This window comes from Microbacterium sp. HD4P20 (assembly GCF_019449275.2).
Taxonomy (GTDB): Bacteria; Actinomycetota; Actinomycetes; order Actinomycetales; family Microbacteriaceae; genus Microbacterium.
The window spans coordinates 1-57,671 of the sequence record NZ_JAHZQZ020000012.1 but is presented as its reverse complement, the minus strand read 5'-3'; the positions used below and the strand labels follow the sequence as shown (position 1 = coordinate 57,671).

The window sequence follows — 57,671 nt, the reverse complement described above, 5'->3', positions numbered from 1 at the left end:
GTCGGCATCCTCGCGAAGGCGACGGGAACGCCGGTGGCCGACCTCGTCCAGACCGGCGTCCTCGACCCGCTCGGGATGGAAGACACCACGGTCGCCCGCAACGGGGACTGGCCTCAGCCGGTGCTCCACGGCTATGACGGCGAGCGCGGCGTGTGGGAGGACGTGACGTACTGGAACCCATCATGGGCGCACTTCGCGGGCGGGGTCGGCAGCAACGCCGCCGATGTCGCCGTGTTCCTCGACGCCCTCGGTTCGGGTGAGCTGCTGTCGGACGAGTACCACGAACTGCAGTTCGCCCCCACGACGGCGGGGATCGGGTCGAACACCGACGACCAGTACTGGGCGATGGGGTTCCTCGTGGTCAACGGCTGGGTCTTCATGAATCCCGGCATCCCGGGCTACTACGGCGGCGGCGGGACCCTGCCCGAAGAGGGGTGGACGATGGTCGTCTACACCACCCCGTCACAGCGCACCGATCCCGCTGTCGCCACCGCGACCGAGATCTTCCGGAAGTTCACCAGCGTGGTGTCGCCCGCCAACTCGCTGGAGAACTGACACCCCCACTTAGAGTAAGACGCATGGCAGCGGCATCCGGCGACGGCGATCAGTCCTCGCGTCCCGACGAGACCGATCTTCCGGACCCCGCCGACGAGCGCGATGCCCCGCATCCCTCGGACAAGATCTATGCAGACGGCCCTGCCACCGGGGAGCTCGAGGTCGCTGAGGCCCAGATCGCCGAAGAAGTGGCGATGGATGCCGCGAGGCACCGCGAGGACGCACCGGACCCCGCCGCGGCGGCGAAGCCCGACGAGGTCATCCGAGAGCCCGAGGATGTGGCGCCCGACACGGCCGACGACGAGCATGGCGAAGCGCGGCGCGTCTCGCGCACCGGCGAGACCGAGCCCCTCGAGGGCGGCGGCGAGCGCCCCAGCCCCAAGGCGGCACTGGTGTACAACCCGACCAAGGTCGACGCCGACGCGCTGCGCGCCACGGTGTCTCGGCTGTCGGCCCGGGCAGGCTGGTCCGAGCCGCTGTTCTACGAGACCACCGTCGACGACCTCGGTGACGACGTCACGCGTCAGGCGCTCGAAGCGGGAGCGGATGCCGTGCTCGTGGCGGGCGGCGACGGCACCGTGCGCGCGGTGTCGGAGGCGATGGCCGGTTCCGGAGTGCCGCTGTCGATCGTGCCGAGCGGCACGGGCAACCTCCTCGCGCGCAACCTGCGACTGCCGCTCACAGAGCCCGAGGCCATGGTCCGCGCGGTCTTCGACGGTGACCGCGTCTCGATGGACATCGGGTGGTCCGAGCTGCGCCGCCCCGACGGCCAGACGGTGGAGCACGCGTTCGTGGTGATGGGCGGCATCGGGCTGGATGCCGCCATGATCGCCAACACGAACCCCCAGCTGAAGAAGACCGTGGGCTGGGTGGCCTACGTCGACGGTGCGGCGCGGTCGCTCGCGAACGCCAAGCCGTTCCGGGTGATGTACGAGCTGCCGGGGCACCGGCTGCACTCGGCCCGTGTGCAGAGCGTGCTCTTCGCCAACTGCGGCTCGCTCCCGGCCGGGCTCGCGCTCATCCCCGAGGCATCCATCACCGACGGCGCCCTCGACATCGTGATCTTCCAGCCCAAGGGCCCGCTGGGGTGGATCTTCGTGTGGCGCCGCGTCGCGTGGGACAACAGCTTCCTCCGGCGCTTCCGCGCCGGTCGCCGCGTGCTCGCGCTGCGGACGAAAGACAACGCGGTGCGCTACTCGCGCGGCGCCGGCATCGAGCTGGCGACCCACGATGCGCAGCCGGTGCAGCTCGACGGCGACGAGTTCGGCGAGGCGGTGTCGGTCAAGACGCGCGTCGAGCCGGGGGCTCTCACGATCGTCGTCCCGAACGGGCACTCGACCGACGGGCTCTGACCTCGTGTCAAGGGCGAGGGCGCACACGGCCCGTCCGCGATGATGAAAGCCATGCCCAGCCCGTCGGTCGTGTGGTTCCGTGATGATCTGCGCCTGGCCGACAACCCCGCCCTTCGTGCTGCGCTCGACCGGCAAGAGCCGGTCGTCGCCCTGTACGTCCTGGATGACGAGAGTCCAGGCATCCGCCCGCTGGGCGGAGCGGCGCGCTGGTGGCTGCATCACTCGCTCAGCTCGCTCGCCGAACGGCTGCGCGAACGCGGGACGACACTGATCCTGCGACGCGGCCCGGCCGAGCAGGTGGTGCGGCAGACGGTGGCGGATGCCGCGGCCGGAGCCGTGTTCTGGAATCGTCGGTACGGCGGGGCCGAGCGCGCGATCGACGCCACTCTCAAGGCGAGTCTGCGCGGCCAAGGCGTCCAGGTGGAGTCGTTCCAGGGCTCGCTGCTCTTCGAGCCCTGGACCGTCACGACGGGAGCAGAAACGCACTTCTCGGTCTTCACTCCGTTCTGGCGCGCGTGCCAGGCGATGCCCGCTCCGCGGGATCCCCTGCCGGAGCCGCAGGCGATTCCGGGCCCGCAGCGGCCTCCGGCATCCGAGTCGCTGGACGACTGGCGGCTGCTGCCGGAGCAGCACCCGGACTGGGCGGGCGGTCTGCGCGAGAGGTGGCAGCCTGGAGAGCCCGCCGCACGGCGGCGGCTGCGCGAGTTCCTGCGCGACGACGTCGGCGCGTACGGCCGGGCGCGGGACGAGCCCGCTGCCGGTGCGACGTCGCTGATGTCGCCTCGTCTGCGGTGGGGCGAAGTGAGCCCCTTCACGGTGTGGCACGAGACGATCGAAGACGGTCGGGGCGGGAAGTTCCTCTCGGAGCTCGGCTGGCGCGAGTTCGCATGGCACACGCTGTATCACTTTCCCGACCTGGCCACCCGCAACCTCCGACCCGAGTTCGATGCCTTCCCGTGGCCGCGGCTGCACCCGGGCCGCCTGGCCGCGTGGCAGGAGGGCCGCACCGGCCTTGCGCTCGTCGACGCCGGCATGCGCGAGCTGTGGCGCACCGGCTACATGCACAACCGCGTGCGGATGGTGGCGGCATCCTTCCTCGTGAAGAACCTGCTCATCGACTGGCGGCACGGCGAGCAGTGGTTCTGGGACACGCTGGTCGACGCCGACGACGCCAACAACCCGTTCAACTGGCAGTGGGTCGCCGGTTCGGGCGCCGACGCCGCCCCGTACTTCCGCATCTTCAATCCCGAGTTGCAGGCGAAGAAGTTCGACCCCGACGGGCACTACGTGCGCGAATGGGCACCTGAGCACGTGGGAGAGAAGCCGCCGGAGCCGATCGTCGATCTGCGCGAGACCCGCAACGCCGCCCTGGTCGCGTACGAGCAGGTCAAGCGGCGAGGGCGGTGATGTGCAGCACGAGCGCGCTAGCCGGGGCGAGCAGCGGCGTGGCCGAGCCGACCGTCATCTCGGGCTCCAGCCCGACCAGATCGGCGGGTGCGAGCGGTCCGAGATCACGTCCCCAGTGGACGATCGCCGGAACGCCCGCGCCGCGGGAGTCGAGCACGAGGCCGACTCCCGCGGCACGGAGCTGGTGGATCACCCTGAGGGTTACTCCGCGACCGGGATCGACTGCGCCTCGAGGGTCGAGATGGTCGTCTCCTGCGCGGATTCGAGAGCCTCGAGCAGGGTCCCCTGGCCGGTGACGGCACGCTGGAACCCGTCCGACACGTCGGCGTAGGTCTGGGTCATGGTCGGTCCCCACACGAAGTCGGGGTCGACCTGCTCAGCCGCCTCGGCGAACACGTCGTAGATCTGCTGGCCGCCGTAGAACTCGACGCCTTCCTGCAGCGCAGGCAGGCTCAGCCCGCTCGTGGTGGCGGGGTAGATGTTGGCCGCTTCGTTCAGCGCGGTGAGCGCCTCATCCGAGGTGTTCAGCCACAGCGCGAACTGCGTGGCCTCGTAGAGGTGCTCGGTGCCCTTGAAGACGGCGATCGACGAGCCACCCCAGTTGCCGGAGCTGGTTCCCCCGGCCTCCCACTGGGGCGACGGTGCGACGGACCAGTTGCCCGCGGTGTCAGGCGCGCCCGACGAGATCGAGTTGGCACCCCACACGGCGGAGTTCCAGGTCCACACCTCGCCGGAGTTGTAGGCGTTGTTCCATTCCTCGGTCCAGGCCGGGTACGTCGCGACGAGGTCCTCGTCGAGCAGCTCCTGCCAGTAGTCGGCGACCGTGGTCGACTGCTCGCCGGTCAGGTCGACGGTCCACGCGTCGCCGTCGTTGGTGAACCAGTCTCCGCCCGTCTGCCACACGAAGCCCGCGAACTGGTTGATGTCGGCGGTCGAGAAGTTGGTGATGTAGCCGCCGGCTGCGCGCACCTGGACGGCGGCGGCCTTGTACTCCTCCCACGTGGTGGGAACCGCGATGCCGTTCTGCTCGAACAGGTCGGAGCGGTAGAACAGGGCCATGGGGCCGGAGTCCTGCGGCACGCCGTAGACGCCGTCGGTGCCGAGCGTCACCTGTCCCCACGTCCACGGGATGAACTGCTCCTCGGCGGCGACGACGTCTTCGCACGCGGAGAGGTCTTCGAGTCCATCCTGGACGCGGAAGCTCGCCAGCGCGTCGTACTCGATCTGGCCGAGATCCGGAGCGTTGCCGGCCTCGAGCTGGCTGAAGAAGCTCTGATAGGTGCCGCCGTTGCCGTTCGGACCGGTCTGGACCTCGACCTGGACGTCGGGGTTCTCGGCGTTCCACAGAGCGACGACATCCTCGATGCCCGGGATCCACGACGTGAACTCGAGCGTGACGTCGCCGTCTGTCGGAGCGCAGGCGGCGGCATCCGCGCCTCCGCCGTCGGTGCTGCCACCGCCGCCGGCGCAACCGGCGAGCGCGAGCGCGCTGAGCAGTGCGACGCCTGTGACGACTGCCCTCTTGGAGTGCTGCATGATCTTCCTTACTGATCGGGTGATGCGGGATATACAGGGGGATGCCGGCGGGCGAGCCGTCGACGGGGAGTCACTTCACGGACCCGCTGCCGAGTCCGTTGCGCCAGAAGCGCTGAAGCAGGAGGAATGCGACGATGAGCGGCACGATCGACAGGAACGAGCCGACGAGGACGTAGGTGCGCAGCTCGGGGATCTGGTTGAGCTGGGTGTTCCACGAGTAGAGGCCGTAGGTGACGGGGAACAGCTCCTGGCTGCGCAGCATGATCAGCGGCAGGAAGAAGTTGTTCCAGATGGAGACGAACTGGAACAGGAACACCGTGATGAGCGCCGGCATCATGAGCCGCACCGACACCGTGAAGAAGGTGCGCACTTCGCCGGCGCCGTCGATCCGCCCGGCCTCGATGAGTTCGTCGGGCACGCTCGCCGAGGCGTAGATGCGGCTGAGATAGACGCCGAACGGACTGACGATGCTCGGCAGCAGGACTGCCCAGAACGTGTTGGTGAGGTTGACCTGGCTGAAGAGCAGGAACAGCGGCAATGCCAGGGCGGTCGCCGGCACGAGTACGCCGCCGAGCACCACGTTGAAGAAGACCTCGCGGCCGCGGAAGCGGTACTTCGCCAGCGCATAGCCGCACATCCCGGCCACGACGGTGGCCAGCAGGGCGCCGATGCCGGCGTACCCCAGGCTGTTGAGGAGCCAGCGCAGGTAGATGCCGTCGTTGTACGCCAGCAGATCGCCGACGTTGGCGAAGAAGCTCCAGTCCGAGAACCACAGCGCGTTCGTGGTCAGCAGGTCGCCGCGGTCCTTCGTGGAGGCGATGAACAGCCACCAGATCGGCACCAGGAAGTAGAGCGTGAAGACGCCCATGACGATCAGGGCGGCACCGCGGGAGAGGATGTTCTCGCGCGGGCCGCGCGAGGGCTTCAGGTCGTCGGCTGTCGCGCCGCGCGTGCGGGTGAGCATGCTCATGCCTCGGCCGCCTTTCGCTGAGTGACCTTCAAGAACACGAACGAGAGGACGAAGGTGGCCAGAGCCAGCACGACCGAGAACGCCGCCGCGAGGTGGGTGTTGGGCACCGCGCTCGTGGCGTAGATGGTCATGTTGGGGGTGTACGTGCTCGAGACCGCCGCGCTGAACGAGCGGAACACCTGCGGCTCGGCGAGGAGCTGCAGCGTGCCGATGATCGAGAACACCGCCGTCAGGATGAGGGCCGGGGCGATCATGGGGATCTTGATCGACCACGCGATGCGCACCTGTCCGGCGCCGTCCAGACGCGCGGCCTCGTAGACCTCCGACGGAATGGCCAGCAACGCGGAGTAGATGATCAGCATGTTGTACCCGACGAACACCCACGTGACGACGTTCGCGATCGACCACAGGACGAGCTCGGGAGACAGGAAGTCGATCGTGCGGGTCACGTCGGTGAACGGCGAGAGGTTGGGCGAGTACAGGAAGCCCCACATGATCGCCGCGATCACTCCGGGCACGGCGTACGGCGCGAAGAATGCCAGGCGGAAGAACTTCTTCCCCTTGAGCACGGGCGAGTCCAGCAGCAGCGCGAACAGCAGCGCGAGCCCGAGCATGACCGGCACCTGCACGACGCCGAACATCAGGACGCGTCCGACCGACTCCCAGAACGGCGCGTTCTGGAAGACCAGCGCGTACTGCGCCAGCCCGCCGAAGACCTCTTGCGGTTCGCCGTATGTCCCCTCTCGCTGAACGACCTGCAGCGACTGCCACACGGCGTAGCCGATCGGGATCAGGTAGAAGAGCAGGAAGAGCACTCCGAACGGGCCGGTGAAGATGGCGATCGCGCTCTTGTGCGGCGTGCGGCGCCGTGCGGGCTTGCCCTCACTCGCGCTGCGCGGTCGCTGTCGGCCGCGCGTGACGACGACTTCTGTGGCGGTCATGCGGCCGCCTCCTCTCTGATGATGCGCACGGCACCCCCGGGGACATCCACGTCCCCGGTGACCGGCATCCCGGTGATGAGTTCGAATCCGGATGCCTCGGCTGACGCCGACGCCCGGCCGTGGTTGACCACGAAGAGGTACGAGGCATCCGTTCCTCGACGACGCACGATCTCGAGTGCCCCGTCGCCGCCGCGCACGGTCGCGGCAGGCCGCACACCCGTTTCGTCGGCGATGCGGCCGAGCAGATCGCGGAAGGCGCCGGGCTCGAGCAGTGTGCCGACGTACCAGGCGGTGCCGTCGCCCCACGTGTTGCGGGTGATCGCCGGGCTTCCGGCCGACGGCCCGTCGGCGAAGGATGCCACGACCTCCGCCGTGGTGGCGTGCGAGCGCTCCGACCACAGGGTCGATGTCGAGCCGTCGCTCAGCTGCAGCTCGGCGCCCGGCGCGATCGGCGCGAACTCCTCGATGCGGACCCCGAGCGCCTCGCGCAGGGGGCCGGTGTAACCGCCTGTCCACACACGGTCGTCCTGATCGACGATGCCGCTGTAGAACGTGACGACAGCGGTGCCTCCTGCGGCGATCCAGTCGGTGAGCACGGCCGCCTCGCCGGCCCGGATCAGGTGCAGCCCTGGCACGACGACGAGTGCGTAGTCCGCAAGGTCGGCGCCCGGCGCGACGATGTCGACCGTCAGCCCGAGGGCGTGCAGGGCGCCGTAGGCCGCGTGCACCTGGTCCAGGTAACCGAGCGCCTGGCTCGGCCGCGACTCGGTCTGGGTCGCCCACCACGACTCCCACGAGAACACCAGCGCGGTCCGTGCCTCGACCCGCGTGCCTGCGACCTCGGCGAGGCGCTCGACGACCGCGCCGAGCTCGACCACTTCGCGCCACACGGCGGAGTCGGTGCCGGCGTGCGGCAGCATCGCCGAGTGGAACTTCTCGCTTCCCTGCACCGACGCGCGCCACTGGAAGAAGCACACACCGTCGGCCCCGCGTGCGACGTGCGTGAGCGAGTTGCGGAGGATCTCGCCCGGCTGCTTGGGCTTGTTGAGCGGCTGCCAGTTGACGGCGCCGGTCGAGTGCTCCATGAGGATCCATGGCGCTCCCCCGCCGAGCCCCCGCGAGAGGTCGGCCGCGAAGGCCAGCTCGGCAGTGGGGTCGGCGAGGCGGTGGTCGAGATAGTGGTCGTTCGCGACGATGTCCATCTCGCCCGCCCACGACCAGTAGTCGAGGTTCTCGATGTGCGCGGTCACCATGAAGTTCGTCGTGACGGGCGCGGCGCTGAGCGGCCGGATCACGTCGGCTTCGGCTCCGTAGTGCGACAGCAGCTCGTCCGAGCTGAAGCGATGGAAGTCGAGGACCTGCGCCGGGTTGCGGGTCGAGATGGTGGCCCGCGGCGGCAGGATCTCATCCCACTGCCGATACGTCTGGCTCCAGAAGGCGGTGCCCCACGCCGCATTGAGGGCATCGAGGTTGTCGTATTTCGCCTCGAGCCACCGGCGGAAGGCCGCCGCGCTCTCGTCGCAGTAGCACAGCGCGTTGTGGCAGCCGAGCTCATTCGATACGTGCCACAGTGCGACGGCCGGATGTTCGCCGTACCGGCCGGCGACGGCCTCGACGAGCCGCAGCGCGGCGGCGCGGAACACGGCCGAGCTCGGGCACCAGGCCTGGCGGCCACCGGGGAAGCGCCGCGTGCCGTCTTCGGCCATCGGGAGGATCTCGGGATGCGAGAGGGCCAGCCATGCCGGCGGCGAGGCGGTGCCCGTGCCGAGGTTGACGCGGATGCCGGCCGCGTGAAGGCGCCCGATGACGTCATCGAGCACCCGGAAGTCGTACTCCCCCGCGCGGGGCTCGATGTGGGACCAGCCGAAGATGTTGATCGCCACCAGATCGACGCCTGCCTCGCCCATCAGACGGATGTCTTCGTCCCAGACCTCGGCGGTCCACTGCTCGGGGTTGTAGTCGCAGCCGAACGCGATGCCGTGGTGGGCGAAGGGACGGGCGGCGGTCGGCATGAACTCCTCGAATCTGTGAACGTGCACAGATTCGAGCGATTACCTCCGCATCGAGGTCTGTGAACGTGTACAGAGTATTCAGACCCGTGATGCCTGTCAACACGCGCAGCGAGAAATGTGCTCGTGCACATACGATGGAGTCGTGGAGAGCAACGGGCGCCGGCGCCGAGCAACCGTCAAGGACGTCGCGGTCGAGGCAGGGGTCTCGCGCGGGACGGTCAGCCGCGTTCTCAACGGTCAGCCGTACGTGTCGGATGAGGCCAGGAAGGCCATCGACGCCGCCATCGCGAAGGTGGGCTTCGTACCCAACCGCGCCGCCCGCAGTCTCGTGATGCAGAACACGCAGGCGATCGGGCTCATCGTGCACGAGCCGCATTCGCTGTTCTTCGAGGACCCCAACATCGGCTCGATCCTGCTCGGTGCCAATGCCGCCCTCTCGGAAGCCGACTACCAGTTGTCGTTCCTGATCGCCGACTCGCCCCGCGACATCGACCGTCTGGCCCGCTACCTCAGCGGCGGGCTCATCGACGGCGTCATCATCGTCTCCGCCCGCGTCGGCGACCCCATCACTCGCGCCGTCGCCGCGCTCGACCTGCCCGCGGCGTTCGTCGGTCACCCGCGCGACATCGGCGACGCCGCCTACGTCGCGATCGACAACCGGGGAGCGGCCCGCGAGATCACCACCCGTCTCGCGGCCACCGGCCGCTCCCGCATCGGCATGATCGCCTCGGCCCTCGACCGGGACTCCGGCTCCGATCGTCTGGCGGGCTTCGTGGACGCGCTGGGCAACAGGTTCGATCCGCAACTCGTCGAACGGGTGCCGCTGTACTCGTACTCCGACGGACAGGCCGGCATGCGGACGCTGCTCGATCGGGCGCCCGACATCGACGGCGTCTTCGCCTCGAGCGACGCCGTCGCGGCGGGGGCGATGGACGTGCTGCAGGCGGCGGGCCGCGTGATCCCGGATGACGTCGGCATCGTCGGCTTCGACGACAGCTCGTGGGCGCTGCGCTGCGACCCGCCGCTGTCGACCGTGCACCAGCCCGCCACCGAGCTCGGCCGCGCGGCGGCCCAGTCGGTGCTGCGCCAGCTGCGAGGCGAGGACCCGGATTCGGGCGGACGGGTGCTCGAATGCCCGGTCGTGTGGCGCGCGTCGGCGTGATGCCGCGCCGCGCCCGCGCGCGGGCGCAGGAATGCCCGAAGACGGGTGGCGGTTGCAGGACGTGATGAGTACTGCGATCCCGTCCCCGCTGGCCCTCTCGATCCTCGATCTCGTGCCCGTGCGCACCGGACAGACCAGCGCGCAGGCGGTTGCGGCATCCCTCGCCCTCGTCGCGCGTGCCGATGAGCTCGGCTTCCGCCGGTACTGGTTCGCCGAGCACCACAACATGCCCGCCGTCGCGTCGACGACCCCGCCCGTGCTCGCCGCGGCGGCAGCCGCCCGTACGTCGCGCATCCGGCTCGGCTCGGGCGGCGTGATGCTGCCGAACCACTCCCCCCTCGTCGTGGCGGAGCAGTTCGCGGCGCTCGAGGCCATCGCGCCCGGTCGCATCGACCTCGGCCTCGGGCGTGCGCCGGGCTCTGACCCCGTCATCACGCAGCTGCTGCGTCAGAGCGGCACGACGAGCGACGTCGAGCGGTTCCCCGAGCACGTGCGCGATATCGCGTCGCTCGTGTCGTCCGAGGGCGCGTCGCTGCGGTTCACCAGCGGCGGCACCTACGACGTGCGCGCCACTCCGTCGGCGACGACGACACCCGAGGTGTGGCTGCTCGGCTCGAGCGACTACTCGGCCCAGCTCGCGGCATCCCTCGGCCTGCCCTACGTCTTCGCGAACCACTTCTCGGGTGAGGGACTGGAGCGGGCGCTCGAGCTGTACCGCACCCAGTTCCAGCCGAGCGAGGCGCTGGCCGCGCCCCGCACGTTCCTCACCGCGAACGTCCTGGTCGCGGCGACGCAGGACGAGGCCGACGCGCGCGCCCTGCCCAATCTGCGCATGACCGCGCGCCTGCGCACCAACAAGCCGCTGGTTCCCCTCGAGACCGTCGAGGAGTCGATCGCCCGCGCCGAGGACTTCGCCGGGCTCGGCGAGACGTTCATGACCGCGGCGCGCGCGAAGTGGTTCGTCGGCACGGCCGGGGCCGTGGCATCCGATCTGCGCTCCTTCGCCGCACAGCACGGCGTCGACGAGGTGATGATCTCGCCGATCGCGGGATCGTACGAGAACGAGCCGATGGATGCCTCGCCCGGCCGCGTGCAGACCCTCGAGCTGCTCGCGGCCGAGCTCGGTCTCAGCTGATCAGCGAATAGAACCGGAAGAACCCGAAGTCCTCGATCGGGAGGATCTCGAGGTCGGCGAACCCCGCGGCCCGCGCATAATCCCGGAGGACGCCCGGCCGCATGACGGTTCCGGTGCCGACGCTCGGCTGATGCGACAGACCGTCGGGCAGGCAGCACAGCAGGCTGTATCCGTACATCAGCCGCTCGACCGTGTCGCCGGCCGGCGCCGGCGTCTCGCCGACGGCCTCATCCATGATGATCACCGGGCCGCCGTCGCGGACCGCGAGCCGCATCGCGGCCAGCACGTCCATCGGGCGGGCCATGTCGTGAATGCACTCGAACGCGAACGCCGCGTCGAACGGACCGTGATTGGCCAGCCCGTCGCCGTCGGCGTTGTGGAAACGGACACGATCCGAGACACCCGCCTCTTCGGCGTTGCGGCGGGCCAGCTCGATCGAGGGCTCGTCGATGTCGAAGCCATCGACCTGCAGGCCCGGGTAGGCCTTGCCGAGCTCGATCGCCGACCAGCCCGCCCCGGTGCCGACATCGGCGACGCGAGCGCCGGGCCGCGACAGGACGGACTCGAGGTCCGCGATCTCGGCGAACGCACGCGGCAGCTCGCCGAACCACGGGCGGTTGAGATCTGCCTGAGCCTCGCGGGCGTCCGCGCCCAGCCGCTCCCAGCTGACGCCACCGCCGGTGCGGTACGCCTCGAGCAGCTCGGGCAGCGCGCCGGCGGTCGCCGCGAAGAGCCGCGGCATCGGGCCCATATAGGCCAGGCTCGTCGCATCGGTGAGCACTTCGGCCGCTGCGTCGGGCAGTCGATACCGACGGGCATCCTGGGCACCTTCGGCGACGAGGATGCCGGTGACCGCCTGCTGCTCGAGCCATTCGCGGGCATACCGGGCGGAGGTGCCGGTGCGCCCCGCAAGCTCCTCGGGAGTGCACGGACCCTCGGCGGCGAGACTGCGATACCAGCCGAGCCTGTCGCCGAGGTAGATCGACATGATGTCGATGCAGCCGAGTGCCGCTGTCAGAACGCGCTCGGCGAACTCGTCAACGCCCTGCGCGGGGCCGGCACCGGCGGTCGTGGCACCGCCGTCTGTGGCGTGTTCGGGAAGCGTGGTGGTCATGGGGTGTCCGCCTTTCGGTCGCGCGTCCGGCGCGCAGCGGTGCGGGCCGGGGTCGTGATCACGACGCTACGAGCCGCGCGCGGCGAGCGGATCGGCCGGATCATGCAGATTCGATCCAGCGGTATGGGTCGAACGATGCACTCAGCGCGCGGCGCGATCGGCGCGCTGCGCGTGCCACCACGCGGCCGCGGCGGTGCGCGACCCGACGCCGATCTTCAGATAGACGTTGGCCAGATGGCGGCCGACGGTCTTCTCGCTGATGAACAGCCGGGCCGCCACCTCGCGGTTCGCGGCCCCCTCCGCGACGAGCGCGAGCACCTCTCCCTCGCGCGCCGTGAGCGGTCCCGTCACGACCGGTTCGGGCGACGCCGGCTGCCCGACCGGGGCACGCAGACGGTCCAGGATGCCGTGGCCCCGGGTGCGGGCCGCGGTAGCGGCGTGCTCGTCGCCGGCCAGCGCGTGCGCCTCGGCGGTGAGCAGGAGCACGCGGGCCACTTCATACGGCTGGCGGTCGGTGACGAAGGCGGACTCGGCTCGCCGCAGCGCGTCGAGGGCGCCCGCCGGATCGCGATCGGCGACGGCGAGCATACCCTCTGCATGTGCCAGCCACGCATGGAAGCCGGGGCTGCCGTAGCGCGTGGCCGCGGCGCGCAGCTCGGCGGCGTACGCGCCCGCTCCCGAGCGGTCACCGCTCGCGAGCGCGATCTCGACCCCCGCCCTCAGCAGACGCACCCGTGCCATGGGGTCGCGGTAGTCGAGCGACTGCTCGATCGTCGTCCGTGCGCCGAGCGTATCCCCCTCGCTGAGAGCCAGCAGCGCCTCACCCGGCTGCGGGTCGATCCCGGACGATCTCGCCAGCTCGAACGCCTCGCGCGCGCCGCCGGCATCACCCCGCAGCCGTCTGATCTCGCCGAGCTGGTAGAAGCCCTCACCCGCGACCCAGGGGTTGCCGGCCACCAGTCGGCCGCTTTCATGCGCGAGGAGCGCCTCGGCATCGGACCAGTCGCCGCGCACGCTGCGCAGCTCCAGCCGGTGCACGCGGCAGATGCCGGTGTAGATGGCGTCGCTGCCGAACTGGCTGCACCACGTCTCGGTCGCGCGCGTCCAGTCCTCCATACGGCGGAAGTCCGCCAGCTCGTGGCACACGTGGATGATCGTGCAGTAGATGTCGCCCGCCCATTCGGCCGAGATTCCCCCGGCGAGCACCGGAAGCATCGCTTCGTCGAGGAGAGCGAACGCGTGCGCCGTATCGCCGCTGCGCAACTCGGCGACACCGCGCACGACCATGCTCAGCGAGACGATCGCCGGCTCCGGATAGCGACGGGCGAGATCGGAGAGCTGCGCGATGTGACCGCCCGCCCACATGTCGCGTCCGTTCATCATCTCGACGCTCGCCTCGAGATACAGCAAGTAGGCGTTCGCCGGCCCCTCCGGCAGATCGGCGAGGAGACGGCGTGCACGGTTGAGCCACGCCGTGCCGACAGTCATATCGCCCTTGATGAGCCACCGCAGGCTCAGTTCGAGCGCCGTCATGGCGGCATCCGCGTGCCGATCCAGATCGCAGTACCCGCGGAAGACCTCTTCGGCCAGGGCGATCGACTCCGGGATCCTGATCAGCAGCCAGGCGGCGCGAGCCATCCGCGCGATGTCGTCGATGTCGATGTCGCCCTCGCCGGCGGCGCGTGCCGCGGCCAGGCGCTCGAGCGCGGTCGACCAGTCCGAGGCGGCATAGGCGCTGCGCCCGGCATCGACAAGACCCGCTCGGTCGAGCATGCTTCAGGGTACCGCCGAGGCCCGGCCGAGTCCGCTCGGCGGCTCCTACGGCTGGGTGGCCTCGAGGGAATCGGGTGCGCTGCCGGTCACTCGGGCACCTCGGGCTCTCCGGAGATGAGCCCACGCAGCCAATCGCGCGCCTCGACGAAGACGTCGTCGGAGTACCGCTCCGGGTAGTGCACGACCGCGCGGTCCGCGCGCGGGTACGAGCCGAGGAAGATCACCTTCGGGCTGAAGCGGCGCAGGCCCAGCAGCGCGTCGGCCATGCGCTCGTCCTCGATGTGGCCATCGGCGTCGATCACGAACCGATACCGGCCGAGCTCATCGCCGATGGGCCGCGAGGCCAGCAGCGACAGGTTGATACCGCGGGTCGCGAACTGCTCGAGCATCTCGAGCAGCGCACCGGGATGGTCGTCGGGCAGCTCGACGATGAGCGAGGTCTTGTCGGCGCCCGTGGGCGGCGGCGGCGCGACGGTGCGGCTGACGAGGACGAACCGCGTCACGGCGTGGGGATTGTCGCCGATGTTCGAGGCGAGCAGCTCGAGCTCGTGGTGCTCGAGGATCCCGGGTGGCGCGATCGCGGCATCCGCATCGCTCGTCCCGTCCACCAGACCCATCGCGCTGGCCACGTTGCTCGAGGCAGGCACGTGCGCGTGCGCCGGCAGGGTGCCGGTCAGCCATTGCAGGCACTGGGCATACGCGACCGGGTGGGCGGCGACCAGCGACACATCCTCGATCCGGGCGCCGGGCCGTCCCACCAGTACGAACTCGACGGGCACCAGGTACTCGCCCACGATGCGCAGCCCTGGCACGGTCGCGAGGGCATCCTGCGCGGTCGAGACGCCGCCGTCCACGGAGTTCTCGATGGCGACCATGGCGGCATCCGAGCGTCCTTCCACGACATCGGCCAGCGCTTCGCCGACGTTGCGCACCGGCCGCCAGTCGTGGCCGCGGGCCTCGGGCACCTGCGCGAGCGCGGCTTCGGTGAAGGTGCCGGCGGGTCCGAGATAGCTGTAGGTGCGGCGGACGGGAGCGGGAGCCTGCGCGGCGAGGGCCTCGGAAGTCACGCGTGCCAGCCTAGCCACGTGCCGCGCCGCCCGGTCCCGGAGGTTCACAACTCAGGTAATTCGGGGGTCAAGGCGGGCTGAGGACCGGCGGTGCGGGATTCTGCCTGAGTTGTGTGCGGCGATCGGGCTCAGAGCCGTGCGCGTGCCGCCCAGGCGAGGCAGACTGGAAGGCATGACTCGTGCAGGACAGCCGGCCGAAGCTTCCGACCTCATCGACGTCGACGAGGTGATCGCCGCTTACTACGACGTCGCGCCGGATCCGAACGTGCCCGAGCAGCGCGTCGCGTTCGGCACCAGTGGCCACCGCGGCTCGAGCCTGTCGGCGAGCTTCAACGAGACGCACATCCTCGCCACGACCCAGGCGATCGTCGACTACCGCCGGGCCCAGGGCATCGAGGGCCCGCTGTTCCTCGGGCGCGACACGCACGCCCTGTCACTGCCCGCCGAGCGCAGCGCCGTCGAGGTGCTGGTGGCGAACGGCATCGACGTCCGCGTCGACGCCCGCGACTCATGGGTGCCCACGCCCGCGCTCAGCCACGCGATCCTGACCTACAACCGGGGACGGGATGCCACCGACTCCGGCCGCGCCGACGGGATCGTCGTCACCCCCAGCCACAACCCGCCCCGCGACGGCGGGTTCAAGTACAACCCGCCGAACGGCGGCCCCGCCGACACCGACGCGACGGGCTGGATCGCCGACCGCGCCAACGCACTCATCACGGCGGGGCTCGACGGTGTGGCCCGCACCCCGTTCAAGGACCTCGACGCCGACACGATCGGCGAGTACGACTTCCGCGACGCGTACGTGCGCGACCTTGCGAGCATCATCGACCTCGAGTCCATCCGCCGCTCAGGCGTGCGCATCGGCGCGGATCCGCTGGGCGGGGCATCCGTGGAGTACTGGGCTCTGATCTCCGAGATGCACGGCCTGGATCTGACCGTCGTGAACCCCGACGTCGACCCGACGTGGAAGTTCATGACGCTCGACTGGGACGAGAAGATCCGGATGGACCCGTCCTCCCCCTCGGCGATGGCCGGGCTCATCGGCCGCCGCCAGGAGTACGACATCCTCACCGGCAACGACGCCGACGCCGATCGGCACGGCATCGTCACCCCCGACGCGGGGCTGATGAACCCCAACCACTACCTCGCCGTCGCGATCGACTACCTGTTCTCGCACCGCGAGGGATGGCCGACGGATGCCGCTGTCGGCAAGACGCTGGTCAGTTCGATGATCATCGACCGGGTCGCGTCGTCGCTCGGGCGGCCGCTGCTCGAAGTGCCGGTCGGGTTCAAGTGGTTCGTTCCCGGCCTGCTCGACGGCACCGTGGCGTTCGGTGGCGAGGAGTCAGCGGGCGCGTCGTTCCTGCGCACCGACGGCTCGGTGTGGACGACCGACAAGGACGGCATCCTGCTCTGCCTGCTGGCCGCCGAGATCCTCGCGGTCACCGGCAAGACGCCGTCGCAGCGATACGCCGAGCTCGAGGCCGAGTTCGGGTCGTCGGCGTATCAGCGCGTCGACGCGCCCGCGACCCCCGCGCAGAAGGCGGCACTGGGCAAGCTCTCGCCCGAGGCGGTCACCGCGACCGAGCTCGCCGGCGAGCCGATCACCGCGAAGCTCTCGCACGCGCCGGGCAACGGCGCCGCGATCGGCGGCGTCAAGGTGCAGACCGACGATGCCTGGTTCGCCGCACGCCCCTCGGGCACCGAGGACGTGTACAAGCTCTACGCCGAGTCGCTGCGCGGCCCCGAGCACTTGGCTCAGGTACAGGAAGAGGCCCGGGCGGTGGTGGCCGAGGCGCTCGGCCGCTGACTGACTTCACGCCGAGGGTGGAGGGAATGCGTTTTCCGGTGGGGTGAGCCAAAATGGGACGCATGACCGACCTCACCCTCCGGCAGGGCGCCGACGAGCTCATCGTCACGGCTGCCGGCGTCGACATCGCCCGCTACGCCTTCGACCCGGGCGGCGAGCCGTCTGAGGGGCCGAAGCCGTACCTGCACCCGCTGCGCGCGCTCGACGGTGCGCCGCTCACGGCCTTCCGCCCGTGGGACCACCGGTGGCACAAGGGACTGCAGATGACCTGGACGCACGTGTCCGGCGAGAACTTCTGGGGCGGCCCGACCTACCAGCGCGACAGCGGATACACGCAACTCGACAACGTCGGGCGCATGCGGCACGATGCCTTCACCGACGTGACCGCCCCCTCGGCCGCATCCGCCGACGAGGTCTCGTTCACCGAGCAGCTGACCTGGATCACACGTGCCGGCCACGAGTGGATCTCTGAGACCCGCACTCATCGGTTCCACAGCGTCGACACCGCCCGTGGACTGTGGCAGCTGGACTTCGCGACGGTCCTGCGCAACATCTCGGGCCGCCCGCTCGAGCTCGGCAGCCCGACCACGCAGGGACGACCCCGGGCCGGCTACACCGGCTTCGCGATCCGGATGCCGCGTGCCTGGACCGGCGGCCGGGTGCTGGCCGGCGGGCTGCCCGATGATGCCGGAGCGGATGCCGTGATGGGCTCGCGCGCACCGTGGGTGGCCGTCTCGGGCGAGCACGACGAGGTCGACGGCGGCGGCACGGTTCTCGCGTTCGCGGGCTCGTCCACCGGCGCTCCGCCGATCACCTGGTTCGTGCGCAGCGAGCCGTTCCCGATCCTCTCGCCGTCGGCATCGTTCGACGAGGTCATCGCACTCGGCCCCGGCGAGACGCTCGCGCTGCGGCATCGCCACGTGTTCGGCGACCGCATCTGGACGCCCGACGAGACACGGGCCATCGCCGCGGAGCTCGCACCGTGACCTCGCCGCTCTTCCCCGGCGGCGTGGCCGTGAGCGGATTGCAGGTCTACGACGGAGAGACGCAGGGCGGTCACGGCGGCGGATCGCCCCACCTGCACACGGTGTCGAGCGAGGGCTACGTCGTGACGGCGGGCTCGGGGGAGGTGCACACGATCACCACGGCGGGGCGCGCCATACACCCGCTGGACCCGGGTGAGGTCGTCTGGTTCTCACCCGGCACGGTGCACCGGCTGGTGAACCACGGCGGGCTCGAGCTGGTCGTGGTGATGCAGAACGCCGGGCTGCCCGAAGCCGGCGACGCGGTGCTGACCTTCCCCTCCGCCGTGCTCGACGATCCTGACGCCTACGCCGCAGCGGCGACGCTGCCCGCGGAAGGCACCGAGGACGAGCGCGCCGCCGCGGCCCGCGGGCGCCGCGACCTCGCGCTGCGCGGCTACACCGAGCTGCTCGCCGCGCTCGAGGAGCGCGGCCCCGCCGCACTCACCGAGCTGCACGAGCGCGCGGTGCGCCTGGTGCAGCCGAAGGTCGAGCACTGGCAGCGGCTGTGGTCGGCGACCGTCGAAGCCGAGACGGCACGCACGCGCGAGGCGCTGGCACGGCTGGCGGACGGGATGCCGGGGCTCATGGCCGAAGCCGCGGTGAGGCGGGGCGAGCGGCACGACGGACCCCGCGGGTTCGGCATGTGCGGGCGGCTGCAGACGTGGGAGTGGCCTGCCCCTCCCCTGCGCTGACCCCGCCGGCCCGGCGTGCGTGTAATCTCAGCACCACAGGGTCACCGCGGCTCTCAAAGGAGCGAGACCTCATGGGTGATAAGTCCACGCGCAAAGAAGGCGGCAAGACCGCGCCTGCCAAGACGCTGAAAGAGAAGCGCCTCGCGAAGGCCGACAAGAAGGCCGCCAACAGCCGCGCCGCCGACAGCGACGCCATCACCAACATCAAGAAGCGCTAGGCGACACCGGGCGACGCTGCGTCCCGAGTGCCACCACGCGGGACGCCGCTGACCCGGTAAGCGCCTACCATGGCGAGCATGAAGCGAGCCGGCATCCGCGACGTCGCGCAGCGCGCCGGTGTGTCGATCAGCACCGTCTCGAACGCGCTCAATCGGCCGCATATGGTCAGCGAACGGCTGGTCGAACGAGTGCGCTCGGCGGCCGATCAGCTCGGCTACGTTCCGCTCCAGGCGGCGCAGCAGCTGCGCGCCGGTCGCAGCGGACTGCTGGGCATGACGGTCATCAACATCGCCAACCCGTTCTTCGCCGACATGGTGGCCGGGGCGGAGGATGCCGCGTCCGCCGCCGGACTGCGCGTGCTGGTCGGAAACTCCAGCGACGACGTCAGCAAGGAGCGCGACCACCTCGAGCTGTTCGAGCGCGTGCAGGTCGAAGGCGCGCTGGTGAGCCCGTTCGGGCCATTGCAGCCGTGGCTGCAGCGCTTGCGGGGCCGCGGCATCCCCGTCGTCCTCGTCGATGCGGTCGACGATGAGGGCGAGGTTCCCTCGGTGTCGTTCGACGACGTCGCGGGTGGGCGGCTCGCTGCCGAGCACCTGCTGTCCACGGGGCGGCGCCGGCTCGCCTTCGTCGGCGCCCGCGAAGCCGTGCGCCAGGTGCGGGAACGCCTGCAAGGCGCCCGCCTCGCCGTCGCGGGGCATCCGGATGCCGGCCTCGAGTTGATCTGGACCGAACGGACCACCTCAGAGCTGGGTCGTGCCTTCGGCGAGCAGCTTGCAGAGCGCTCGCCTCGGGATCGACCCGATGGGCTCGTCGTCTCGAACGACCATCTCGCAATCGGCCTGGTGCACGGCCTCATCTCGCGCGGCGTCCGGGTGCCCGAGGACGTGGCCGTGGTCGGTTACGACGACATCGAGTTCGCCGCCATCGCCGCGGTGCCGCTCACCTCAGTCCGCCAGCCGGCGCGCGAGATGGGGCGCACCGCCGCCGAACTGCTGCTGGCCCGCATCGCCGGCACGGCCGGCACCGACCTCGGCAACATCGTCTACCAGCCCGACCTCGTCGTGCGCGAGTCGACGGCCGGCCGCGCCGGCCGCTGACGCTCAGCTGACCAGCTGCGACCCCCGGGCCTGGCCGTCGCCGTCGCGGCGCTCGACCGCGCGCAGCGACCAGCCCACGAACGCTCCGATGCGCCTTGCACCCCGCTCCTGGAAGTGGGTGTCGTCGGCCAGCCCGTCCGGCCATGCCGGGTGCTCCCCCGGCGCGAAGTGGCTGAGCAGGCTGCGGGAGGACTCCGGGCCCAGGTCTTCGTAGAGCCACGTCGTGAACGCGGTCAGATCGATCAGCGGCGCGTCCAGCTCGTGGGCGAGGTCGCGCACCGCGTTGGGATAGTCGCCGTGCGTCGGGGTGACGCGGTCTCCGTCGAACCAGCGACGCTCGGTCGACGTGCAGAGCACGGCGATGGCGCCCCGCTCGCGAGCCTCGGCGACCATGCGCGCGAGGCGATCCCGATAGCCGCCGCGGGCGGCCAGCAGTTCCGGCTGCTTCTGGTCGTTGTGGCCGAACTGGATGATCACGGTGTCACCGCGCTCGATGCCGCCGAGGAGTCGGTCCCACGAGCCGTCGACGAGGAACGACTCGGTCGTCGCCCCGCCGTAGGCGAGGTTGCGCACGGGCGCACCGACCACCGGCTCGATGTACGCGCCCCAGCCCGTCATGGGCTGTTCGTCCGGCTTCGCGGGAGCGACCGTGGAGTCGCCGGCGAGGTGATACGTCATGAAGCGGGACCTCCTGGGCTCGGGTAGGACGAGCGGATGCGGCATCCGTCGCTACCATGTCATCATGACGCAGAAAGCGTTTACCGGCACGATCCGGATCGTGCAGCACCCCCGCCCCACGCGATCGGTGCTGCGCCTGCTCGCGCGACGCCCGGGACGCATGACCGTGGCGCTCCTGGCCTTCGCGCTGAAGGAGATCCCGCTGTGGTTCCTGCCCGTCGTCACAGCCGAGATCATCGATCTGGTCGCCACCGGCGGTGAGGTCTCGACCGTGCTGGTGTGGTTCTCGATCGCGGCGGTGCTGCTGCTGCAGAACTACCCGAACCACATCGTGTACACGCGCAACTTCATGACCGTCGTGCGCGACACCGGCGCCGATCTGCGCAACGCGCTCGCCGAGCGTCTGCAGAGCCTGTCGATCGGCTACCACACGCGGGTGAGCGCGTCGATCGTGCAGACCAAGGTCGTGCGTGACGTCGAGAACGTCGAACTCATGCTGCAGCAGGTGACCCACCCGCTGCTGTCGTCGGCCATGGTGCTCGTCGGAGCCATCGTGATGACCGCGATCGCCGTCCCGCAGTTCCTCCCGGTGTATGCCCTCGCGGTGCCGATCGCGCTCGTGCTGCGCTGGGCGCTGAGCCGGCGCTCCCGCGCGCGCAACGAGGTGTTCCGCCGCGAGGTCGAGGGCTTCGCCGCGCGGGTCGGCGAGATGGCGTCGCTCATGCCGGTCACCCGCGCGCACGGGCTCGAGCAGACCGCGGTCTCACGGGTGTCAGCGGGGGCGGACGGCGTGCGTCGCGCCGGCCTGCACCTCGACATGCTCAACGGCCACGTCGCCTCGATCTCGTGGGTCTCCATGCAGCTGCTCGGGCTCGGGTGCCTGGTGCTGGCTGCGGTGTTCGCGCTCACCGGCATCCTTCCCATCACTCCCGGCGAAGTGGTGCTCCTCTCGACCTACTTCGCACTCCTGACCCAGGGGCTCACCTCGCTGCTGATGCTCATCCCCGTCGGCGCACGGGGGCTGGAGTCGATGCGCTCGATCGCCGAGGTGCTGCAGGAACCCGACCTCGAGCAGAACGCGGGCAAGCGGGCGGTGTCGTCCGTAACCGGGCACGTCGAGCTGCACCACGTGTCGCACCGCTACGACGGAGCGGATCGGGATGCCGTGCACGACGTGTCGCTCGACATCCCGGCGGGCCAGACCGTAGCCTTCGTCGGCTCGTCGGGCTCAGGCAAGTCCACAATGCTCAACCTCGTGCTGGGCTTCGTGCGCCCGACGTCGGGACGCATCCTGCTCGACGGCGCCGACATGCAGGACCTCGACCTGCGCACCGTGCGCCGGTTCATATCCGTGGTGCCGCAGGAATCGGTGCTGTTCGAGGGCACCATCCGCGAGAACATCGCGTACGGCCTCGACGAAGCGACCGACGACAGATTGCGAGCGGCGCTCCGCGACGCGAACGCCGCCGAGTTCGTCGACGCGCTTCCCGACGGCTGGAACACCGTCGTCGGCGAGCGGGGCGCCCGCCTGTCGGGCGGCCAGCGGCAGCGCTTGGCGATCGCTCGGGCTCTCGTGCGCGACCCGCGCATCCTCCTCCTCGACGAGGCGACCTCGGCACTGGATCCCGAATCCGAGGAGCTCGTGAAGGAGGCCTTGAACCGCCTGATGGCCGGCCGGACGACGCTCGTCGTCGCGCACCGGCTTTCGACCGTGCGCCAGGCCGACCGGATCGTCGTGCTCGAGCACGGCCAGATCGTCGAGGCGGGCGCCCACGACGCGCTGCTGGCCGCCTCCGGCCGCTACGCCCACCTCCACGCGACCCAGTCCGGTCCCGCCAGCCCGCGCTGACGGCATCCCTTCACGCGGCGGATAGCGCTTTCCCCCTAAACTGGATGAATCCGGATGCCGTGGGCCACGGCATCCGCGACAGGATGCCGAAGGAGCCCGACCCATGACCGAGACACTGCGCTGCGCGATCGTGGGCACGGGAGCCATCGCCCAGGCCCACGCGACGGCGATCGCGGCATACCCGCACGCCGAACTCGTCGCCGTCACCGACCTGTCGCGCGAATCGGCCGCGTCGTTCGCCGAGAACTTCGGCGGCCCCGCGGTGTACGACGACCTCGACGCCCTGCTGGCAGCCGAGAGCCCCGATGTCGTGCACGTCTGCACGCCTCCGGTCGCGCACCGCGCCCAGTCGGTCGCGGCGTCGGCGGCGGGTGCCCATGTCATCGTCGAGAAGCCGCCCGCACCGAGCCTGGAAGAGCTCGACGACATGCGCGCCGCCGCCGCTCGCGCGGGGCGCGAACTGGTCGTGGTGTTCCAGCAGCGCACCGGCACCGCCGCCGCCCACGTCAAGCGACTCCTGGACGACGGCGCCTTCGGCCGGCCGCTCATCGCCCAGTGCCAGACGCTCTGGTACCGCAACGCCGCGTACTTCGAAGTTCCGTGGCGCGGCAAGTGGGAGACAGAGGGCGGCGGACCGACTCTGGGTCACGCCATCCACCAGATCGACCTGCTCGCGTATCTGCTCGGCCCGTGGGAGAGCGTGCAGTCACGCCTGTGGCGTCTCGACCGCGAGACCCAGACCGAAGACGCCTCGACCGCGACGGTCGCGTTCGCGAACGGTGCGATCGCCTCGGTCGTGACCAGCGCGGTGTCGCCGCGCGAGACCAGCTCGATCCGCATCGACGCACAGCGCGCCACCATCACCGTCGATCACCTGTACGGTCATGGTCACGAGAACTGGCGCATCACGCCCGCGCCCGGCTTCGAGGAGCTTGCTGCGGAGTGGGCGCTGCCCGACGTCGAAGAGCAGAGCAGTCACACGGTGCTGATCCGCGACGTGTTCGACGCACTGCGCACCGGTGCGCCCATGCCGCCGGTCGGCGGTGAGCCCGCACGCTCGTTCGAGCTCGTCGCGGCGATCTACGCGTCGGCCGCCGAGGACGGCGCCCCTGTCACACCGGAGCAACTGGCCGCGCATCCGACCCACCGCCGCGGCTTCGCGAGCCCGGTGACCGACCGCCGCTGAGTGCCCGGGCCGCGGCATCCCCCTTCCCCGCGCCGCTCCACAGGAGAACTGGCCTTCCACAGGACGCTTCCCGCCACAAACCTCCTGTCGAAGCCCGGTTGACCTGTTCGGAGCATCAGCGCACAGAACGAATGCGAAACCGGATGCGGCGGCCGGGCCTACCGCGGCAGGCGGTCGCCGATGAGCGCGAGGTTCTGGATGGCGGCGAGGCCGTACTGCGCGACGTCGTTGGTCCCCACACTCGGCGCTTCATCCACGGGGTTCAGCACGTGGGGCCCCTCGACGCGGCGGAGCACGAAGTCGCGCCGATGCACCAGCCACTCCCCGATTCCCTCGAACGCCTGCCACGCGGCATCGGCGAGTCTCTCGTCGCCGGTCGTGACGGCGGCGTAGGCGGTGAGCCGGCTGTGCGCCTGTTCGAGATGGATGCCGGCGAGCCGCTGACCGACGGCAGCCTCCTGCTCTTCGGGTGAGGCCAGGTACAGCCGGCAGTACTCCAGCCACGCCTCTCGGAAGCCCGGGACGTCCACCAGCGTGATGAGCTCGCTGCACACCTCGACCAGGCCGAACACGGCGCTCAGATGCGAGACCGCCACGCGGTCGCGTGTGGTGTCGAAGCGGCCGGCGTCGATGTCGTAGAGCGCCTCGCCGGTGAGGAAGCCGTGCGGCAGTGCTCCGATGTCGGCCATCGTGCCGAGCAGCCGGTCGCGCGAGCGCTCGTCACCGGTGCGCTCCCAGTCCGCGAGCCACGTTGCGGCGAGCGCTCCCCAGTCGGTCCCGAGCCCGACGGCGAGCGCGCCGCGGTCCGGGCGGTACGTCCCGGCATCCGTGCGCACCTTGCGGGTGGGGTCGGTGTCGAGGAAGCGGGCGTCGCTGTCGCGCAGCTCGGTCAGCAGATCGCCGACGCGCTCGTCGGCGGTGAGGTAGTGGTAGATGCGGCGATAGATGGGACTCGAGATGCGCAGTTGCTTGGCGCTGCATCCCCAGTGCTGCACGTTGTGGCGCGAACCCAGACCCTGCCAGCGGCCCAGGTGATAGACGTCGACCTCGCCGGTGTGGCGGGTCATCGCCTCGGCCATGCGGAACACGTCCGCGCGGCCGCTGCGCAGGTACGAGTACCACAGCCACAGATCGGGCGAGAGCTCGCTGTTGTCCCATGCGTAGCCGCCGACGTCGTACCGCCACACGTGACGGTCGAGGTCGTAGGCGTGCATCACGTCGCCGTAGTTCCAGAAGCCGTACCAACGGCGCTGGTCGACCTGGCCGAGGTAGTAGTCGAGCAGAAAGTCCAGGCTGTCTTCGATCTCGGCGCGCCCCGCCGTCGACCGGTCGACGGGCGCCCAGTCGCCGAAGACCCCGACCTCGTGCAGGTGCGCGGGCGTCGGCTGCAGCAGCGGCGGACGCTGCAGACGCGAGACGGATGCCGCGACCTCGTCGATCGGCGCGGTCGCGGCGTAGGCGAACAGCGTCAGTTCGTGCGTGCGGGCGACGCCGTGCGCATCGCCGAACCCCGGCTCGTAGTCCTCGTACGTGATCTCGAGCCCTTCGAGCTGGCTCGCGAAGTCGTCCTGCCCGAGTCCGTCGTGATAGAACCGCAGGTCCATGGGCTGGGCCTGCGGAGCGTGCAGCCAGGCGGTCACCTCGGCGCGGTCCCGTGCCAGGCCCCGCAGATCGAGCTGACCCGGATGCGACTGCCAGAACGAGCGGATGCCGACCCCGAGCCCGCCGGTGGGGTCGGTCACGGCGACATACCCCTCGGCGCGGCCGCCGGCGCCGGCGTCGATCCACGCGTGCCCCGGCGCCGTCCGCTTGCGGATGCCGAAGCCGTCGGCGCTGAGCTGGGTGAGCGTCACGTCGCCCCATGCCGGAATGAGATCCAGGCGCCGCGAGACCTCGGGGTTCCAGGTGTCGGTCGGCGGGGTCGCCTCGCCGCGGATCTGCGCGGCGCGCACGTCGGCGCCCGGGTCGCGACGCAGCCCCGTGAGCCCGCGCACCGCTTCGGCGAAGAAGCCGCCGTCGGCACCGGCGAGGCGGACATGGCGATCGTGCAGCGGTGCACGGAGGGGAACGTCGGCCCGCACACCGAGCCCGGCGAGGAAGTCGCTCCCGGCGTCGCCGTCCCAGACCACGGTGTGCACCAGGCGCACCTGCGGGGAGCCCGCCATCACCACGAAGCGCACGGTGAACGGCAGCCACTCCCGTCCTCCGTCATCGGCACGGTGCACGCCTTCGACGCGTACGACCGCACGGACAGGTCCGTCCTGCTCCACCTCGACGACCGCCACGCGCGAACCGAAGCGGCGGCGCGACGCCGTGCCGTCGTCGTCCACCTCGTGCTGGAGCAGACTCACCAGTCGTACGTCTTCGGCGATCACCCTGCCCTCGCGCACGATCCGCCGCGCGATGGTGTCGACCGGCGGCTCCTGCGCGGTCGCCGCCGGCAGGGCGAAGGCGATCTCGAGCACCCCGTTGGCAACGACCACCTCACCGACCTCGCGGCGCACCACGACGGCAGCGGATGCCTCGGCCGCGGCATCCGGAACATCGTCGTCCGTCGACACCACCTCGTACGCCGCCGCTGGGCGCTCGAGGGCGCCGATCGCCACACCGGTCCACTTCACCGAGCCGTCCGGCCACGTCGCGAGCGGCCAGAACTGGGCCGGCACGATGGCGCCGCCGACCTCGCGGAGCGCCAGTCGTCCGACGGCGTCCACGCGCGAGCGGGGCAGCGGCACGCCCCACGTCGCGCCCTCGGGCAGGCGGTCGGGCGCGACGTCGTCGAGCCAGCGGAGCGGAACGGTCACAGCGGAACCGGTCACAGCGGGTGCACCTCCAGGTTGCGGTAGCAGGCGATGAGCGGCGACATCTGGCGGAAGCCGATGCGGCCTCCGCGCACGCGCGGGCCTGTCGATTCGTCGTCGGTCCATGAGAACAGCGGCAGGTCGTCGATCGAGAAGTCGACGCGTGCGCCGTCCTTCACGACCTCGACGCGGTAGAAGGCCTCGCGCGCGTCGACGACCGGCGGGAGCGGGTCCGCGCCCTGCGCGACCAGATGGAAGCCGGGCGACTTGCGCAGGTTGCAGGTGTGGAAGGCGCGCTCGTCCTCCCACCGCCGGCGGAAGTACGAGACATGCAGCGTGCGCACGTCGCTCGAGTGGTACTGCGGGTACGCACCGTCGCGGTGAGCGACGCCTTCGTCGAAGATGCCTCCGCCGGCGACGGCTTCGGCACCGAAGAAGAGCATCGCGAGGCCGGGCTCGGCACGCGGCGAGAACTCCCACGAGATGCGTACGCGGTCGCCGAACACCTCGGGGCACCACAGGGTCCAGTGATCGTCGAACCCTCCCGCGCTGGAGAGCACGACCCCGCCCTCGCCGTCACGCACGGCCACGGGCCCTTCCGCCACCCAGTCCTGGAGGTCGGATGCCGCGGCCAGCGGGTTGCGATAGGCCGCGCTCATCCCTTGACCGAGCCGATCAGCATTCCCTTGGCGAAGTGCTTCTGCAGGAACGGATAGAACAGCACGATGGGCAGCGTCGCGACGATGATGACCGCGAACTTGATCCCCTGCGCGGGCGGCAGCTGCGTGGGATCCTGCTCGACCACGGAGAGGTCCGTGGCGACGGTCACCTGCCGCAAGAACATCTGCAGCGTCCACATCGAGCTGTCGTTGAGGTAGAGCAACGGCGACATGAAGTCGTTCCAGATGCCCACCGCGTAGAACAGCGCGAAGGTCGCCAGCACCGGCTTAGACAGCGGCAGAACGACACGCCACAGTGTCTGCAGTTCGTTCGCGCCGTCGATCTTGGCCGACTCCTCCAGCTCGGCGGGAAGCTGCTGGAAGAAGTTCTTGATGATGATGAGGCTGAACGGGTTGATGGCCATCGGCAGGATCAGCGCCCAGTAGTTGTTGAGCAGCCCGAGATCCTTCACCACCAGGAACGTCGGGATCATGCCGCCGCCGAACACCATCGTGAAGACGATCAGCGAGAGGATGAGCCGGCCCCCGGGCAGATTCGCCTTGCTGAGCGGGTAGGCCATCGACGCCGTGAGCATGAGCTGCACCAGCGTGCCGACCGCGGTGACGGCGATCGTGGTGATCATCGCCCGCACGAAGGCCGGACTGGTGAAGATCGCCTCGTACGCGTCGAGCGAGAAGGTCTCGGGCCACAGGAAGAACGAGCGGGTGGCCAGTTCCGCCTCGGTGGCGAACGATCCCGCGAGCACGTAGACGAACGGTACGAGGGCGACGATGCCGATCGCGATCATCAGGACCACGTTGAACACGTCGAACACGCGCCCCGCGGGCGTGTTGAAGCGGTACCTCTCGCGAGCCATCAGAAGATCCCCGTCTGGTTGAGGCGCTTGGCGAGCCAGTTGGCGCCGAAGATGAGCACGACACCGACGACCGCCTTGAACAGCCCGACGGCGGTGCTGTAGCTGTAGGACCCCTGCGTGATGCCCATGAAGTACACGTAGGTGTCGAACACGTCCGCGACCGAGCGGTTCAGCGAGTTGGTCATGAGGTAGATCTGCTCGAACCCGGTGTTGAGGATCTGCCCCATCTGCAGCACGAGCATGACGACGATCGTCGGCATGATCGAGGGCAGCGTGATGTGCCACACGCGTTGGAAGCGACCGGCGCCGTCGATGATCGCCGCTTCGTACTGCTCCTGATCGACCGTGGCGAGCGCGGCGAGGAAGATGATGGTGCCCCAGCCGGTGTTCTTCCAGATGTCCTGGAGCACGATGATCGGCCGGAACCACGCCGGATCGGCCAGCATGTTCGCCTCGGTGCCCAGGATGCCGTTGAACAGCTGGTAGAGCGGCCCGATGTCGAGGGCGAACAGCAGGTACGTCAGCGAGGCGACGACCGTCCACGACAGGAAGTGCGGGATGTAGATCAGGGTCTGCACCGTGCGCTTGAGGATCATCAGCCGCATCTCGTTGAGCAGCAGCGCGACGACGATCGTCAGGGGGAAGGCGATCACCAGGCTCAGCAGCGCCAGGATCAGCGTGTTGCCGAGCAGGCGAGGGAAGTCGGGGCTCGAGAAGAAGTCCTCGAAGTGCTGGACGCCCACCCACGGGCTGTCGGCGATGCCGAGGAACGGCACGTAGTCCTTGAACGCGATGATCGCGCCGTACATCGGCCAATAGCGGAACAGCAGGAAGTAGATGATCCCCGGTATCAGCAGCAGGTAGAGCCACTTGAACTGCGTGAAGTGGACGCGTACGCCGCGACGGCGGCGGGTCTGCTTCTCGACGGTGATCGTCTCGGTCGCCGTGACGGCGTTGTCGAGCATTGTCATGGAGGTACCTTCGGCGATGCCGGGGCGGCGGCATGCCGCCGCCCCGGCGGTCGGTCAGGATCCGGCTTCGGCCAGCTCGTTGATCTCGGCGATGATGTCGTCGCCGCCGCTCGAGCGCCAGAGCTCGATCGCGTCCTCCAGCGCCGCGAGGTCGATCTGGCCCGCGATGTACTGGATTCGGGCGTCCGCGACGATCGTGTCCAGCTGCGCGCCCTTGGACACGTACGTCGGCGAGACGTAGGGCGCGGCCGGGTCGAACTGGGCCGACTCGAGGTCGGAGGCCTCGATCTCCTTGCGCTTGTCGTACATCTCCTGCTCGTAGTCCGAGGCCTGCTTGGGAAGGTAGCCCTGGAAGCCAGCGACGTTCGTGCCGAGCTGCGCGAAAGCGCCGACCGTGTCTTTGAGCGCCTGCGGCACGTCGTCCACGGCGACGGCGAGGTCACCGTCGAGCGTGTAGGTCACGCCCTCGATGCCGTTGTTGAGGATCGGGCCCGCTTCGTCGGAGTTGAGGTCGTTCAGCACCTCGAGCACACCGCGAAGCTCCTCCTCGGTGCGCACCTGCGCCTTCGGAATCGCGAGGAACCCGCTGTACCCTGCGGTCGGCAGCGCATAGAGCTCGCCGTCGGGACCCTCGAGGTTGCCCGTGACGTCGACGTAGTTCTCGAAGTTCTCGGGGTCGGACTGCTTGAGCAGGCTGATCAGCTGGCCCACGCGCGAGTGCACGTCGATGATGATGCCGCCCTTGCCGGTGAGGAAGGGCTCGTTCCACTTCGCCGAGTCGAACGTGGCGAAGTCGGGGTTCACGACGCCCTCCTCGACGAGCTGGCGCTCGAACTGCACGGCCTCCAGCCACTCGTCGGTCGTGAAGCCGGGCACGAGCTCGCCGTCGCGCTCGGTCCACCGGGTGCCGGCGCCGTACCAGGTCTCGATGGCGTCCCACGGGCTGTTGGTGCCGATGGTGCCCGGCCATTTCGGGATGATCAGGCCGTACGTGTCGTCGACGCCGTTGCCGTCGGGGTCGTCCTCGGTGAACGCCTTGGCGATCTCGTAGAGGTCTTCGGTCGTCTTCGGAAGCTCCAGGCCGAGGTTGGCCAGCCAGTCCTTGCGCACGATGACCGCCTCGCGCATGACGTCGCGGGCCCGGAAGATCCCGTACACCTTGCCGTTGACGCTCGAGGCCAGCTGAACCTCGGGGAAGGTCGTCGTGAGGTTCTCATAGTCGCCGAGGTAGTCCGTCAGGTCCCAGAACGCGCCGGCCTCGGCGTTGCGGACGAACCCGGGGTCCTTGCCCTGGATCACCATGACCTGCGGCAGATCGTCGCCGGCGAGGGTGATGTTGACCTTGTCGCCGTAGGACGCGTTGGGCACCCAGGTCATCTCGAGGTCCACGCCGATGACCTCCTCGATCGCGGTCTCGATCTCGTTTCCGTCCTCGGGCGCGTTCGTCGAGAGGAACGGCGCCATGATCGACAGGCTCTCAAGCTCAGCCGCTTCGCCGCCGGAGGTGTTCTCACCGCCGCCGGCGGCGCAGCCGGCGAGAGCGAGAGCGGCCACGGCGGCGATGCCGACGCCCGGGAGGGTGGTGCTGCGTTTCATCGGGGAACTCCTTCGTTCTGTGGGGAGGGGAGGGAGGAGGTCTGGGGTGCGAGACGGCGCTCGTTAGCCGCGAAGAAGCCGAGGCACAGGACGGTGGCGAGAGTGGACCACGCTCCGAGCGAGAGGAACGGGATGATCCCGGGCACGACGAGGCTGCACGTCACGACGAGGACGGATGCCGCCACCAGCAGCACCGCGTGTGCGAGGTTTCGCAGCATCCATCGGCTGGCGGTGATGACATACCGGCTGAGGGGGAGGTCGTAGTGCACGTACATCGGCACCGCGATGGCGCTCACCGCGAAGGCGCCCACGAACGCCCCGGCGCTGGCCAGGCCCCAGGCCGTCAGCGGCTGCGCGGCGTTGAAGTGTCCGATCACGCTCGCCGCGAGCAGCGCGGTCACTGCGAAAGCCGGGCCGAGGGCGGCGTTCGAGCGCCAGAACTCCCGGCGCCAGGCGGCAGCGAATGCGCGCAGCGGAGGAAACGACTCGCCTCGCAGGCGCCGTCGGGTCAGCTCGGCGGCGGCGACGGATGCCGGCACGGCACCGAGGACCACCCCGCCGGCGAGGGCGAACAGGTACCACAGCACGTTCACCACGATCAGCCACCACACCCACTCGAAAGCGGCGTGGGCTCGCACTGCCCACCCGGGGGTCGCGGCGTTGGCTGACATGCGGTCTCCAGGGTCGTAGCGGTGCGACTGTGCACCGGAATACGTTTTCCGTCGTTGGACTTCGAGAAAGGTATCCGGCTCGGACGAGCGAGTCAACCCGCGGCGACGCCGTTACTGAATCGTTCTAATCGTTCTCTCACCTCCCCTTGCGAAACGTTTTTCTGTGGAGTACATTTCTGGGCAAGCGCTTTCCTTCCCGACATCGGAAGGCGTCATCCACCGCACCAGAGGACGATGAGCGTCTCGCGGGTTTCGAACGCAGACGTTCCAGAGAGGACAACGATGTTCAGCAGGAAGCGGGTTCTGGGAGTCGCCGCCGTCACGGCCGGCGCAGCCCTTGTTCTGGCCGGCTGCGCCGGCGGAGGGGGCGACGCCCCCGACGGCGAGCCGACGTTCAATCCCGACGACGAGGTCACGCTCGATCTCGCGTTCTGGGGCAACGACGTGCGCGCCGAGCTCTACAACGAGGTCATCGCCGCGTTCAACGAGGAGTACCCGAACATCACGGTGAACACCTCGTTCCTCGCCTTCCCCGAGTTCTGGGAGAAGCGCCAGACCGAGGCTGCCGGCGGCAACCTCCCAGACGTCATGCAGTTCGACTACTCGTACCTGCGCCAGTACGCCCAGAACGAGCTGCTGCTCGACCTCGACCCCTACCTCGGCGGCATCATCGAGACCGATCCGCTGCCCCAGAACATCCTCGAGATCGGAGTGGTGAACGACACCACGTACGGCATCGCCACCTCCACGAACGCATGGGGCATGTTCACGAACCCGGTCCTGCTCGAGCAGGCCGGCGTCGAGGAGTTCGCCGGCGGAGACTGGGACGAGTACGGCGACTGGGTCGCCGAAGTGACCGAGGCCGCTGGCGGAGCCTTCTGGGGCGGAACGGACTACACCGGCCGCATCCAGAACTTCGAGCTGCAGCTGCGCGCCGAGGGCTCGTACCTGTTCAGCGAAGACGGCGAACCCGGCTTCGACGAGGAGCGTCTCACCGAGTACTGGGAGTCCGCCGCGCCGCTGCGTGACAGCGGTGCCTTCATCCCGCAGCAGCGCCTCGAGGAGACGCTGCCGCTCAGCGCCTTCGACACGGCTCAGACGGCGAGCGAGCTGACGTGGGACAACTTCGGCTCGGGCTACCTGGGCAACCTCGGCGAGGGGTACACCGAACTCGGACTCATCGCTCCCCCGGTCACGGAGGAAGGGGCCAAGGACCTGTACCTCAAGCCCTCGATGCTCCACACGATCTCTGCCAACACCGACCACCCGGAGGCTGCGGCGACGCTGGTGAACTTCCTCGTGAACTCGCCGCAGTCCGGTGAGATCTTCGGCACCAACCGCGGTCTGCCGGCGTCCGAGACCGCGCTCGAGGCTGCGGAGCTCGATCCGATGAGCCAGCAGGTCGCCGACTACGAGGCGTCGATCGCCGACCGGCTCGGCGACGCGCCGCCGGTGCCGATCGTCGGCTACGGCACGCTGGAGGAGAAGTTCCGTCAGCTCGGCACCGAGCTGGGCTTCGGCACCATCACCGTCGAGGACGCGGTCTCGCAGTTCTTCGCCGAAATGGACGTCGTGCTGAACTAGTGAGTCGGCCCGGGTCCGGGCACTCGCGCCCGGACCCGGGCATCCACCCGAACCATCGCATCGGAGAAACTTCACGTGAGCACCACAGCGACCAGAGTCATCGTGACGGGCGACAAGCCCTCGCGACGACCCCTGTCACGAAAGCGCCGCCCGGAGCACCTCGACCGGCCAGGCCAGCGGTCGCGGCAGCGCCGCGAGACGCTGTCAGGGTTCGGCTTCCTGATCCCGTGGCTGGTCGGCTTCTTCGGGCTCACGCTGATCCCGATGGTGTACTCGCTGTACCTGTCATTCACCAGCTACAACATCTTCTCGCCGCCCGAGTGGGTCGGCCTGGAGAACTACGTCCGCATGTTCACGACCGATCCGTCGTTCATGCAGTCCGCGCAGATCACCCTCATCTACGTGCTGGTCGGCACCCCGATCACCCTCGCCGCGGCGCTCGGGGTCGCGATGCTCCTGAACTTCCGTGACCGCGGCGCCGGATTCTTCCGGTCGGCGTTCTACGCCCCGTCGCTGATCGGCGGCTCGGTCAGCGTCGCCATCGTGTGGCGGGCGATGTTCTCCGGCGACGGCCCCGTCGACAGCACCCTCAGCTTCTTCGGCATCGACCTCGGCGGTTGGATCGGCAACCCGGCACTCGTGCTGCCGATGATGATCCTGTTGGCGGTCTGGCAGTTCGGCGCCACCATGGTCATCTTCCTCGCCGGCCTCAAGCAGATCCCCAAAGAGCTCTACGAAGCGGCCGAGATGGACGGCGCCGGACCCTGGCACCGGTTCCGCGCCGTCACCCTCCCGATGCTGAGCCCGGTGATCTTCTTCAACCTGCTGCTGGGCCTGATCGGCGCGTTCCAGGTGTTCGCCTCGGCGTACATCATCTCCAACGGCACCGGCGGTCCCGCCGGCATGACGAACTTCATCACCCTGTACCTCTACAAGCGCGGCTTCTCGGACGGCCAGATGGGCTACGCCGCCGCGATCGCGTGGGTGCTGCTCATCGCCGTGGCGATCATCGCCGTGATCCTGTTCCGCACCCAGCGCAGCTGGGTCCACTACGCGGGAGACAACCGATGACCGTTCCCGACTTCTCCTCCACGAACCTCGTCGAGCTGGTCAACCAGGTCGACCCCGACCCGAAGACTTCGCCCAAGGGCCGCCGCCGGGTGAAGCGCAAGACGTGGCAGACCGTGATCTGGATGATCGTGCTGCTCACCCTCGCCGCCGTCGTGCTCTACCCGCTGGTGTGGCTTCTCCTGTCGACCTTCAAGCCGAACGCCGAGTTCGGCCAGAACCAGGGACTGATCCCCCAGAACCCGACGCTCGACAACTACGTCAAGGTGATGGACGGCATCGCCGGCACCCCGATGTGGAAGTTCTTCCTGAACTCCCTCATCATCGCCGTCGGCTCCGTGATCGGCACCGTGGTCTCATCGGCCCTCGCCGCCTACGCGTTCGCCCGCATCCAGTTCAAGGGCCTCGGCATCTTCTTCGCCGCGATGATCGGCACGCTGCTGCTGCCGTTCCACGTCGTGATCATCCCGCAGTACATCATCTTCAACAACCTCGACATGATCGACACGTTCTGGCCGCTGCTGCTGCCGAAGTTCCTCGCCACCGAGGCGTTCTTCGTCTTCCTGCTGGTCCAGTTCATCCGGCAGATGCCGCGCGACATGGACGAGGCAGCCCGCATCGACGGCGCCGGCCACCTCCGCATCTTCTGGTCGATCATCCTGCCGCTCATCAAGCCCGCCCTGATCACCTGCTCGATCTTCGCGTTCATCTGGGCATGGAACGACTTCCTCGGGCCGCTGCTCTACCTCACCAGCCCCGAGAACTACCCCCTCCCCATCGCCCTCCGTCTCTACAACGACGCCTCTTCGGGCGGTGCCGACTACGGCGCCACCGTCACCGCCTCGTTCATCGCCCTCGTGCCGGTGCTGCTGTTCTTCCTGGTCTTCCAGCGCTTCCTCGTCGATGGCGTCGCGACCCAGGGATTGAAGGGCTGACGGATGCCGCAGACCATGGACCGCCGGCAGCTGCGAGCCGCGCGCCACGCCGACGCCTCGGGCAGCGGACCCACGCTCGACGAGCGCGAGCCGTCCCGGTTCCCCGGCGCGAAGGGCGCGTTCGCGCTGTTCGGTGAAGTGCTGCTCACCGGCCTGCTCATCACGGCCGCGGGCCTCGCCGTCATCACGCTGCCCGCGGCGCTGGCCGCCGGCATCCGTCATCTGCGCCGTTACGTGAATGCCGAGCAGTCGCACGCGAGGACGTTCTGGCAGGACTACCGCCGCGCGCTGCCGGGTGGGCTCGTGGTCGGGGTCGTGGCGGTGGTCGTCGCGCTCGTTCTGATGCTCGACATCGATCTCGCCGGCTCGGGCTTGCTTCCCGGCGGTCCTGTCATCGCCGTCGTGGGCTGGGCTGGCCTTGCGGCCGGCGCAGTCGCCCTGCTCACGGCCGCGGGCGCGTGGACGCCCGAGGGCGGCTGGCGCACCGCGCTCCGCAGCATCCCTCAGGCGATCGCCGCAGACCCGATCGGTGCGGTGTACCTCGCAGCGGCCGCCGTGCTCGCAGGCGTCGTCACCTGGATGCTGGTTCCCCTGATCATCGCCGGGCTCGGCTGCGCCGCCTTCGCGGTCGTCGCGGTCCCGGCGCGCCGCGGCCGGCGCTGATACGGCCCCCTCGATCACCCCAGAACAGGAGCTGCTCGACGTGCTCTACGGCGCCGACTACAACCCCGACCAGTGGCCGGAAGACGTGTGGGACGATGACGTCCGCCTCATGCAGGAGGCCGGCGTCAACATTGTCAGTCTCGGCATCTTCGCGTGGTCTCGCATCCAGCCCGCCGAAGACGTGTGGGACTTCGGCTGGCTCGACACGGTGATCGGCAAGCTGCACGCCGGAGGCATCCGCGTGAATCTCGCGACGGCGACCGCCTCACCGCCGCCGTGGGTGAGCGCACGTTACCCCGAGACCCTTCCCGCCGACGAGACCGGGGCGTCCTACTGGCCGGGCAGCCGGCAGCACTTCGCCCCCTCTTCTCCGACGTACCGGCGGCTGGCGGGAGAGCTCGTGCGCCGCCTCGCCGACCGCTACGTCCACCACCCCGCAGTGGTCATGTGGCATGTGGGCAACGAGTACGGCTGCCACCTGTGGATGGACTTCTCCGATTCCGCCCGCGACGCGTACCGCGCATGGCTGGCGAACCGCTACGCCACCATCGAATCCCTGAACGAGGCGTGGGGCACGAACTTCTGGTCGCAGCGGTACGGGTCGTTCGACGAGGTCTTCCCGCCGCGTCTCGCGCCCTACAGCCACAACCCGTCGTCGATGCTCGACTTCCGCCGGTTCACCTCCGACATGCTGCTGGAGTGCTATCTCGCCGAGCGCGAGATCCTCCTCGCCGCGGGCGCGACGCAGCCCATCACCACCAACTTCATGGGTCCCTTCAAACCCGCGGACTACCGGCGGTGGGCGCCGCACATGGATGTCATCGCCGATGACTGCTATCCCGATCCGGCCAATCCGCACCGCGTGAGGGACGCTGCGTTCCAGCGGGACCTGGTGCGATCGCTCAAGCCCGGCGTGCCGTGGCTGCTGTGGGAGCAGGCGACGGATGCCGTCAACTGGCGTCCCGCGAACGCCGGAAAGCGTCCGGGTGCGCTCATGGCCGAGACCGCGCAGTCCATCGCGCGCGGCGCCGACGGCATCATGTTCTTCCAATGGCGGCAGTCGCGGGCCGGCAGCGAGAAGTTCCACTCCGCGATGCTGCCTCACGCGGGCACGAGGACGCACACGTGGGATGCCGTGACCGAACTGGGTGCTCGCCTCGCGGCTCTTCCCGCGTTGCCGCCACCGGGACGCGACGCGCGCGTGGCCCTCGTCTTCGACTGGGAGAACTGGTGGGCCGTCGAGGAGCGCGACCACCCGACCGAGATCGACTACCTCGCGCTCATGCTGGACTGGTACGGCGCCTTCCACGAGCGCAACATCCAGGTGGACATGGTCGCGCCGGAGGATGTCGACAACGACTACGCCCTCGTCGTGGCACCGCTGCTGTACCTGCTGCGCGACGAGGGCGCCGCCTCGCTCGCCCGGTTCGTCGAGGCGGGCGGCACCCTGCTCGCCGGCCCGTTCAGCGACGTCGTCGACGCACACGATCAGTTCCGCTCCGGCGGCTTCCTCACACAGCTCGGCCCTCTGCTCGGCGTCCGTTTCGAGGACTTCGGCGCCCTGGCCGGAGCCTCGGGGGGCGGCATGGGCGTGGGCGCCCAGACATCGAGCTCCGCGAGCACCACGGCATCGGTCGACTTCTCGCTGGATGGAGCCGCGCATGCCGGCCGTCTCGTGGCCGAGAGCGTGCATGCGGTGGATGCCGAGGTCGTGGCGCGCTTCACGTCGGGTCACGCCGCCGGCTCGCCCGCCCTCACCCGGCGGCGCCATGGCGCCGGAGAAGCCTGGTACGTGGCGACCCAGCCGCTCGGTGACGGTCTGAATGCCGTGGTCGGGGCTGTGGTGGCGGCATCGGGCGTCCGTCCCGTCGTGGCGGAACTGCCGACCGGTGTCGAGGCGGCGCGCCGCGGCGACCTGGTCACCCTGATCAATCACGGCGACCAGGACGCCCTGATCACGATGGCGGGGACGGATGCCGAGACCGGCGCCCCCCTCGGCCGCCGGATCCTCGGCCCCCAGCAGGTCGCGTTCGTGCTCTCCCCCGTCGTGCTCGACACCGACACCTCACCCGACGACCAGCGCGCGCTGGCCCCGGCATCCTCCCTTTGAACCCCACCCCCTCACCAGGAGACACAGATGAATCGCACCCGTTTGCTCGCCCCGGCCGCGGCCCTTGCCGCGACTGCACTCGTCCTCGCCGGCTGCGCCGGCGGCTCGGAACAGCCCGCCGCCTACGACCCCGACGAAGAGGTCACCCTCGACTTCGCGTTCTGGGGCAACGATGACCGTGCCACCCGCTACAACGACTTGATCGCTGCTTTCAATGAGGAGTACCCGAACATCACGGTCAACCCCTCGTTCACCGACTTCCCGAGCTTCTGGGAGAAGCGGCAGACCGAGGCGGCCGGTGGCGGGCTGCCCGACGTCTTCCAGTTCTCCGACAGCTACCTGCGTCAGTACGGCGAGTCGGGGAACCTCCTCGACCTCGCCGAGGTCGAGGAGTACATCGACTTCACGACGTTCGACGAGTCGCTTCTCGGCACTGGAGCGCTCGAGGGCACGCAGTACTCGCTGCCGACCGGCTACAGCCTGTGGGCGAACTTCGTCAACGACGACCTGCTCGCACAGGCAGGGATCGAGGCACCCGAGGGCGGCACGTCGTTCGAGGAGTTCGACGAGTGGATGGCCGAGGTCACCCAGGCGACCGGCGGCGCTGTGTACGGCGGAACCGACTACACCCAGCGCATCCAGACATTCGAGCTGCAGCTGCGCGCCGAGGGCGGCAACCTGTACACCGACGAGGGTGAGCTCGGCTTCACCGAGGACCAGCTGCGGGAGTACTGGGAGTCGGGTGCCGAGATCCGCGATGGCGTCACGGTGCCGCAGCAACGGCTGGAGGAACTCTCTCCCCTCTCGGGCTTCGACTCAGCCGTGACGGCGAGCGAAATGAGCTGGAGCAACTTCCTCGGCGGATATCTCGCCAACTCGGGCGCCTCGTCGATCTCGATCATCGCGCCGCCGCTCGCCGAGGAGGGCGCGAAGGACCTCTACCGCCAGGCGGGCCTGCAGATGGCGATCGCCGAGAACACCGAGCACCCCGAGGCCGCGGCGATCTTCCTCGACTTCGTGGTGAACAGCCCCGAGGCCGGTGAGATCTTCGGCACGACCCTCGGCTTCCCCGCTTCATCGTCCAAGCTCGAGGGCACCACGCTCGAGGGCGTCGACAAGCAGGTGGCCGACTACATCGAGTCTGCCGCCGACCGCATCGGCGACGCGCCGCCCATTCCGGTGATCGGCTACGGCTCGCTCGAGCAGGCGTTCTGGGACCTCGGCAAGTCGATCGGTCTCGGCGCGATCTCGGTGGACGACGCCGTGACGCAGTTCTTCAGCGAGGCCGACGTCGTCCTCGGCTGAGTTTCTCCCTCGATACGTGGACGGATGCCGCGGCGATCTCCCGCCGCGGCATCCGTCCGTGTCAGCCGAGTTCGTCAAGACCGTCCGCGGCGAACCCTCGATCAGCCCCACCTTCGAGGACGGCCGTGCCGCGCTCGTCCTCGCCGATGCCGCGCAGCGCTCCGCCGTCGAGCGCGCGTCCGTCGACGTCGACCTCGGCTGAGACCGTGCGGCGCAGCCCACGGCGCACCGCACGGCGCGCAGGCGACCCCGCCCGATCAGTCCACGGCGCGCAGTCGCAGGTGGACGGTGCCCGGCGAGCGCCCGGTGATGTAAGCGCGAGGGCCCGGCAGCGCGTCGGTGCCACCGACGTAGTCGTAGTCCTCGCCTGGTGAGTACCGGGGCCGACCGCCGACGCCCGCGCCCGGTCCGAACTCCATCGCGGCATTCCCGACGCGGTAGCGGCCCCATCCCTCGCTCAGCACGAACGCCTCGTCGCCGACCGGCTCGAGTCCTTCGAAGGAGCCGCCCTCACGGAATGCCAGCTCGAGCGCCCACCCCGACGAAGGTCCCTCGGTGGCGATCACCAGCTCGGCGCCGTCGTCGGTCGGCCGCACGTCGATCCGGGTACGCAGCGACACGATGTCGGCGGGGCGCCGATCGAACGCCATCGCGGCGGCGAATCGTCCTTCGTCCACCAGCTCGTACCGGCCGTCAGCTCGGCGCAGCTCTGCCGGCAGCGGCTGGTAGTACGCCGGCGTGAGCTCTTCGCGCAGCACGAGACCGTCAGCGGTATGCTCCATCGCGTCGGCGCGGAAGGGCCCGAGCCCGAAGAACTCGCGCGAAAGCCGAAGCCCCTCGAGCACAACCGGACCGGCGGTCATCCGCAAGAACGTCGGGTTGTTGGCAAGGCCCGACCGCACGCGCCGGAACGCGCGGTAGTCCGACCCGCCGTAAACGACCAGCGTGCGCCGCGGGGTGCGGTCGATCACCAGACCACTCTCGCCCCACGTCGAGCGGGCCGGCACGGGCGGAGGCTCTTCAGCCGGCAGCGGCGCGGAGAGCACCGGGTGCAGGAGCAGCTCTGCCAGGGCGGTCTGCGGTTCGGCAATCCCTTCGGCGAGCGCGCGTCGCGCGGCCCAGGCGAAGTCGCCGCGCCCGCGCTCGATCGCGAGCCGACGGAAGTGCAGGGCGTACGGCGCAAGCGGAAAGCGGGTGGTCTGCTGATCCTGTCGCCGGGAATGCACCGTCTCGACGGATCCGTCGGTGTGCATGAGCCCCAGCGTCGCCGTGAGGTTGAGCTCGACGACGTCGAGCAGCTCCGGCCGCTGCAGAGCATCCGCAATCACCAGCAGCGACGGGTTCGATACGTGAGCCGCGTAATTGGCGCTGCGCTCGGAGTACAGACCGTCGCCGTCGATGTCGACGCCCTCCGCCAGCCACTGCTCGATCCGGGCGCGGAGGCTCTCGTCGGGCCGCACGCGATGCAGGCGGGTCAGCGCCGCCGCCAACTCCCAGCGGTGGTTGGGCGTGTGCACGCCACCGGCGAGCATCGCCGGTGTGGCGCGGTCGGCGATCGAGCGCAGCAGCGCGTCGAGCCGTGAGAGGTCGGAGCGTGCGTCGGAACGGGCGATCAGCTCCAGCACGTCCCCGAGGTCGTTGATCGTGAAGCCGGAATCCGGCGGCGACTCGACGTTGTCGCCGCCGAGGAACAGGCCCGTCCGGCTCTGCATAGCCTCGAGCGCCGCGGCGTACTCCTGCGCGGCATCCGTCAGCCGGCGGTCCCCCGCACGGCGCGAGTTCGGCGCGAGGTACGCGACCACGAGCAGCTTCGCGCGACGCATCGACTCGCGATGCGGCCCGAGGGGCGCATCGCCGAGAGACGCCGGAGAGTCGCCCGCGAGCAGCTGGTCCACGGCGGCATCGGCGGCGGCGGTGACCGCATCCACGAAAGCGGCGTCCACGACGTCCGTGTCGAGCGTGCTCATGCCCGACTCTCCCCCGCGCTCGCCGGCGTCACCCGCAGGGTCAGCACCTGGAATGCGCTCAGCTCCACGGCCGCGTCGCGGCCCTCGACGCAGATGTCGGATGCCGCGGCATCCGGCGTCTCAACCAGGTCGCATACCCGCACCCCGGTGACGTCGACGCCGAGGCGCAGGCGGGCCCGGGATCGGGCACCGCGCTGCTCGAACACGCGCACGATGAGGTCTCCGCTCCGATCGGCAGCGAGCTTCGCGGCGGACAGCACCACGCCGCCATCGCCCTGAACCTGCACCAGGGGCTCCGGTGCGTGGGCTCCGCGAACGGCACGCACCGGCGACCCGACGAGCGCACCCCAGCGAGCGGCGTCCTCGGGCCGGGCCGCGGGCGCGAGCACGGTCACGAACTCATGCTCGCCTCGATCGGCATCCGGGTCGGGAAAGGTGGGTGCGCGCAGCAGCGATTGACGAACGACCGTCGAGACACGGCCCTGCACGATCTGCCTCGTGACGTCATGGCCGTAGAGTCCGTCGTTGACCACCGCCACGCCGAACCCGGGTTCCCCGACGTGGACCCAGCGGTGCGCGCAGACCTCGTACCGCGCGGCATCCCACGACGTGTTGGTGTGGACGGCGCGGCGCACGTGGCCGAACTGCGTCTCGTACGCGGCATCCATCGCGTGCACGTCCAGCGGGAAGGCGAGCTTGAGCAGCCGGTGGCGCTCGTGCCACTCGACCCGGGTGCGGATGCGCAAGGCCTCACCGGAGTCATCGAGCCCGATCCACTGCTCGACGCGACTCGTCCCGAAACGGCGCACGACGTGCACGTCACCGCTTTCGGCCAGAGTCGCCGAGCCGTCCACGAGGTCGGTGACCGAGAGCCGGTACGAGCGGTCGAGCTCCCACGCGTCCCATTTGGCGGGCGCGTCCACGTGCAGCTGCAGCAGATTGCCACGGCCGCCGGGGGCCAGCAGCTCACGCCCGGTCGGCACATCCACCACGCTCGCGAGCGTGCCGTCGGCCGCCACCTCGACCGTGAGCGCGGCCGACTGCAGACGGAAGCCACCGTCAGGTGCAGCGGATGCGCGCGGAGCGGACGACGGATGCCCCGCCGCGGCGCCCCACGCCGGCACGCCGCCCGCCGGCACCGGGGCGGGGTTCAGCAACAGCGGCTCGTCACCGCGGTCCGCGAGCGCGGCCACCGCACCCTCGATCAGGCCCTCCAGCCGCGCGGTGACGCGGGCATGCGACCGCTCGGCCTCGCGGTGCACCCAGGCGATCGCGCTGCCGGGCAGGATGTCGTGGAACTGCAGCAGCAGCACCTCGCGCCACAGCTCGTCCAGCTGCTCGTAGGGATAATCGAAGGGCGTGCGCAGCGCCGCCGCGGCGCACCACAGCTCGGCCTCGACGAGCAGCCACTCGTTGCGCCGGTTGCCCCGCTTGGTGCGCGACTGCGACGTGTAGATGCCTCGGTGGAATTCGAGATACATCTCGCCCGACCAGATCGGGGCGTCGGCGTACTCCTCCTCGGCCTCGAGGAAGAATTCGCGCGGACCGCCGAACCGCAGTCGCGGCGAGCCCTCGAGGTCGGACTGCGCTCGCCCGTCGGCCATCATCTCGCGCGTCGGTCCGCCACCGCCGTCGCCGTACCCGAACGGCATCAGCGACGACGAGGCGTGCGCGTGGTCCGAGAAGTTGCGGACGCTGCGAGCAAGCTCCGTGGGCCGCATGTCGCCGCTGTAGGTGTTGTTCGGCGGGAAGTGGGTGAAGATCCGCGTGCCATCCAGGCCCTCCCACCGGAAGGTGTGGTGGGGCATGGTGTTGACGTCGTTCCAGCACATCTTCTGCGTGAAGAACCAGCGCAGGCCCGCACTGCGCAGCAGCTGCGGGAGGGATGCCGGAAACCCGAACGAGTCCGGAAGCCACCCGACGTCCGACCTGGCACCGAACTCGTCCTCGAAGAACCGCGTGCCGTACAGCAGCTGCCGGGCGAGGGATTCGCCGGAGGGCATGTTGACGTCGGATTCCACCCACATGTTGCCGACGGGCAGGAACCGGCCCTCGGCGACGCGACGTCTCACGCGCTCGTAGAGCTCGGGGTCGTTCTGCTTCACCCACGCGAAATGCTGCGCCGACGAGCTCACGAACGTCAGATCGGCGTCGCGGTCCATCAGCTCAAGCACGTTGGCGAACGTCCGCGCCACCTTGCGGACCGTCTCGCGGGCCGGCCACAGCCACGCGGAGTCGATGTGCGCGTGGCCCGTGGCGACGATCCGGTGCGCGGAGGGAGCTGCCGGCGAAGCGAGGAGGGGACGAAGGATGCCGCGAGCGGCCTCGACGCCGTTCGAAGGCTCGTCGGGGTTGATGGCGTAGAGCGCGCGCTCCACGCCGTCGAGGATCCGGGCACGGCGCGGGTCGGAGTCGGTCAGCTCGCGTGCCAGCCCGCACAGGATCGCCACCTCGCGCCGCAACTCCTCCACACCGGTGTCGACGAGTCGCACCTCGCAGCGCCCCAGGCGGTACAAGGGCTCCTCGCCGGCCGTCGCGGCGTCCCCCGCGGAGGTGGGACGAAACGCCGTGACGCTCTTGAAGTCGTCCCCGCCCGACAGGTCGGGGTTCGAGGCGGCCTCCACGTAGTAGCGGAAGGTGGAGCCGGGCCCCGCCTCGAGCGGCACATGGTGGTTGCGGGGCTCCAGGCCCTTCACGGCCCGTCCGTCGGGCGTGCGAACCAGACCCTCGCACTGGAATCCCGGCTTGGCCTGACTGAAACCCAGATCGAGCGAGAGCTCGATGCGGCCGGCGCGGTCGCCCCACGCGGTGGGAATCTCACCGTCGACGAGAAACCACGTCGTGCCCCACGCGCGGCCCCAGGGCTCACCGGCATCCACCGTCGCGAACGCCGATTCGTCGGGCAACGTGGCGAACGGCACCGGTTCGCCCGGAAGCCCGGCCTCACCGGGCACGACCCACCCACGGACACCGAGGCGCCGCCGATCCGCCACGACCGCCTTGGCCAGGTAGTCGTGGACGAACCGGTCGGCGCGCTCCAGGATGAGTCGGTCGGCTTCGGGCATCAGTCCTTCAGGCCCGCGTTGATGTTCGACGAGGTGATGTAGCGCTGGAACACGAGGTAGAGCACGACCAGCGGGATGATCGACAGCACGGAGGCTGCCAGCAGGATCGTCCACTGGATGTTCTCGGCGCCGACGAGCGCGCGCAGGGCGATCTGCAGCGTGAACTTGTCGGGGTCGCCCAGGATGATCAACGGGAAGATGTAGTCGTTCCAGCGCCACTGGAACGACACGATCCCCAGCGTCAGCGCGATGGGCTTGGCCAGCGGCAGCATGATGCGGAAGAAGATACCGTACTCGCTCGCCCCGTCGATCCGCGCCGCCTGCAGCAGCTCGTCGGGGATCGACAGGAAGAACTGCCGGAACATGAACACGCCGGTCGGCGTCACGATCGACGGGATGATGACGCCCGCGAGCGTGTTGTAGAGCCCCAGGTCGCGCACCACGATGAACATCGGGTTCAGGATGACCTCGCCCGGCAGCATCGTCATCGAGAGGATGCACAGGCCCAGCACGCTCAGCCACGGGTTCTTGTACTTCGCGAGCGCGTAGCCGGTCGTGGCGCAGAGGAACACCGTCAGCACGGTCGTCACCGTCGCCACGATGGCGGTGTTGGTGAAGTACTGGACGAAGTCGATCCGCTCCAGCGCGTCCGCGTAGCCCTGCACCGTCCATTCCTTCGGGAAGAACGACAGCGGATACGTGAAGAGCTCGCCGCCCGGCTTGAACGACGACAGCAGGAACCACAGCAGCGGGAAGAGCATCAGGAGGGCGAGCACCCACAGCAGCGCCGTGGGCAGGAGGGCGCGCCGGAAGCGGGTGCGCAGGGTGCGCCGTGGCCGGGTGGGTTTGGCGTCCGGGGGGACGGTGACGGCGTACGTGTTCACCATGCGCTGCCGCTCCTTCTGCTGACGGCCAGCTGGATGATCGCGATCGCCATGAGGATGACGAGGAGCACCATCGAGGCCGCGGTGGCGTACCCGATCTCGGACTGCTTGAAGCCGGTCTCGTAGATGTACTGCACGATCAGCCGGTTCTGCGTTCCCGGACCGCCCTCGTTGAGGGCCTGGATCATGGCGAACTCCTTCATGTGTCCCAGCGTCGACAACAGGATCACCAGGACGGAGGTCGGCGCGATGGAGGGCAGCGTGATGTTCCAGAACCGCTGCCATCCGTTCGCACCGTCGAGCTCGGCGGCCTCGTAGTACGACTGCGGCACGTTGTTCAGCGCCGCCACGAAGAGCAGCATGTTGAACGCTGCGCCGCCCCACGATGAGGCGAGGATCACCACCAGCAGCGACAGGTTGGCGTTGGACGACCACGGGAGCCCGTCGCCGCCCAGCGACTCGATGACGAAGTTGACGAACCCGAAGCTCTCGCCGAACATCCAGCGCCAGATGACGCCGGTGACGATCGGTGAGATCAGCCAGGGGAGGAAGAAGATGATGCGGGCCGCGACCTTGCCGCGCGACCACAGGGCGTTGATGGCGACCGCCATCGCGAGCGAGAGCGCGTAGCCGATCGGGACCGAGAAGATCGTGTAGACCAGCGTGCGGCCCAGAGCCGAGTAGAAGCCCGGGTCCTGCATGAGCGCGACGTAGTTGTCGAACCCGACGAACTCTGCGTCGCCCCACCCGCGATAGTCCGTGAATGAGTACGAGAGTCCGAGAACGCCGGGCCACAGGAAGAACAGCGCGAACAGCGCCGCTGCCGCCACCGTGAAGAGGAATGGGGCCAGGCGGTAGCGGCCGAACGGGCGGCGACGGCGCTTCGGGAGCGGGGCGACCGCCCCCGCCTGCGTGGCGGGGGCGGTCGGTTTGGCAGCGAGAGTCATGCCGATTCCCGTCTGATCTCTCAGTCCGCCAGCTGCTCGGTCGAGGTGGTGTTGATGTTCTCGACGGTCTGCTCAAGCGTCTGCTCGCCGTTGAGGTACTTCACCGTCTCGTCCTTCAGCGGCTCGGAGTCGATGACCTTGCCCTCGTAACCGAAGAGCACGCCATTGGTCGTCTGCACGCCCGAGATGGCGGGCGACGCCGCGATCTCGGCGTTGTACAGGTCGAACGCGTACGCGTCGTCGCCGTAAGTGACCTCGAGGCCCTCGAGGACGGGCAGGCAGCCCGAGATCTCGCAGTACTCGCGGTAGTTCTCCTCGCTGTACAGCCACTCGATGAACGCGAGCGTCTCCTCCTCGACGCCGGTGCCGTCGAACGCGACGATCCACGAAGCCGCGCCGTAGTTGGTCGCGGTGACCGGCTGGGCGGGAAGCGGCACCGACACCCACTCGAAGTCGGTGATGTTGGCCTGGAAGTCGGCGATCTGCCAGACGCCCGACATGTATGCCGCGACGCGGCCGCTCTTGAAGGTCGCGCTCGGGTCGTCACCGGCGCCCCACACGGATGCCGGCATGAAGCCGGAGTCGTGCATGCCCTTGAAGTACTCCAGCGCCTCGGCACCCTCTTCGTCCAGCGCCCACGTGCCGTCTTCCTGCTCGGTGACTCCCTCGCTGCCGAACTCGAACAGCAGGGCCCGGAGCCGGTGCGCGGAGCTGTCCATCACGGCGCCGTATTCGGCATCCGTCGCGTTGACGACCTGGGTCGACTTGTCGACGAACTCGTCCCACGTCCACGCGTCGTCGATCGACGTCGGGTACGTGACGCCGGCCTGGTCCCACAGCGACTTGTTCAGGAACATGCCGACGGAGGTCAGGGTGGTGGGCAGTGCCTTGACCGTGTCGTCGGAAGGATCCATCACGCTCAGCGTGTCGATGATGCCGACCTCGTCGAAGATGTCGGTGAGGTCGAGCAGGCGCTCGGTCCAGGCCGGGTCCACCGAGGGGGCCGCTGCCAGGGCGGGCAGGTCGTTGGCCTGCGAGGCCGTGCGCAGTCGCGTCATGAGGTCTGCGTTGGGCACCTCGACGACTTCGACGCGGACGCCCGTCTCGTCGAAGTACTTCTCAGCGAGCTGGGCGTAGCCGTTGCCCTGGTTGACGTCGCCTGACTGGACGAGCTCGAGGACGACCTCTCCCTCCGACCCGGTTCCGCTGCCGCCGCCGGAGCAGCCGGCGAGCGCGAGGGCTCCGATGGCGGCGCCGGCGAGGGCGACGGCGCGAATGGTGCGGGAACTCTTCATTGGTTTCTCCTTCGTCGCGCTCGGCTTCGAACGCTGTCTCCTGGTGCCGGGGGTTGCTGGTACGGGATCGCATATGTCGGCATGTCATGACATTCTGTGAATACAAGGTAGCCCCGTCGGTTCCGCCTAGCAAGCGCTTACCCGTGATTGGCCCGGTTTCGACTCGCTGCCGGCCTGCGGCGTCGTAAGAATCGGACACGAAAGGATCGCGTGGACATCACCACCACCCGCCCCGGCACCGGGACTCTCACGCCTCGCGCGCGCCTGAGGACCGACGCCCCGCAGCAGTCCTTGAACGGCCGGTGGCGCTTTCGCCTCTCGCCGTCACTGCGCTCGGCGCCCAGGGATGACTGGCGCGTGGCCCCCGTCGACGAGTGGGGAACGATCGAGGTTCCGGGGCAATGGAATCTGCAGGGGTACGGCTCACCGGCGTATTCGAACGTGCAGATGCCCTTTCCGGTCGATCCGCCGTATCCGCCCGACGCCAACCAGATCGGCGACCACCGCCTGGACTTCGTCGCCGACGACCGGATCCTCGACCACGACGCGCAATGGCTGCGGTTCGACGGCATCGAGTCTGCCGCCGAGATCTGGCTCAACGGCACGGCACTGGGCACCACCCGCGGGAGCCGGCTGACCCACGAGTTCGACGTCAGCGGCATCCTGACGCGCGGGCTCAACCGGCTGGCGGTGCGCGTCGCGCAGTTCAGCGACGCGACGTACCTCGAGAACCAGGACATGTGGTGGCTGCCCGGCATCTTCCGCGACGTCACGCTCCTCGCCCGGCCGCACGGGGGCATCCGCGATGTCTTCGTGCGCGCCGACTTCGATGCGACGACGCGCACCGGCACGGTGCATCTGGAGGTCGATGCCGGCGCGCCGTGGCGTCTCGAGATCCCCGAGCTGGGCATCGACGCCGCTTCGGGCATCGTGCTGGTCGGCGCCGTCGAGCCATGGACCGCGGAGCACCCGCGCCTGTACGACGGCAGGATCGTCACGGATGCCGAGACCGTCAGCCTGCGCGTGGGCTTCCGCCGCGTCGAGGTGCGCGACGCGCAGCTGCTGGTCAACGGGGCACCGATCATGCTGCGCGGGGTCAACCGGCACGAGCATCGGCCGCGACACGGCCGCGTCTTCGATGCCGCCCTCGCACGAGACGAGCTGCTGCTCATGAAGCGGCACCACATCAACGCGGTGCGGACGTCGCACTATCCTCCCCACCCCGACGCGCTCGACCTCTTCGACGAGCTGGGCTTCTGGGTGATCGACGAGTGCGACCTCGAGACGCACGGCTTCGAACACGTCGACTGGCGACGCAACCCGAGCGCCGATCCGGCCTGGCGGGATGCCTTCCTCGACCGGATCCAGCGCACGGTTCATCGAGACAAGAATCATGCGAGCGTGATCATGTGGTCGCTCGGCAACGAGTCCCACTGCGGTGCGAACCTCGAGGCGATGGCGCGTTGGGCGAAGTCGACCGATCCGAGCCGGCTGATCCACTACGAGGGAGACCGCGAGAGCCGGTACGTCGACGTGTACTCGCGCATGTACGCCTCACATGAGGAGGTGCGCGAGATCGGCGAAGAGACCTGCCGCGCCGCACCGCCGGATGCGACTCCCACCGAGCTGCACCGCCTGACCCTGCCCTTCCTCCAGTGCGAGTTCGCCCACGCCATGGGCACCGGCCCCGGCGGCATGCAGGAGTACTGGGATCTCTTCGAGACCTACCCCAGGATCGCCGGCGGGTTCGTGTGGGAGTGGGTCGAGCACGGCCTCGCGGTGGACGGCCCCGACGGCGGCACGCGGATGCTCTACGGCGGCGACTTCGGCGAGGCGGTGCACGACGGCAACTTCGTGATCGACGGGCTGGTGGACGCCGAGCGCAACCCTCGACCCGGACTGCTGCACTATGCCGCCGTCATCGCGCCCGTCACGATCGACGTCGCCGCGGACCGCCGCACCGCACGCATCGCGAACCGCTACGACTTCCTCGACCTCGACCACGTCTCCCTGCGCTGGTCGCGGGTCGTCGACGGCGACCTCATCGCCGCGGGCACCCTCGACATCCCGCAGTGCGCTCCGCGGACGGCGGTCGTCGTCGCTCTGCCGGAGGAGTGTCGCACGGATGCCGCATCCCGGGTCGCCGACGTCGTCGCACTGGAAGCACGCACGACAGCCCCTTCGGTCTGGGCCGACGCAGGGCACGAGCTCGGCAGCGGGCAGCACGTCACCGAACTCGCGCCCGTGTCTCCGGCCGTGGCGACGACCGAGGTGACAGATGACCGGGCCGGCGCCGCCCACTTCGACCCCGAGACGGGCGGCCTGCGGCGCCTGGGTGGTCTCGCACTGAGCGGACCCGTCGTCGATGTGTGGCGTGCCCCCACCGACAACGACCGCGCCATCGGCGACGACGAGCCCGACCTGCCGCCCTACGCCGAGCGGTGGCGCGCCGCCGGCATCGACCGGATGGTGACGAGGCTGATCGATGCGGGCCCCGCAGGACATGCCATGGTGGTCCGGACCAGAACCGGCACACCCATCCTCGACAGCTTCATCGACGCGCGATTGGACTGGTCGCCCCTGGACGGCGAGGCCGTGCGCCTGGACGTCGAACTCGAACCGAACGACCTCTGGCCCACGGAATGGGCCCGCCTCGGCCTCGACTTCATCCTCGACGGCGAGCCCACCGGTGTCGAGTTTGCGGGCTACGGCCCCATGCCGAGCTACCCCGATCTGCGTTCGGCGGCGCGGTTCGGCTGGTGGCGGCTGGACCGCGACGAGGTTTCCGTCGACAACGTGCGGCCGCAGGAAAGCGGTTCCCGAATCGGCGTCCGGGATGCCACAATCATGACGGAGCGTGGCGCATTGCGCGTCTGTGCTCTGGACCATCCGTTCGCACTCACGGTCTCGCGCTACAGCCGGCAGTCGCTGGCTGGTACCGCGCACAACTGGGAGCTGACACCCGAAGGACGCACGTTCGTGTCGATCGATCTCGCGCAGTCGGGCGTCGGCACCGCGACGTGCGGCCCCGGGGTGCTGCCGCGGCACCGCCTGCCCGCCCGATCCGGCGCAATCTCGCTGATCCTCCGGCACGAGCAGTCGCAAGACTGACCGCGTCGGGACGACGTGCCGGCGATCGGACTTCGCCCCATCCACCAAGGAACACTCATGAGCTCCTCGCACGACGCGTCCGCCCGCCTCGACCCGCACTTCGAGATCGCCGACATCGACCGGCGGCTGTTCGGCGGCTTCGTCGAGCATCTCGGACGCCACATCTACGACGGGATCTTCGAGCCGGGGCATCCGTCCGCCGACGAGGCAGGGTTCCGCACCGATGTGATCGAACTCGTCAAGGAGCTCGGCGTCTCGACGATCCGGTATCCGGGCGGCAACTTCGTTTCGGGCTACCGGTGGGAGGACGGCATCGGCCCTCGAAGCGAGCGCCCGCGCCGCCTCGACCTGGCGTGGCACTCGACCGAGACGAACGAGGTGGGCCTCCACGAGTTCCAGTCCTGGCTCGACCGCGTCGGGAGCGAGCTCATGCTGGCGCTCAACCTCGGTACGCGTGGCACGCAGGAGGCGCTCGACCTGCTCGAATACGCCAATTCGGATGCGCAGACGGCGTGGACCGACCGGCGAGCCGCCAACGGCCGGACCGACGCCTTCGGCGTGAAGATGTGGTGCCTCGGCAACGAGATGGACGGACCGTGGCAGATCGGCCACAAGAACGCCGACGACTACGGCAAGCTCGCCTCGGCCACCGCGAAAGCCATGCGGATGCTGGATCCCGGCATCGAGCTGGTGGCGTGCGGCTCGTCCGGCCGCGGCATGCCGACCTTCGGGGCGTGGGAGCGCCAGGTGCTGGAGCACACGTTCGACGACGTCGACTTCATCTCGTGCCACTCGTACTACCAGGAGCACGCCGGCAACGCGCAGGAGTTCCTCGCGTCGGGCGTCGACATGGCGAAGTTCATCGAAGAGGTCGTGACCATCGCCGACAGCGTCGCTGCGGCGAAGAAGAGCGACAAGCGAATCATGGTCTCGTTCGACGAATGGAACATCTGGTACCTCCACAACGAGGACGGCACCGAGTCGGGTCACGAGTTCAAGGGCGGCGCGTGGCCGGTCGCCCCGCGGCAGCTCGAAGACCAGTACCACGCGCTCGACGCCGTCGTCTTCGGCGATCTGCTCATCACCCTGCTGCAGCATGCCGACCGCGTGCGCTCGGCATCGCTCGCGCAGCTGGTCAACGTGATCGCGCCGATCATGACCGAGCCCGGCGGCCCGGCGTGGCGGCAGACGACCTTCTTCCCGTTCTCGATCACCTCGCGCCTGGCTCAGGGTCGGGCCGTACGCGTTCCCGTCGATGCGGCGACCTTCACGAGCGAGAAGCTCGGCGAGGTCGCCACCGTGAACGCCGTCGCCACGATCGATGACGAGGGCGTGTCGCTCTTCGTGGTGAATCGGTCGACGACGGATGCCGCGGCCCTGCGCGTCGACCTCGCACCGCTCCTGGTCACCCTGGGTCGCGAGCTGGAGGTCGTCGAGACGCACCTGCTGCACGAGGACGATGTGTACGCGGCCAACACCCTCGAGAACCCGGACCGTGTCGGCGTGCGCGGGGCCGAGGCATCCGTCGATTCATCCGTCCTGTCGATCGCCCTGCCCGCGGTCTCGTGGGCGGCGGTGCGACTCGCGTGACTCCCGGCGGGGGGCCGTTGCGCGCGCGCGTCGAAGGCGGCGGACTCGAGGTGCGCCGACCCCGCATGGGCAACGACGAAGACCGGCGCCCCGGCCTCGAGGTGACCAACCGCGCGCTCTTGCGGGACGGACGCCCGTGGCTGCCGGTGTCGGGCGAGCTGCACTACAGCCGCGTGCCGCGTGAGCGCTGGGTCGACCGCCTGCGATTGATGCGCGCCGGGGGCGTCTCGGTCGTTTCGACCTATGTGCCGTGGATCCACCACGAGCCGGTGCGGGGCCAGGCGCGGTTCGACGAGGGGCTCGACCTGGCGGCCTTCGTCGACGCCGTGCGATCGGAGCGACTCGAGTTGGTACTGCGCATCGGCCCCTGGATCCACGGCGAGGTGCGCAACGGCGGCTTCCCGGACTGGGTGCAACGCGCCCCCGTGCGCCATCGCACCGACGATCCGGCCTATCTCGATCTGGTGGGCACATGGTTCGGCCGGATCGCCGCCGCGCTCGACGGGCGCTGCACACCCGCGCAGGTTCTCGCGATCCAGCTCGACAACGAACTGTACGACCAGCCGGGGCACCTTCTGACCCTCAAGCGCCTTGCCCGCGAGGCTGGCATGTCGGCGCCGCTGTGGACGGCGACGGCGTGGGGTGGCGCGCAGCTGCCCGACCCCGAGGTGCTCCCCCTGTGGGGCGGGTACGGCGACGGGTTCTGGGCCGACCCGGGGGCACCCTGGGACCCGACCTTTCGCGCGCACTACTTCTTCTCGGATCAGTGGGACGACCCAGGAATCGGCGCCGACGTCCGCGCCGACGTCGGTCGCGGCGACGCAGAGCGGCCGGCGGCGCTCTCGCCGGCATTCCCCCCGGCCACCTGCGAGCTCGGCGGCGGCATGGCCACGGCCTATCATCGCCGCCCGCGCCCGAGCGCGCTCGACATCGCCGCGGTCGCCCACGCCAAGCTCGGCAGCGGCTCGGCGTGGCAGGGCTACTACATGTACGCCGGCGGCACCAACCCGGGCCCCGATCTGGAGGAGTCCCAGGCGACCGGGTATCCGAACGACATGACGCGGCGCAGCTACGACTTCCACGCGCCGATCGGAGAGGCGGGCCGCGCGGCGCCCAGCCACGCGGCGCTGCGCGCGCAGCACGCCTTCATCGAAGCCTTCGGAGACCGGCTCGGTCCTCTTCCCGCCAGCTTTCCCGATGAGCGGCCCGGCGGGGTGGAAGACTCCGAGACCCTGCGCTGGTCGATACGCGCCCACGAGGGGTCGGGCTTCCTCTTCATCGGCTGGCACCAGCCCCATGAGCCCTTGCCGGCGTACCGGGGCGCGCAGTTCCGGCTCGATACGGGCGCCGGGACGGTCGTGCTCCCGCCTCGACCCGTCGACATCGCGCCCGGCACCCTGGCCTGCTGGCCGATCGGTCTCGACATCGAGGGCCTGCGGATCGACTGGGCCACGGCATCCGCTCTCACGATCCTGCCCGGCGCGGACGGCACCGCCACGCGGACCGCGACGACACTCGTCCTCCTCGAGACCCGCGGCGTGCCGGTCGACGTTGCGCACGACGGTCGCGTGCACCGGATGACCGCGGGCGACCAGCCGCTCACGCTCGAGGCGGCCGACGGGACCCGCGTCGACGTGCTGGCCGTCCCAGCTGAGGACGCCGCACGGGTGTGGGTCGTCGGCGCTCACGAGGGCTCGCGCCGCCTGCTCGTGTCCGACGACGAAGCGACGTGGGATGCCGCCGGCAGGGTCGAGGTGCGCACGAGCCGCGAGCGACCCGACGTGCGCGAATACGTCGGCGGCCGGTGGCGCCCCCTCGCATGTCAGCACGTCGAGGGAACGGCCGTCGCGGCATCCGTCCCCGTCCAGCTCGTGCGCGAGGCGTCCACGCCGACCGGCGACTACGGCTCGCGTGACGGCCGTCAGTCGGCGCCCGATGACGCGGTGATGGACGCCCATGCGGCGGTCTATCGCCTGCAGGTGCCGGCGTGGACGCGTGACAACGCCGTGGTGCGCGTGCGCTGGGCCGGCGATGTCGCGCAGCTGCGTGTGGACGGCGCGACGGTCACCGATCGGTTCTGGGACGGCTCGGACCTCACGGCCAGCCTCACGGACATCCGCGCGGTTGCGGATGCACGGGTAGAGCTGCTTCTGCTCCCGCTGCGATCCGACACCGGCGTTCACCTCCCACGGGATGCCGCGGCACGCCTCGCGGGGGCGAGGGAGGCCCTGTGCGCTCTCGACGGCGTCGTCATCGATCAGCGGTCGCTGTGGCGCGAGAGAACGAGCGGCGGATGAGGCCACGGACCGGCTTCCCTCGCTGGCTGGGAAAGCGGTTGCGGACTCCGTTGCCGCATGTCACACTATTGGAAAGCGTTTACCCGTGGCCTCGTCGAAGGCAACCAGCTCCTCCCCGGGCGACTGCGATGTCGCCGGACCGAAGAAAGAAGGAACACCGTGACCGACACGCTCGCTCCGGCCCCCGCCACCCGTCCGCTCACCAACGAAAACGGCGTGCGCGAGATCGGCATCATCATGAACGGCGTCTCGGGCCGCATGGGCTACCGCCAGCACCTGGTGCGCTCGATCCTCGCGATCCGTGAGCAGGGCGGCATCGAGCTGCCCGACGGCACGAAGGTCACCGTCAAGCCGCTGCTGGTCGGCCGCAGCGAGGCCAAGCTGGCCGACCTCGCCGCCAAGCACGGCATCGAGGACTACACCACCGACCTCGACGCCGCCCTCGCCGACCCCCGCTGGGAGATCTACGCCGACTTCCTCGTCACGAAGGCGCGCGCGTCGGCACTGCGCAAGGCCATCGCCGCCGGCAAGACGATCTACACCGAGAAGCCCACCGCCGAGACGGTCGACGAGGCCCTCGAGCTCGCGAAGCTCGCGCAGGCCGCCGGGGTCAAGACGGGAGTCGTGCACGACAAGCTCTACCTTCCGGGCCTGCAGAAACTCAAGCGCCTCATCGACTCCGGCTTCTTCGGACGCATCTTGTCGGTGCGCGGCGAGTTCGGCTACTGGGTCTTCGAGGGCGACTGGCAGCCCGCCCAGCGCCCCAGCTGGAACTACCGCGCCGAGGACGGCGGCGGCATCATCGTCGACATGTTCCCGCACTGGAACTACGTGCTCGAGAACCTCTTCGGCGAGGTCAAGTCCGTCTACGCGCAGGCGGCCGTGCACATCGCCGACCGCTGGGACGAGAAGGGCGAGCACTACACCGCCACCGCCGAGGACGCCGCGTACGGCATCTTCGAGCTCGAGGGTGACATCGTCGCCCAGATCAACTCCTCGTGGACCGTCCGGGTCAACCGCGACGAGCTCGTCGAGTTCCACGTCGACGGCACGCACGGCTCGGCGGTCGTGGGCCTGTTCGGCGCGAAGATCCAGCACCGCAACGCCACCCCGAAGCCGGTGTGGAACCCCGACCTGGCGGACGACCACGACTACGACACCGACTGGGCCGAGGTTCCCACCAACGACGTGTTCCAGAACGGCTTCCGCCAGCAGTGGGAGGAGTTCCTCGCCTCGTACGTGCTCGACACCCCGTACGAGTTCGACCTGCTCTCCGGCGCGCGCGGCGTGCTGCTCGCCGAGGCGGGCCTGCAGTCCAGCCGCGAAGGCCGCAAGGTGGCGCTGCCCGCGCTGTCGCTCGACTGACCCGTCGCCGGATCGATCGGAGCACACCGGATGCCGCATCTCACTCTTCTCTCGACCGACGGCGTCACGTCGACGGCCGAGCTCAACGACTCGCCCGGCTATGTCAAGCCCGACGGCGCGCTGCGCAGCCGCGTCGCCTACGCCGCCGCGCACGTCGTGCCGCAGACCTGGGCCGACAACACCCCGGGGCAGCCCGCCGAGGTGGACTGGGACGCGACGCTGGACTTCCGCCGCTCGGTGTATTCGTGGGGCCTGGGCGTCGCCGATGCCATGGACACCGCGCAGCGGAACATGGGCCTCGACGCCGCCGCGACACGCGAGCTCATCGCCCGTTCGGCGCAGGTCGCCCGCGAGGAGGGCGGCTCGGTCGTCGTCGGGGTGAACACCGACCACGTCGAGGACGAGCACATCTCCCTCGAACAGGTCATCGGCGCCTACAAGGAGCAGCTGCACTTCACCGAGGAGCAGGGCGCCGGGCCGGTGCTCATGGCCTCGCGTCATCTCGCGCGGGTCGCGGCATCCGCCGACGACTACCGCCGGGTGTACCGCGAGGTGCTGGGGTCGGCGACCGTGCCCGTCGTGCTTCACTGGCTCGGCACGGCGTTCGACCCGTCGCTGGAGGGCTACTTCGGCTCGACCGATTGGCGCGAGGCCTCGGCTGTCTTGCTCGAGATCATCGCCGAGAACCCCGGCAAGGTCGCGGGCGTCAAGATGAGCCTGCTGGATGCCGCCTCCGAGGTGTCGGTGCGCGAGCGCCTCCCCGAGGGCGTGCGCATGTTCACCGGCGACGACTTCAACTATGTGGGGCTCATCGGCGGCGCCGACGTTCCCGAGGCGACCCAGCCCGATCGCGATCCGGCGTCGGCCCGGCAGCACTCCGACGCGCTGCTCGGCGCGTTCGCGGCGATCACCCCCGTCGCGTCGGCGGCGATCCAGGCGCTGGACGCCGGCGACCCGGCGCGCTACCTCGAGATCCTCCGACCCACCGAGGAGCTCAGTCGCCAGGTGTTCGCCGCGCCGACCTTCTACTACAAGACCGGTGTCGCGTTCCTGTCGTGGCTGAACGGTCACCAGCCTGCGTTCCAGATGGTCGGCGGACTTCACTCGGCGCGGAGCCTCCCGCACCTGTCGCGCATCGTCGAGCTCGCCAACGCCTCGCTCGCGCTCGAGCAGCCGGAGCTGGCGATGATCCGCTGGCACGGCATGCTCCGCCACAACGGCATCAACGTTCCCGGGGTGATCGCATGACCGCTGACCACAGCATCCATGTCCCGACTTCGCGCCTTCGTGTCCCGATTTCGCGCTCACATCGAGCTGTTTGTGCGCGAATGTGGGACATGCGCGACGCGGCGATCGACCGAAATCGGGACATGAGCAAGGGGGAAAGCCGATGACCGCCATCGATCCGCGCCTGTCGATCAATCAGGCGACCATCAAGCACGCCGACCTCGCGACCGCGTTGCGCGTGACGGCCGAAGCCGGCGTGCAGGCGATCGGCCTGTGGCGCGAACCCGTTCAAGAGGTCGGTCTCGCCACGGCCGCCTCGATGCTGACCGACTCGGGCCTGCGCTTCACCACCCACTGCCGCTCGGGCTTCTTCACGATGCCAGAGGGCCCCGCCCGTCGCGCGTCGATCGACGACAACCGGGTCGCAATCGAAGAGGCCGCGACGCTGGCCGCCGCCGGCGCGGCGGGCTCGACCGCGATCCTCGTGCTCGTCGCGGGCGGCCTGCCCGAGGGGTCGCGCGATCTGATCGGTGCGCGAGAGCGCGTGCGCGATGCGATCGGCGAACTGGTTCCGGATGCCGCGGCCGCCGGTGTCACGCTGGCGATCGAGCCGCTGCATCCGATGTACGCCTCGGACCGCTGTGTCGTCTCGACGCTCGCGCAGGCACTCGACATCGCGGCCGACTTCGACCCCGCGGTCGTGGGCGCGACCGTGGACACGTTCCACATCTGGTGGGACCCCGACGTGCTCGCCTCGATCGAGCGTGCCGGCCGTGAGGGCCGCATCGCGACCTATCAGGTGTGCGACTGGAAGACGCCGCTGGCGGCCGACGTGCTGCTGTCGCGCCACTACCCCGGCGACGGCGTGATCGACTTCGCGTCGCTGACCCGCGCCGTCGAGGCCACCGGCTACGACCGCGACATCGAGGTCGAGATCTTCAACGAGCAGATCTGGGCCACCGACCCGCTCGAGGCCGTGCGGCGCACTGCGGCCGGATTCGCGGCATCCGTCTCGCCCCATCTTCGGGTGCGCGCAGCGAGCTGATCCGCGCGAGTGGGAAACGCTCGCGGCCTCATGAGAACCCGGCGGTGGGTGCGG

45 protein-coding genes (1 of these 45 running past the window's edge) are annotated in these 57,671 nt (G+C 69.6%); 25 read left to right on the top strand and 20 right to left on the bottom strand.

The features are described from left to right. The 3 genes in view from K0817_RS05350 to K0817_RS05340 are tightly spaced (at most 51 nt apart) and all read left to right on the top strand, a layout consistent with a single transcriptional unit that may run on beyond the window. Positions 1-555, top strand: partial view of a serine hydrolase gene (locus K0817_RS05350; protein ID WP_219980366.1) — the 3' portion only. 660 nt of this gene lie to the left of the window's left edge; 555 of the gene's 1,215 nt are visible here — the last part of the coding sequence; its start codon lies beyond the left edge, outside the window; its stop codon occupies positions 553-555. 23 nt (positions 556-578) lie between these two features. Next, complete coding sequence (locus K0817_RS05345) at positions 579-1,907, top strand: diacylglycerol kinase family protein (RefSeq protein ID WP_253735194.1); 1,329 nt, start codon at positions 579-581, stop codon at positions 1,905-1,907. 51 nt (positions 1,908-1,958) lie between these two features. Further along, on the top strand, positions 1,959-3,314 hold the full coding sequence (locus K0817_RS05340; RefSeq protein WP_219980365.1) for a deoxyribodipyrimidine photo-lyase: 1,356 nt from the start codon (positions 1,959-1,961) through the stop codon (positions 3,312-3,314). Here the strand turns inward: K0817_RS05340 and K0817_RS05335 are convergent. From K0817_RS05335 to K0817_RS05315, 5 genes are all read right to left on the bottom strand, one after another. Beyond that, entirely contained in the window at positions 3,295-3,507 is a 213-nt protein-coding gene (locus tag K0817_RS05335; protein ID WP_219980364.1) for a hypothetical protein, read from the bottom strand. The two genes, K0817_RS05340 and K0817_RS05335, sit on opposite strands and share 20 nt — an antisense overlap. A gap of 8 nt (positions 3,508-3,515) precedes the next feature. Next, complete coding sequence (locus K0817_RS05330) at positions 3,516-4,850, bottom strand: ABC transporter substrate-binding protein (protein WP_219980363.1); 1,335 nt, start codon at positions 4,848-4,850, stop codon at positions 3,516-3,518. A gap of 70 nt (positions 4,851-4,920) precedes the next feature. Then, positions 4,921-5,820 carry a carbohydrate ABC transporter permease gene (locus K0817_RS05325; protein ID WP_219980362.1) on the bottom strand — a complete coding sequence of 300 codons (900 nt, stop codon included), beginning with the start codon at positions 5,818-5,820 and terminating at the stop codon, positions 4,921-4,923. Then, positions 5,817-6,761, bottom strand: a complete 945-nt coding sequence (locus K0817_RS05320; protein ID WP_219980361.1) for a carbohydrate ABC transporter permease — start codon at positions 6,759-6,761, stop codon at positions 5,817-5,819. Before K0817_RS05320 ends, K0817_RS05325 begins: the two co-directional genes overlap by 4 nt. Then, a complete protein-coding gene (locus tag K0817_RS05315; RefSeq protein ID WP_219980360.1) occupies positions 6,758-8,773 on the bottom strand; it encodes a beta-galactosidase in 2,016 nt (671 codons plus the stop codon). Before K0817_RS05315 ends, K0817_RS05320 begins: the two co-directional genes overlap by 4 nt. Before the next feature lie 115 nt (positions 8,774-8,888). Between K0817_RS05315 and K0817_RS05310 the strand changes: the two genes are divergently transcribed. Together K0817_RS05310 and K0817_RS05305 are read left to right on the top strand one after the other, a co-directional pair. Then, complete coding sequence (locus K0817_RS05310; RefSeq protein WP_219980359.1) at positions 8,889-9,935, top strand: LacI family DNA-binding transcriptional regulator; 1,047 nt, start codon at positions 8,889-8,891, stop codon at positions 9,933-9,935. A 64-nt stretch (positions 9,936-9,999) separates the two neighbouring features. Further along, positions 10,000-11,070, top strand: coding sequence for an LLM class flavin-dependent oxidoreductase (locus K0817_RS05305; protein ID WP_219980358.1), 1,071 nt, complete (start codon positions 10,000-10,002; stop codon positions 11,068-11,070). Here K0817_RS05305 and K0817_RS05300 read toward each other — a convergent pair. The 3 genes from K0817_RS05300 to pheA form a co-directional block, all read right to left on the bottom strand. Then, positions 11,063-12,184: a cyclopropane-fatty-acyl-phospholipid synthase family protein gene (locus K0817_RS05300; RefSeq protein WP_219980357.1), complete on the bottom strand. Its 1,122-nt coding sequence runs from the start codon at positions 12,182-12,184 to the stop codon at positions 11,063-11,065. The two genes, K0817_RS05305 and K0817_RS05300, sit on opposite strands and share 8 nt — an antisense overlap. Before the next feature lie 141 nt (positions 12,185-12,325). Continuing rightward, positions 12,326-13,957 carry a helix-turn-helix transcriptional regulator gene (locus K0817_RS05295; RefSeq protein WP_219980356.1) on the bottom strand — a complete coding sequence of 544 codons (1,632 nt, stop codon included), beginning with the start codon at positions 13,955-13,957 and terminating at the stop codon, positions 12,326-12,328. Positions 13,958-14,043: 86 nt separating this feature from the next. Continuing rightward, complete coding sequence (gene pheA, locus K0817_RS05290) at positions 14,044-15,024, bottom strand: prephenate dehydratase (RefSeq protein ID WP_219980355.1); 981 nt, start codon at positions 15,022-15,024, stop codon at positions 14,044-14,046. 172 nt (positions 15,025-15,196) lie between these two features. Here pheA and pgm point away from each other — a divergent pair, with 172 nt between their 5' ends. The 5 genes from pgm to K0817_RS05265 all read left to right on the top strand — a co-directional run bounded on the left by pgm (position 15,197) and on the right by K0817_RS05265 (position 19,870). Continuing rightward, on the top strand, positions 15,197-16,837 hold the full coding sequence (gene pgm / locus K0817_RS05285; protein ID WP_219980354.1) for a phosphoglucomutase (alpha-D-glucose-1,6-bisphosphate-dependent): 1,641 nt from the start codon (positions 15,197-15,199) through the stop codon (positions 16,835-16,837). A gap of 62 nt (positions 16,838-16,899) precedes the next feature. Next, positions 16,900-17,823 (top strand): PmoA family protein, encoded by a 924-nt coding sequence (locus K0817_RS05280; protein WP_219980353.1) that lies wholly within the window; start codon positions 16,900-16,902, stop codon positions 17,821-17,823. Beyond that, positions 17,820-18,554, top strand: a complete 735-nt coding sequence (locus K0817_RS05275; protein WP_219980352.1) for a cupin domain-containing protein — start codon at positions 17,820-17,822, stop codon at positions 18,552-18,554. The genes K0817_RS05280 and K0817_RS05275 overlap by 4 nt, the downstream gene beginning before the upstream one ends. 71 nt (positions 18,555-18,625) lie before the next feature. Beyond that, a complete protein-coding gene (locus K0817_RS05270) occupies positions 18,626-18,772 on the top strand; it encodes a hypothetical protein (RefSeq protein WP_168911712.1) in 147 nt (48 codons plus the stop codon). A gap of 78 nt (positions 18,773-18,850) precedes the next feature. Further along, complete coding sequence (locus K0817_RS05265) at positions 18,851-19,870, top strand: LacI family DNA-binding transcriptional regulator (RefSeq protein WP_219980351.1); 1,020 nt, start codon at positions 18,851-18,853, stop codon at positions 19,868-19,870. 3 nt (positions 19,871-19,873) lie between these two features. Here the strand turns inward: K0817_RS05265 and K0817_RS05260 are convergent, their stop codons facing one another. Then, a complete protein-coding gene (locus K0817_RS05260; RefSeq protein ID WP_219980350.1) occupies positions 19,874-20,548 on the bottom strand; it encodes a rhamnogalacturonan acetylesterase in 675 nt (224 codons plus the stop codon). Positions 20,549-20,612: 64 nt separating this feature from the next. Here K0817_RS05260 and K0817_RS05255 point away from each other — a divergent pair, with 64 nt between their 5' ends. Further along, positions 20,613-22,397, top strand: coding sequence for an ABC transporter ATP-binding protein (locus K0817_RS05255; RefSeq protein WP_219980349.1), 1,785 nt, complete (start codon positions 20,613-20,615; stop codon positions 22,395-22,397). A 103-nt stretch (positions 22,398-22,500) separates the two neighbouring features. Then, the gene (locus K0817_RS05250; protein WP_219980348.1) at positions 22,501-23,583 is read left to right on the top strand and encodes a Gfo/Idh/MocA family protein; all 1,083 of its coding nucleotides are present in this window, start codon (positions 22,501-22,503) and stop codon (positions 23,581-23,583) included. A 158-nt stretch (positions 23,584-23,741) separates the two neighbouring features. On the opposite strand, the gene K0817_RS05245 is transcribed toward K0817_RS05250, so the two are convergent. Genes K0817_RS05245 through K0817_RS05220 form a run of 6 tightly spaced genes read right to left on the bottom strand, consistent with a single transcriptional unit; the run spans position 23,742 to position 31,159 of the window. Continuing rightward, a complete protein-coding gene (locus K0817_RS05245; protein WP_253735192.1) occupies positions 23,742-26,402 on the bottom strand; it encodes a Tat pathway signal sequence domain protein in 2,661 nt (886 codons plus the stop codon). Further along, a complete protein-coding gene (locus K0817_RS05240; protein ID WP_219980346.1) occupies positions 26,399-27,043 on the bottom strand; it encodes a DUF1961 family protein in 645 nt (214 codons plus the stop codon). Before K0817_RS05240 ends, K0817_RS05245 begins: the two co-directional genes overlap by 4 nt. Beyond that, a complete protein-coding gene (locus tag K0817_RS05235; protein ID WP_219980345.1) occupies positions 27,040-27,921 on the bottom strand; it encodes a carbohydrate ABC transporter permease in 882 nt (293 codons plus the stop codon). The genes K0817_RS05240 and K0817_RS05235 overlap by 4 nt, the downstream gene beginning before the upstream one ends. Continuing rightward, on the bottom strand, positions 27,921-28,892 hold the full coding sequence (locus tag K0817_RS05230) for a sugar ABC transporter permease (protein WP_219980344.1): 972 nt from the start codon (positions 28,890-28,892) through the stop codon (positions 27,921-27,923). Before K0817_RS05230 ends, K0817_RS05235 begins: the two co-directional genes overlap by 1 nt. Positions 28,893-28,946: 54 nt before the next feature. Beyond that, positions 28,947-30,488: an extracellular solute-binding protein gene (locus K0817_RS05225; RefSeq protein ID WP_219980343.1), complete on the bottom strand. Its 1,542-nt coding sequence runs from the start codon at positions 30,486-30,488 to the stop codon at positions 28,947-28,949. Continuing rightward, entirely contained in the window at positions 30,485-31,159 is a 675-nt protein-coding gene (locus K0817_RS05220) for a YesL family protein (RefSeq protein WP_219980342.1), read from the bottom strand. The genes K0817_RS05225 and K0817_RS05220 overlap by 4 nt, the downstream gene beginning before the upstream one ends. A gap of 282 nt (positions 31,160-31,441) precedes the next feature. Here K0817_RS05220 and K0817_RS05215 point away from each other — a divergent pair, with 282 nt between their 5' ends. The 7 genes from K0817_RS05215 (at position 31,442) to K0817_RS05185 (ending at position 39,026) form a co-directional block, all read left to right on the top strand. After that, the gene (locus tag K0817_RS05215; RefSeq protein ID WP_219980341.1) at positions 31,442-32,743 is read left to right on the top strand and encodes an ABC transporter substrate-binding protein; all 1,302 of its coding nucleotides are present in this window, start codon (positions 31,442-31,444) and stop codon (positions 32,741-32,743) included. A 75-nt stretch (positions 32,744-32,818) separates the two neighbouring features. Beyond that, positions 32,819-33,814, top strand: coding sequence for a carbohydrate ABC transporter permease (locus tag K0817_RS05210; protein WP_219980340.1), 996 nt, complete (start codon positions 32,819-32,821; stop codon positions 33,812-33,814). Further along, positions 33,811-34,746, top strand: coding sequence for a carbohydrate ABC transporter permease (locus K0817_RS05205; RefSeq protein WP_219980339.1), 936 nt, complete (start codon positions 33,811-33,813; stop codon positions 34,744-34,746). Before K0817_RS05210 ends, K0817_RS05205 begins: the two co-directional genes overlap by 4 nt. A 3-nt stretch (positions 34,747-34,749) precedes the next feature. Next, positions 34,750-35,409: a DUF624 domain-containing protein gene (locus K0817_RS05200; RefSeq protein WP_253735191.1), complete on the top strand. Its 660-nt coding sequence runs from the start codon at positions 34,750-34,752 to the stop codon at positions 35,407-35,409. A 40-nt stretch (positions 35,410-35,449) separates the two neighbouring features. Next, complete coding sequence (locus tag K0817_RS05195) at positions 35,450-37,519, top strand: beta-galactosidase (RefSeq protein WP_219980338.1); 2,070 nt, start codon at positions 35,450-35,452, stop codon at positions 37,517-37,519. Positions 37,520-37,546: 27 nt separating this feature from the next. Beyond that, complete coding sequence (locus K0817_RS05190; protein WP_219980337.1) at positions 37,547-38,824, top strand: ABC transporter substrate-binding protein; 1,278 nt, start codon at positions 37,547-37,549, stop codon at positions 38,822-38,824. 58 nt (positions 38,825-38,882) lie between these two features. Next, entirely contained in the window at positions 38,883-39,026 is a 144-nt protein-coding gene (locus K0817_RS05185; RefSeq protein WP_374209526.1) for a hypothetical protein, read from the top strand. Positions 39,027-39,081: 55 nt separating this feature from the next. On the opposite strand, the gene K0817_RS05180 is transcribed toward K0817_RS05185, so the two are convergent. From K0817_RS05180 to K0817_RS05160, 5 genes are read right to left on the bottom strand one after another with little or no spacing between them, the layout of a single operon-like run. Next, entirely contained in the window at positions 39,082-40,791 is a 1,710-nt protein-coding gene (locus tag K0817_RS05180; protein WP_219980336.1) for a hypothetical protein, read from the bottom strand. Continuing rightward, entirely contained in the window at positions 40,788-43,856 is a 3,069-nt protein-coding gene (locus tag K0817_RS05175) for a glycoside hydrolase family 38 C-terminal domain-containing protein (RefSeq protein WP_219980335.1), read from the bottom strand. Before K0817_RS05175 ends, K0817_RS05180 begins: the two co-directional genes overlap by 4 nt. Next, a complete protein-coding gene (locus K0817_RS05170; RefSeq protein ID WP_219980334.1) occupies positions 43,856-44,743 on the bottom strand; it encodes a carbohydrate ABC transporter permease in 888 nt (295 codons plus the stop codon). Before K0817_RS05170 ends, K0817_RS05175 begins: the two co-directional genes overlap by 1 nt. Beyond that, positions 44,737-45,687 carry a carbohydrate ABC transporter permease gene (locus tag K0817_RS05165; protein WP_219980333.1) on the bottom strand — a complete coding sequence of 317 codons (951 nt, stop codon included), beginning with the start codon at positions 45,685-45,687 and terminating at the stop codon, positions 44,737-44,739. The genes K0817_RS05170 and K0817_RS05165 overlap by 7 nt, the downstream gene beginning before the upstream one ends. A gap of 20 nt (positions 45,688-45,707) precedes the next feature. Then, positions 45,708-46,982 (bottom strand): extracellular solute-binding protein, encoded by a 1,275-nt coding sequence (locus K0817_RS05160; RefSeq protein ID WP_219980332.1) that lies wholly within the window; start codon positions 46,980-46,982, stop codon positions 45,708-45,710. 210 nt (positions 46,983-47,192) lie between these two features. On the opposite strand from K0817_RS05160, the gene K0817_RS05155 reads away from it, so the two are divergent. The 6 genes from K0817_RS05155 (at position 47,193) to K0817_RS05130 (ending at position 57,617) form a co-directional block, all read left to right on the top strand. Next, on the top strand, positions 47,193-50,093 hold the full coding sequence (locus K0817_RS05155) for a glycoside hydrolase family 2 TIM barrel-domain containing protein (RefSeq protein WP_219980331.1): 2,901 nt from the start codon (positions 47,193-47,195) through the stop codon (positions 50,091-50,093). Positions 50,094-50,150: 57 nt separating this feature from the next. Beyond that, complete coding sequence (locus K0817_RS05150) at positions 50,151-51,683, top strand: alpha-N-arabinofuranosidase (protein ID WP_219980330.1); 1,533 nt, start codon at positions 50,151-50,153, stop codon at positions 51,681-51,683. A 65-nt stretch (positions 51,684-51,748) separates the two neighbouring features. Beyond that, a complete protein-coding gene (locus tag K0817_RS05145; RefSeq protein ID WP_219980329.1) occupies positions 51,749-53,980 on the top strand; it encodes a beta-galactosidase in 2,232 nt (743 codons plus the stop codon). A gap of 159 nt (positions 53,981-54,139) precedes the next feature. Further along, the gene (locus K0817_RS05140) at positions 54,140-55,345 is read left to right on the top strand and encodes a Gfo/Idh/MocA family protein (protein WP_253735190.1); all 1,206 of its coding nucleotides are present in this window, start codon (positions 54,140-54,142) and stop codon (positions 55,343-55,345) included. Positions 55,346-55,375: 30 nt separating this feature from the next. Next, a complete protein-coding gene (locus K0817_RS05135; RefSeq protein ID WP_219980328.1) occupies positions 55,376-56,593 on the top strand; it encodes a dihydrodipicolinate synthase family protein in 1,218 nt (405 codons plus the stop codon). Positions 56,594-56,735: 142 nt separating this feature from the next. Beyond that, positions 56,736-57,617, top strand: a complete 882-nt coding sequence (locus K0817_RS05130) for a sugar phosphate isomerase/epimerase (protein ID WP_219980327.1) — start codon at positions 56,736-56,738, stop codon at positions 57,615-57,617. The last annotated feature ends 54 nt before the right edge of the window (positions 57,618-57,671 follow it).

Coding starts and splice junctions, on each gene's coding strand:
- K0817_RS05345 (WP_253735194.1), top strand. CDS start 579: ATGGCAGCGGCATCCGGCGACGGCGATCAGTCCTCGCGTCCCGACGAG.
- K0817_RS05340 (WP_219980365.1), top strand. CDS start 1,959: ATGCCCAGCCCGTCGGTCGTGTGGTTCCGTGATGATCTGCGCCTGGCC.
- K0817_RS05330 (WP_219980363.1), bottom strand. CDS start 4,850: ATGCAGCACTCCAAGAGGGCAGTCGTCACAGGCGTCGCACTGCTCAGC.
- K0817_RS05325 (WP_219980362.1), bottom strand. CDS start 5,820: ATGAGCATGCTCACCCGCACGCGCGGCGCGACAGCCGACGACCTGAAG.
- K0817_RS05320 (WP_219980361.1), bottom strand. CDS start 6,761: ATGACCGCCACAGAAGTCGTCGTCACGCGCGGCCGACAGCGACCGCGC.
- K0817_RS05315 (WP_219980360.1), bottom strand. CDS start 8,773: ATGCCGACCGCCGCCCGTCCCTTCGCCCACCACGGCATCGCGTTCGGC.
- K0817_RS05310 (WP_219980359.1), top strand. CDS start 8,889: ATGTGCTCGTGCACATACGATGGAGTCGTGGAGAGCAACGGGCGCCGG.
- K0817_RS05305 (WP_219980358.1), top strand. CDS start 10,000: ATGAGTACTGCGATCCCGTCCCCGCTGGCCCTCTCGATCCTCGATCTC.
- K0817_RS05300 (WP_219980357.1), bottom strand. CDS start 12,184: ATGACCACCACGCTTCCCGAACACGCCACAGACGGCGGTGCCACGACC.
- K0817_RS05295 (WP_219980356.1), bottom strand. CDS start 13,957: ATGCTCGACCGAGCGGGTCTTGTCGATGCCGGGCGCAGCGCCTATGCC.
- pgm (WP_219980354.1), top strand. CDS start 15,197: ATGACTCGTGCAGGACAGCCGGCCGAAGCTTCCGACCTCATCGACGTC.
- K0817_RS05280 (WP_219980353.1), top strand. CDS start 16,900: ATGACCGACCTCACCCTCCGGCAGGGCGCCGACGAGCTCATCGTCACG.
- K0817_RS05270 (WP_168911712.1), top strand. CDS start 18,626: ATGGGTGATAAGTCCACGCGCAAAGAAGGCGGCAAGACCGCGCCTGCC.
- K0817_RS05265 (WP_219980351.1), top strand. CDS start 18,851: ATGAAGCGAGCCGGCATCCGCGACGTCGCGCAGCGCGCCGGTGTGTCG.
- K0817_RS05260 (WP_219980350.1), bottom strand. CDS start 20,548: ATGACGTATCACCTCGCCGGCGACTCCACGGTCGCTCCCGCGAAGCCG.
- K0817_RS05255 (WP_219980349.1), top strand. CDS start 20,613: ATGACGCAGAAAGCGTTTACCGGCACGATCCGGATCGTGCAGCACCCC.
- K0817_RS05250 (WP_219980348.1), top strand. CDS start 22,501: ATGACCGAGACACTGCGCTGCGCGATCGTGGGCACGGGAGCCATCGCC.
- K0817_RS05240 (WP_219980346.1), bottom strand. CDS start 27,043: ATGAGCGCGGCCTATCGCAACCCGCTGGCCGCGGCATCCGACCTCCAG.
- K0817_RS05235 (WP_219980345.1), bottom strand. CDS start 27,921: ATGGCTCGCGAGAGGTACCGCTTCAACACGCCCGCGGGGCGCGTGTTC.
- K0817_RS05230 (WP_219980344.1), bottom strand. CDS start 28,892: ATGACAATGCTCGACAACGCCGTCACGGCGACCGAGACGATCACCGTC.
- K0817_RS05225 (WP_219980343.1), bottom strand. CDS start 30,488: ATGAAACGCAGCACCACCCTCCCGGGCGTCGGCATCGCCGCCGTGGCC.
- K0817_RS05220 (WP_219980342.1), bottom strand. CDS start 31,159: ATGTCAGCCAACGCCGCGACCCCCGGGTGGGCAGTGCGAGCCCACGCC.
- K0817_RS05215 (WP_219980341.1), top strand. CDS start 31,442: ATGTTCAGCAGGAAGCGGGTTCTGGGAGTCGCCGCCGTCACGGCCGGC.
- K0817_RS05205 (WP_219980339.1), top strand. CDS start 33,811: ATGACCGTTCCCGACTTCTCCTCCACGAACCTCGTCGAGCTGGTCAAC.
- K0817_RS05200 (WP_253735191.1), top strand. CDS start 34,750: ATGCCGCAGACCATGGACCGCCGGCAGCTGCGAGCCGCGCGCCACGCC.
- K0817_RS05190 (WP_219980337.1), top strand. CDS start 37,547: ATGAATCGCACCCGTTTGCTCGCCCCGGCCGCGGCCCTTGCCGCGACT.
- K0817_RS05180 (WP_219980336.1), bottom strand. CDS start 40,791: ATGAGCACGCTCGACACGGACGTCGTGGACGCCGCTTTCGTGGATGCG.
- K0817_RS05175 (WP_219980335.1), bottom strand. CDS start 43,856: ATGCCCGAAGCCGACCGACTCATCCTGGAGCGCGCCGACCGGTTCGTC.
- K0817_RS05170 (WP_219980334.1), bottom strand. CDS start 44,743: ATGGTGAACACGTACGCCGTCACCGTCCCCCCGGACGCCAAACCCACC.
- K0817_RS05165 (WP_219980333.1), bottom strand. CDS start 45,687: ATGACTCTCGCTGCCAAACCGACCGCCCCCGCCACGCAGGCGGGGGCG.
- K0817_RS05160 (WP_219980332.1), bottom strand. CDS start 46,982: ATGAAGAGTTCCCGCACCATTCGCGCCGTCGCCCTCGCCGGCGCCGCC.
- K0817_RS05150 (WP_219980330.1), top strand. CDS start 50,151: ATGAGCTCCTCGCACGACGCGTCCGCCCGCCTCGACCCGCACTTCGAG.
- K0817_RS05145 (WP_219980329.1), top strand. CDS start 51,749: ATGGGCAACGACGAAGACCGGCGCCCCGGCCTCGAGGTGACCAACCGC.
- K0817_RS05135 (WP_219980328.1), top strand. CDS start 55,376: ATGCCGCATCTCACTCTTCTCTCGACCGACGGCGTCACGTCGACGGCC.
- K0817_RS05130 (WP_219980327.1), top strand. CDS start 56,736: ATGACCGCCATCGATCCGCGCCTGTCGATCAATCAGGCGACCATCAAG.